General features: G+C 56.5%; 27 protein-coding genes, 3 tRNA genes and 9 pseudogenes. 34 read left to right on the top strand and 5 right to left on the bottom strand.

Annotated elements, in window-relative coordinates; genetic code table 11:
- Positions 1-1105: 1105 nt before the first annotated feature.
- The 15 genes and pseudogenes from HA41_RS11695 to HA41_RS11760 all read left to right on the top strand — a co-directional run.
- A pseudogene (locus HA41_RS11695) lies at positions 1106-1636 on the top strand (ABC transporter substrate-binding protein); the annotation flags it as partial.
- A 2-nt stretch (positions 1637-1638) separates the two neighbouring features.
- A pseudogene (locus tag HA41_RS21385) lies at positions 1639-1719 on the top strand (hypothetical protein); the annotation flags it as partial.
- 9 nt (positions 1720-1728) lie between these two features.
- Positions 1729-2631, top strand: a complete 903-nt coding sequence (gene dppC / locus HA41_RS11700; protein ID WP_094120946.1) for a dipeptide ABC transporter permease DppC — start codon at positions 1729-1731, stop codon at positions 2629-2631.
- A 12-nt stretch (positions 2632-2643) separates the two neighbouring features.
- Positions 2644-3630 (top strand): dipeptide ABC transporter ATP-binding protein, encoded by a 987-nt coding sequence (dppD, locus tag HA41_RS11705; protein WP_094120947.1) that lies wholly within the window; start codon positions 2644-2646, stop codon positions 3628-3630.
- Positions 3620-4641 (top strand): annotated as a pseudogene (gene dppF, locus HA41_RS11710) (dipeptide ABC transporter ATP-binding subunit DppF). The gene dppD and the pseudogene dppF overlap by 11 nt, the downstream one beginning before the upstream one ends.
- A 516-nt stretch (positions 4642-5157) precedes the next feature.
- Complete coding sequence (gene bcsO, locus HA41_RS11715; protein WP_094120948.1) at positions 5158-5742, top strand: cellulose biosynthesis protein BcsO; 585 nt, start codon at positions 5158-5160, stop codon at positions 5740-5742.
- Positions 5733-6536 (top strand): cellulose biosynthesis protein BcsQ, encoded by an 804-nt coding sequence (gene bcsQ, locus HA41_RS11720; protein ID WP_094120949.1) that lies wholly within the window; start codon positions 5733-5735, stop codon positions 6534-6536. The genes bcsO and bcsQ overlap by 10 nt, the downstream gene beginning before the upstream one ends.
- 54 nt (positions 6537-6590) lie before the next feature.
- The gene (gene bcsA, locus HA41_RS11725; RefSeq protein ID WP_094120950.1) at positions 6591-8702 is read left to right on the top strand and encodes a UDP-forming cellulose synthase catalytic subunit; all 2112 of its coding nucleotides are present in this window, start codon (positions 6591-6593) and stop codon (positions 8700-8702) included.
- Positions 8699-11280, top strand: a pseudogene (gene bcsB / locus HA41_RS11730) (cellulose biosynthesis cyclic di-GMP-binding regulatory protein BcsB). Before bcsA ends, bcsB begins: the two are co-directional and overlap by 4 nt.
- Before the next feature lie 11 nt (positions 11281-11291).
- Positions 11292-15094: pseudogene (locus HA41_RS11735) on the top strand (cellulose biosynthesis protein BcsC).
- Positions 15094-15537, top strand: coding sequence for a cellulose biosynthesis protein BcsD (bcsD, locus tag HA41_RS11740; RefSeq protein ID WP_094120951.1), 444 nt, complete (start codon positions 15094-15096; stop codon positions 15535-15537). Before HA41_RS11735 ends, bcsD begins: the two are co-directional and overlap by 1 nt.
- A gap of 9 nt (positions 15538-15546) precedes the next feature.
- Positions 15547-16554: a family 8 glycosyl hydrolase gene (locus HA41_RS11745; protein ID WP_094120952.1), complete on the top strand. Its 1008-nt coding sequence runs from the start codon at positions 15547-15549 to the stop codon at positions 16552-16554.
- A 174-nt stretch (positions 16555-16728) separates the two neighbouring features.
- Positions 16729-18735 carry a biofilm formation regulator HmsP gene (gene hmsP, locus HA41_RS11750; protein ID WP_094120953.1) on the top strand — a complete coding sequence of 669 codons (2007 nt, stop codon included), beginning with the start codon at positions 16729-16731 and terminating at the stop codon, positions 18733-18735.
- A 225-nt stretch (positions 18736-18960) separates the two neighbouring features.
- Positions 18961-20249: pseudogene (locus HA41_RS11755) on the top strand (dicarboxylate/amino acid:cation symporter).
- A 247-nt stretch (positions 20250-20496) separates the two neighbouring features.
- On the top strand, positions 20497-21993 hold the full coding sequence (locus HA41_RS11760) for a M16 family metallopeptidase (RefSeq protein WP_094120954.1): 1497 nt from the start codon (positions 20497-20499) through the stop codon (positions 21991-21993).
- Here HA41_RS11760 and HA41_RS11765 read toward each other — a convergent pair whose 3' ends face one another.
- Together HA41_RS11765 and kdgK are read right to left on the bottom strand one after the other, a co-directional pair.
- Entirely contained in the window at positions 21994-22866 is an 873-nt protein-coding gene (locus HA41_RS11765; RefSeq protein WP_094120955.1) for an alpha/beta hydrolase, read from the bottom strand.
- Between the two features lie 382 nt (positions 22867-23248).
- A complete protein-coding gene (kdgK, locus tag HA41_RS11770) occupies positions 23249-24181 on the bottom strand; it encodes a 2-dehydro-3-deoxygluconokinase (RefSeq protein ID WP_094120956.1) in 933 nt (310 codons plus the stop codon).
- Between the two features lie 282 nt (positions 24182-24463).
- Here kdgK and pdeH point away from each other — a divergent pair, with 282 nt between their 5' ends.
- Both pdeH and HA41_RS11780 read left to right on the top strand, forming a co-directional pair.
- Positions 24464-25237, top strand: coding sequence for a cyclic-guanylate-specific phosphodiesterase (gene pdeH / locus HA41_RS11775; RefSeq protein WP_094120957.1), 774 nt, complete (start codon positions 24464-24466; stop codon positions 25235-25237).
- A 63-nt stretch (positions 25238-25300) separates the two neighbouring features.
- Positions 25301-27361 (top strand): AsmA family protein, encoded by a 2061-nt coding sequence (locus tag HA41_RS11780; RefSeq protein ID WP_094120958.1) that lies wholly within the window; start codon positions 25301-25303, stop codon positions 27359-27361.
- Here HA41_RS11780 and ppiC read toward each other — a convergent pair whose 3' ends face one another.
- Positions 27362-27643: a peptidylprolyl isomerase PpiC gene (ppiC, locus tag HA41_RS11785; protein WP_031375064.1), complete on the bottom strand. Its 282-nt coding sequence runs from the start codon at positions 27641-27643 to the stop codon at positions 27362-27364.
- A gap of 74 nt (positions 27644-27717) precedes the next feature.
- Between ppiC and rep the strand changes: the two genes are divergently transcribed.
- Positions 27718-29739, top strand: coding sequence for a DNA helicase Rep (gene rep, locus HA41_RS11790; RefSeq protein ID WP_094120959.1), 2022 nt, complete (start codon positions 27718-27720; stop codon positions 29737-29739).
- A gap of 61 nt (positions 29740-29800) precedes the next feature.
- On the opposite strand, the gene gppA is transcribed toward rep, so the two are convergent.
- Positions 29801-31285 (bottom strand): guanosine-5'-triphosphate,3'-diphosphate diphosphatase, encoded by a 1485-nt coding sequence (gppA, locus tag HA41_RS11795; protein WP_094120960.1) that lies wholly within the window; start codon positions 31283-31285, stop codon positions 29801-29803.
- Positions 31286-31292: 7 nt separating this feature from the next.
- A complete protein-coding gene (rhlB, locus tag HA41_RS11800) occupies positions 31293-32585 on the bottom strand; it encodes an ATP-dependent RNA helicase RhlB (protein ID WP_094120961.1) in 1293 nt (430 codons plus the stop codon).
- A gap of 117 nt (positions 32586-32702) precedes the next feature.
- Between rhlB and trxA the strand changes: the two genes are divergently transcribed.
- From trxA to HA41_RS11880, 16 genes and pseudogenes are all read left to right on the top strand, one after another.
- Positions 32703-33035: a thioredoxin TrxA gene (trxA, locus tag HA41_RS11805; RefSeq protein ID WP_003851963.1), complete on the top strand. Its 333-nt coding sequence runs from the start codon at positions 32703-32705 to the stop codon at positions 33033-33035.
- 352 nt (positions 33036-33387) lie between these two features.
- The gene (gene rho, locus HA41_RS11810) at positions 33388-34647 is read left to right on the top strand and encodes a transcription termination factor Rho (RefSeq protein ID WP_031375060.1); all 1260 of its coding nucleotides are present in this window, start codon (positions 33388-33390) and stop codon (positions 34645-34647) included.
- Between the two features lie 280 nt (positions 34648-34927).
- Positions 34928-36016 carry a UDP-N-acetylglucosamine--undecaprenyl-phosphate N-acetylglucosaminephosphotransferase gene (gene wecA, locus HA41_RS11815; protein WP_094120962.1) on the top strand — a complete coding sequence of 363 codons (1089 nt, stop codon included), beginning with the start codon at positions 34928-34930 and terminating at the stop codon, positions 36014-36016.
- 24 nt (positions 36017-36040) lie between these two features.
- Entirely contained in the window at positions 36041-37090 is a 1050-nt protein-coding gene (gene wzzE, locus HA41_RS11820) for an ECA polysaccharide chain length modulation protein (RefSeq protein ID WP_094120963.1), read from the top strand.
- Between the two features lie 10 nt (positions 37091-37100).
- Positions 37101-38231 (top strand): non-hydrolyzing UDP-N-acetylglucosamine 2-epimerase, encoded by a 1131-nt coding sequence (gene wecB, locus HA41_RS11825; protein WP_094120964.1) that lies wholly within the window; start codon positions 37101-37103, stop codon positions 38229-38231.
- Entirely contained in the window at positions 38228-39487 is a 1260-nt protein-coding gene (wecC, locus tag HA41_RS11830; RefSeq protein ID WP_094120965.1) for a UDP-N-acetyl-D-mannosamine dehydrogenase, read from the top strand. Before wecB ends, wecC begins: the two co-directional genes overlap by 4 nt.
- 57 nt (positions 39488-39544) lie before the next feature.
- Positions 39545-39676: pseudogene (locus HA41_RS21390) on the top strand (glucose-1-phosphate thymidylyltransferase); the annotation flags it as partial.
- Positions 39654-40360 (top strand): annotated as a pseudogene (gene rffC, locus HA41_RS11840) (dTDP-4-amino-4,6-dideoxy-D-galactose acyltransferase). The pseudogenes HA41_RS21390 and rffC, both read left to right, overlap by 23 nt.
- A pseudogene (gene rffA, locus HA41_RS11845) lies at positions 40347-41476 on the top strand (dTDP-4-amino-4,6-dideoxygalactose transaminase). Before rffC ends, rffA begins: the two co-directional pseudogenes overlap by 14 nt.
- The gene (wzxE, locus tag HA41_RS11850; protein WP_094120966.1) at positions 41476-42726 is read left to right on the top strand and encodes a lipid III flippase WzxE; all 1251 of its coding nucleotides are present in this window, start codon (positions 41476-41478) and stop codon (positions 42724-42726) included. Before rffA ends, wzxE begins: the two are co-directional and overlap by 1 nt.
- A complete protein-coding gene (gene wecF, locus HA41_RS11855) occupies positions 42723-43790 on the top strand; it encodes a TDP-N-acetylfucosamine:lipid II N-acetylfucosaminyltransferase (RefSeq protein ID WP_094120967.1) in 1068 nt (355 codons plus the stop codon). Before wzxE ends, wecF begins: the two co-directional genes overlap by 4 nt.
- Positions 43787-45130 carry an ECA oligosaccharide polymerase gene (wzyE, locus tag HA41_RS11860; protein ID WP_094120968.1) on the top strand — a complete coding sequence of 448 codons (1344 nt, stop codon included), beginning with the start codon at positions 43787-43789 and terminating at the stop codon, positions 45128-45130. The genes wecF and wzyE overlap by 4 nt, the downstream gene beginning before the upstream one ends.
- A 25-nt stretch (positions 45131-45155) precedes the next feature.
- Positions 45156-45896: a lipopolysaccharide N-acetylmannosaminouronosyltransferase gene (gene wecG, locus HA41_RS11865; RefSeq protein WP_094120969.1), complete on the top strand. Its 741-nt coding sequence runs from the start codon at positions 45156-45158 to the stop codon at positions 45894-45896.
- Positions 45897-46054: 158 nt separating this feature from the next.
- Positions 46055-46131, top strand: a tRNA-Arg gene (locus tag HA41_RS11870).
- Positions 46132-46233: 102 nt separating this feature from the next.
- A tRNA-His gene (locus HA41_RS11875) sits at positions 46234-46309 on the top strand.
- Between the two features lie 16 nt (positions 46310-46325).
- Positions 46326-46412: transfer RNA gene (locus HA41_RS11880), tRNA-Leu, on the top strand.
- The last annotated feature ends 19 nt before the right edge of the window (positions 46413-46431 follow it).

The raw sequence follows: 46431 nt of genomic DNA on the forward strand, positions 1-46431 counted from the left end.
GGTACGGATTTACCGTTGAGCGGGCTTCAGGGAGCATACGCCTTTCGCAAAGACGCAAAAACGCCATCCCTGGCAGGCTCAGCGCGGGCCATCCCTGGCCCGCGATGCTTTGCTACAGGCGTATGCTCCCTTCGCTTCACGTCTGGCAGACGCATCAGGTACTTACAGAAGCATCTCAGACAACTGACAGATTTAAACCCGAGTGAATCTGGCCGCAGTGCATAAACTCAAGGCGCAGGGAACACGGCCAGTGGAGGAAAGCGTCCCACGGCAGGGACAAAAACGCCGGGAGCGTTTTTTGAACAACGCAAAGCGTTGGCCCGGCAACGGGCGCACCTCAGGGATAAGGTGCGTAATCGCGTGGGCCGAGCGTCCAGGGATGGTTTAAGCGCCTTTCCGATCTGACCGTGTTCCTGAAGCAGTCTCGATCTGACCGCCATTTATGCCACACACTCTTCCCTGAACCTTCCCCGCTTTCAGCTTCTGGCTGCTATTTTCCAGAAAGTTCCAGTAAATCTCATCCGCCACGCATTCCGCTGACCCGCCGTTGTTATCGCCGCTTACCTCTGGCAGGCCTTGCCATGCAAGAGATGTAATCATAATTCGTGACACGTTCTTCTTATGACCGAAATCGGCAAGTTGCTGATTTCTTATGCTTCCGGACCAGCATATTCCGCTGGGTGAACGTCATAACGCACGGTGAATCGTTCAGTTATTCAACATTTGCCGGTAAAAGTTATAAGTTTTTTAGCGGTGAGAATCACTAGCGATAAACCGCGCATCCAGCAGAATGTCCGGAAAATAAGCGACCGGCGCTGTGCATTGTATGGCTTTTATCCGGAAAGGGTTTTTTTTACCGTTGCTTGCTATCCCTCACACTCTGTGTAAATAACTAACCGTTGTATTGACGTTCATTGCAACTGTTGACAAATTGATGCGTCAATAAAGCCGCAGTTACGGAATTTTCTGAGTGATTCCCTGACATCAGAAAAAACAAAAAAAACGTAGCGCACTTTAGCCACCCGTTCGGTGGTACGCCTGAACCGCATATAAAAATCAGAGGTCGGGCAATGCACACAACATCACATCACAATGGAGCAAAAGCATGATCAACTCCCTGGCTAAATCCGGGATGCTGAAGGTCGGTCTGAGCCTGATTGCTATGACTGTCGCCGCCGGTGTTCAGGCAAAAACCCTGGTTTACTGTTCAGAAGGTTCTCCGGAAGGCTTTAACCCGCAGCTGTTCACCTCGGGTACCACTTACGACGCCAGCTCACGCCAGATTTATAACCGTCTGGTTGAGTTCACCATCGGCACCACTGAACTGCACGCAGCACTGGCCGAGAAGTGGGATGTCAGCGACGACGGCAAAACCTACACCTTCCACCTGCGCAAAGGCGTGAAGTGGCAGACCACCAAAGATTTCAAACCGACGCGCGAATTTAACGCGGATGATGTGGTGTTCACCTTTGAACGCCAGCTGGATAAAAACAACGCCTACCATGGCGTCTCCGGCGGCAGCTACGAATATTTCGAAGGCATGGATATGCCGAAGCTGATCAGCAAAATTGAAAAAGTGGACGATCATACCGTGCGCTTTGTGCTGACCCGTCCTGAAGCGCCGTTCCTGGCGGATCGGCAGTACTGATTATCCTGGTCAACCTGCTGGTTGATCTGCTGTATGGCGTGGTTAACCCGCGCATACGTCATAAGAAATAAGGGGGCATCATGTCTGTTGTTGATCCCGCTAGCGTAACTGCTGCACCCAAGCCGATGACCCCGTTTCAGGAATTCTGGCACTATTTTAAACGTAACAAAGGCGCCGTGGTGGGCCTGGCGTACATCATCATTATGTTACTGGTGGCGGTGTTCGCCGATCTGCTGGCACCTCATGCGCCGGCTGAGCAGTTCCGTGATGCGCTGCTGCATCCGCCGGTCTGGCAGGAAGGCGGAAGCTGGAGCTATATCCTCGGCACCGACGATGTGGGCCGCGATGTGTTGTCGCGGCTGATGTACGGCGCGCGCCTGTCGCTGCTGGTCGGCTGCCTGGTGGTGGTGCTGTCGCTGATTTTCGGCGTGATCTTCGGTCTGCTGGCCGGTTATCTCGGCGGCGTGGTGGATGCCACCATTATGCGTCTGGTCGACATTATGCTGGCGCTGCCCAGCCTGCTGCTGGCACTGGTACTGGTGGCCATCTTTGGCCCATCGATCGTTAACGCCTCTATCGCCCTGACGTTTGTGGCGCTGCCGCACTACATTCGTCTGACCCGCGCGGCGGTACTGGTGGAGGTAAACCGCGACTATGTGACCGCCTCCAGCGTCGCCGGGGCCGGTATGCTGCGTCAGATGTTCGTGAATATTCTGCCTAACTGTCTGGCACCGCTGATCGTGCAGGCCTCGTTAGGTTTCTCCAACGCCATACTGGACATGGCGGCGTTGGGCTTTCTCGGTATGGGTGCGCAACCGCCAACGCCGGAGTGGGGCACCATGCTCTCCGACGTATTGCAGTATGCGCAAAGTGCCTGGTGGGTGGTGACGTTCCCTGGATTAGTCATTCTGCTTACCGTGCTGGCATTTAACCTGATGGGCGATGGTTTGCGTGATGCACTCGACCCGAAACTCAAGCAGTAAAGAGGCACCGAGATGGCGTTATTAAATGTAGACAAATTGTCGGTGCATTTCGGCGACGAAAAAACACCGTTCCGGGCGGTCGACCGCATCAGTTATCAGGTTGAGCAGGGCCAGGTGGTCGGCATTGTGGGTGAGTCTGGCTCCGGTAAATCGGTCAGCTCACTGGCGATCATGGGACTGATTGATTTCCCCGGCAAAGTGATGGCGGAAAAGCTGGAGTTTAACCAGCGCGACCTGCAAAACATCTCCGAAAAAGAGCGCCGCCAGCTGGTGGGCGCGGAAGTGGCGATGATTTTCCAGGACCCGATGACCAGCCTCAACCCCTGTTACACCGTCGGCTTCCAGATCATGGAAGCGATCAAAGTGCATCAGGGTGGCAACAAACGCACCCGGCGTCAGCGGGCGATCGACCTGCTAAACCAGGTGGGGATTCCCGATCCGGCGTCGCGACTCGATGTTTATCCGCACCAGCTGTCAGGTGGGATGAGCCAGCGTGTGATGATCGCCATGGCGATTGCCTGCCGTCCCAAACTGCTGATTGCCGATGAGCCAACCACCGCGCTCGACGTGACTATTCAGGCGCAGATCATCGAACTGCTGCTGGAGTTACAGCAGCAGGAGAACATGGCGCTGATCCTGATTACCCACGATCTGGCGCTGGTGGCCGAAGCGGCGCACCACATCATTGTGATGTATGCCGGCCAGGTGGTGGAGAGCGGCAAAGCGACCGATATCTTTAAGGCGCCGCGTCATCCTTACACCCAGGCGCTGCTACGAGCGCTGCCGGAGTTCGCGGCCGATAAAGCCCGTCTGGCCTCGCTGCCAGGCGTGGTGCCGGGCAAATACGATCGCCCGATTGGCTGCCTGCTCAACCCACGCTGTCCTTATGCGACTGACCATTGTCGCAAGGAAGAACCGGAACTGCGCACCATTCCAGGCCGCCAGTCCAAGTGTCACTATCCGCTGGACGATGCCGGGAGACCCACTTATGAGTCATGAAACAACTAAGCATGAGTATTTGTTACAGGCGATCGATCTGAAAAAGCACTACCCGGTGAAGAAAGGGTTGTTTGGTCAGGAACGTCTGGTGAAAGCGCTGGATGGCGTCTCATTTAATCTGGAGCGCGGCAAAACGCTGGCGGTCGTCGGCGAGTCGGGCTGTGGGAAATCCACCCTGGGCCGCCTGCTGACGATGATTGAAACCCCGACTGAAGGGCAGCTTTACTGGCATGGGCAGGATCTGCTGAAGCACGATCCGCAGGCGCAGAAACTGCGTCGTCAGAAAATCCAGATCGTCTTCCAGAACCCGTACGGCTCACTCAATCCACGCAAGAAAGTGAGTCAGATTCTGGAAGAGCCGCTGATCATTAACACCCAGCTGAGCAAAGCCGAGCGCCGCGAGAAGACGCTGGAGATGATGGCGAAAGTGGGCCTGAAGACCGAGCATTACGACCGCTATCCGCACATGTTCTCCGGCGGTCAGCGCCAGCGTATTGCGATTGCCCGCGGCTGATGCTCGATCCGGACGTGCTGATTGCCGATGAGCCGGTTTCGGCACTCGACGTATCGGTGCGCGCCCAGGTGCTGAACCTGATGATGGATCTGCAGCAGGATATGGGACTTTCCTACGTCTTTATCTCGCACGATCTGTCGGTGGTGGAGCACATCGCGGATGAAGTGATGGTGATGTACCTCGGCCGTTGTGTCGAGAAGGGCAGTAAAGAGGCCATTTTTGCTAACCCGCGCCATCCGTACACCCAGGCGTTGCTGTCGGCCACGCCGCGTCTGAATCCGGACGATCGCCGTGAGCGGATCAAGCTGACTGGCGAACTGCCGAGCCCGCTCAGTCCGCCACCAGGTTGCGCCTTCAACGCACGCTGCCGCCGCCGTTTTGGCACCTGCGTTCAGTTGCAACCGAAGCTGAAAACCTATGGTGGACAGCAGATCGCCTGCTTTGCCGTTGACCAGGATGAAAATCAGCCGGTCGGAGCGGCAGAAAAAGTCGGTTAACTCACAAAAAGGCTCCCACTGGAGCCTTTTTTTAACGCAACTTGCCCGCCCGCGCCTGCCGTTACTGCCTGCTCTCCCTCGCGGCTGTTCTCCGCCTCTGGTTTTTCGTTACCGGCATTAATCAATGATTTTTCTGAGGATAATTCCGGCAGAAACCAATAAGCCTCTTCAACGCCTGGCTGACTTTTTTCATGCTGAAATCAGCGTTGTTTCAGGTGAAAGGTTTAGTCAGCAAAGGGGATTAATCTCATCTTAGCCCTGCTGGTTGTGCCAGGCGTAAAATGAGTTAACCTGAACGACTGGATACTGAAGTCTGGCGAAAAAATTTAATGTAAGCCTGACTTATTAATTTCTGACCAAAACCACCCGCCATCGGCTGTTTACCGCTCCGATCGAATCTTACTGATTAAACTATTTTATTGAATTTGCTGTTTTTGTAATCAGATTTTTCTCACTGAGTTTAAGTGGATGTGCTATATTCCAGGAAAATTCCCCCCTTGTTGCAGGCCACGGCCAATGAAGAATTACGACGATTTGCAGCGTTTTAAAGAGAAGACGCAAACGCTCGACATCGCCTTTAAAGATATGTCTGGCCAGACGCAGGAAGCGGCGGAACACAGTAAGTGGTCATTGATTCGTCAACTGGCGAACGAGGACCATCAGCATACCCTCGGCGGCGGTCAGCGCATCGATCTGCCCCAGCCACAGCCGGTTCGTGGCGATGAGTTCAGCGCACCGGCACCTGCGCCGCATCACCCGCCCCTCAGTGCACAGCCGGCGACAGCAGCACGCGGTTCGATTCTGGACAGTCTGGCAGGCGCGGCAGCGCCGGTAAAAGCGACGGACGTAACCGGCGCGTCATCGCTGTTCCCGCCGCCCTCGCTAAAACCGGCAGAGCCGGTCGTAACACTGCGCCCCGCGGCGGTTCAGCCCGTTGCGGTGGCAAACCTACCCGCTGACACCCGCTCGCCTGCATCGGCGAACCGCACCGGACCGGGACGTTTTGGTGCGCTGTTCCGCTCACCCGACAGCGAACCGCTTCATTTGCCCAAAGAGACCTTATTGAAACCGTTACTGGAGAAGATTGCGCTATGCCGTTAGTTTGTGTGTGCTCGCCGAAAGGGGGAGTAGGAAAAACCACGTTGGCGGCGAACCTGGCCTGGAGTCTGGCGCGTTCCGGTAGCAAAGTTCTGGCAATAGATTTTGATGTGCAGAATGCACTGCGTCTTCATTTTGGCGTGCCGCTCCATGACGGTCGCGGATTTGTGGCGCGTTCGGAAGAGCAGGCGGACTGGAGCCAGTCGATACTGACCACCGGCGGCAATATTTTTGTGCTGCCCTATGGCGATGTCACGGAGCCCCAGCGTGAGCGCTTTGAAGAAAAACTGATGAAAGATCCGCACTTTATCCAGCGCGGACTCGACACGGTACTCAACTATCCGGGCCTGGTGATTGTGGCCGATTTCCCGCCGGGCCCGGGTCCGGCCCTTAAAGCAATGACGGCGCTGGCCGATATGCATTTAGTGGTGATGTTAGCGGATACCGCATCGGTCTCTTTATTACCGCAGATTGAGGAGAACCGGATGACCGGTAAGCCTCTCAATAATAAGCAGGGTCACTATTTTGTCCTGAACCAGTGCGATAACCGCCGTAATATTAACCGTGACGTGACGGCATTTATGCAACAGCGGCTGGGCGATAATTTGCTTGGCGTGGTGCATCGCGATGAAAGCGTGGGTGAAGCCAATGCGTCCCAGCAGTCCGTTTATGATTTTAGTCCCGCCTCTGCGGCAGCGTTTGATATTGAGCTGATCGCCAGACGTGTCAGCAGCATTCTGAATATTACCGTCGGCAATGGCGAAGTTCAGGCGACTATTCGTACCAATCCTTATTAATTACCTGAATAAGATCGGGTAATTGAACTTACACAGCTCTTCTCAGGGTGAATCATGAGTAAAATCGGCTTTTACCTGCTGCTGCTGGTGCTTGCGCCCGTTGCCGCGGTGATCATCATTACGCCAATGGATAGCCAGAAGCAGTATATTTTTGGCCTGATCAGCATCGGTCTGATGTTTTTATTGGGCTTCAGTAAAAGCCGTAAAATAACCGTGATGATGGTGGTCCTTTCTGCGTTGATGTCCACGCGCTATATCTGGTGGCGCACCACGGAAACGCTGCACTTTAATTCAGAAGTCGAAGCGATTTTAGGGATTGGCTTATATCTGGCTGAACTTTATGTCTGGCTGATCTTAATTTTAGGCTTCCTGCAAACCACCTGGCCATTAAAGCGCACCATCGAACCGTTACCGGACGATACCAGTCTGTGGCCAACGGTCGATATTTATGTGCCTTCTTATAATGAGAGCCTCGACGTGGCGCGCGACACCGTGCTGGCCGCGCAGTGTATCGATTACCCGCGTGACAAACTGAAAGTCTATCTGCTGGATGACGGCAAGCGCAGCGAGTTTGCGCGCTTCGCCGCCGATGTGGGCGTTGGCTACATCACCCGTGACGACAACAATCATGCCAAAGCCGGTAACCTGAATCATGCAATGAAAATCACCAGGGGTGAGCTGATTTGTATTTTTGACTGCGACCATGTGGCGACCCGAACCTTCCTGCAGGCGACGGTAGGCCCGTTCCTGAAAGATCCGAAACTGGCGTTGCTGCAAACCCCGCACTACTTCTACTCGCCCGATCCGTTTGAGCGTAACCTGCGTGCCGCGCGCAGCATCCCGAATGAAGGTTCTCTGTTTTACGGCCCGGTTCAGCAGGGCAACGACAACTGGAATGCCACCTTCTTCTGCGGCTCCTGTGCGGTGATTCGCCGTTCGGCGCTGGAACAGATTGGCGGTTTTGCGGTGGAGACGGTGACCGAAGATGCACATACCGCGCTGAAAATGCAGCGGCTGGGCTGGGGATCGGCGTTTCTGTCGATTCCGCTGGCGGCCGGTCTGGCCACCGAGCGTCTCGGTCTGCACATTATTCAGCGTACCCGCTGGGCGCGCGGTATGACGCAGATTTTTCGCGTCGATAATCCACTGTTTGGCCGTGGACTGAAGTGGCAGCAGCGCTTGTGCTATCTCAACGCCATGCTGCATTTTCAGTTTGGTCTGCCGCGTGTCGCCTTCCTGACCGCACCGCTGGCCTATCTGCTGTTTAATCTCAATATCATTCACTCCTCCGCGTCGCTGATTTTTGCTTACGTGCTGCCGCATCTGGTGATGTCGCTCTACGTCAACTCGCGGATGAATGGCCGTTTCCGCTATACCTTCTGGGGTGAGATTTACGAGACGGTGATGTGTTTCCACCTGGTGATCCCGACCATTCTGACGCTGTTGTCGCCGAAGCACGGCAAATTTAACGTGACCGATAAAGGCGGCGTGCTGGACCAGGGTTTCTTTGACTTCCACATCGTGCGTCCACACGTCATTGTGGCGCTGTTGCTGGGCATCGGCATTGTGGCGGGCGTGGTGCGGGCGGTAATGCATGACTATTTTGGCGTCGACCCTTATGTCATTGCCCTGAACGTCGGATGGGCCATTTTCAGCCTGATTATTCTGATGGCGGCGATTGCCGTGGCGCGCGAAACCAAACAGGTGCGTAAAACCATCCGTATTGAGGTGCAGATCCCGGCAATCATCCATTACGCCAGCGGGATTTCGTCACGCACCCTGACCAGCGATCTCTCGATGGGCGGCGCGCAGCTGGATGCGCCCGACGACCGGCATGAATCTGATGAAATTGAAGAGATCGATCTGCTGCTTAAATCGGGCGCGATCACCATCCCGGTCAGTAAGATTTCTGGCGATGCGGAGACCATTCGTCTGCGCTTTGAGGCGATGCCCCTGGCACGTCGCCGTGAGCTGGTGCGGGTGGTACTGGCTCGCGCCGATGCCTGGATTCAGCCGGAGTATAAGCAGGATAACCCGCTGATCTCACTGGGAACCATTATCCGCACCGTCTTTGAGCTGTTCTGGCTGAGCTGGAAAGGTCGCCACGATAAACGTAAAAATGTCGACCCGGTTGCCGCGGCGGCGAAAGAGGATGGCGCAGTATGAAAACCCTGACCCAAACGCTGCTGGCCAGTTCACTGACCGCAGCGCTGTGGCTGACACCAGCCTGGGCCGAAACGCCATCCGCTGATAACACCCTTAACCCCGCACCGGTGAACAGTGCGGCACCCGTGGTGCCGTCGTCCGGCGACGCCACGTCCCCTATCCAGCCGTTGACCGCGCAGCCTGAGCCGTCGCCGGCACAGACCGCGACCCCGACTGACGCCGCGTCGGCGACGACAACGGTAACCCAGGACAGCAGTGCGCTCTCTGCCGTGCCGCTGCCGCAAGGCTGAATAACGGCGATCCGGCGCTGGGAAGCGGCCGCCAGCGCGCTGCCTTATGCGCCAGGCCTGGCGGTTACGCCAGGGGCAGAACCGCAGCCGATGGCAGAGCCGCAACCGATGATGACGGCGGCGATTAACCAGCCAATCAGCAGTACCATTTCGGTGGCGCAGATGGGCCAGGCGCGCGGCATCACCCTGACCGGCGGTCAGCTCCAGTCCGGCATCGTTTTCACCCTGCCCGCTGATGAGGTGATCACCAATGCGCGTCTCAACCTGACGTTGCGTGTCTCACAGGCGCTGGCGGCACGTAATACATCGCTGCAGCTGATGCTGAACGGCCAGCCGCTCGGCACACTGCCGCTCGGTGCCAGTGACAGCGATGTCAGCGATTATCAGCTGGATATTCCGGCGGCGATGGTGGTCTCCAGCAACAACCTCAGCTTCAAAATTAACGATGCTGACAAGTTGCTGTGCGAGCGGGAAAGTGCGCAGCAGTATCAGGTCACTATCCTGCCGAAAACCACGCTGAGCCTTGAGGGCCAGCAGCTGAATATTGGCACCAGCCTGCGCAATTTTCCGCGTCCGTTTGTCGATCCACAACGTATGACCGCCGCGACCGTGACCTTTGGATTCGCCAGCACTGTCTCGCCGGATGCGGTGAGCGCGGCGACGCTGGTGCCTCCTGGCTCGGCATACAGAGTGACTACCGCGGCATTCGTTTTCCGGTCATACGCGGTGAGCTGCCGGACACCAACGGCATTCTGTTTGGTCATCCGGGCGATCGTATCGGTACGCTGACCTTTCCGGCCAGCCAGGGGCCGATGTTACAGGTGGTCGATAACCCGAATAACCCGGTCTATAAACTGCTGCTGGTGAGCGGGAACGACGAAGCTGAATTGCGTCAGGCGGCGAACCGACTGACCACGCAGCCGCTGACCACTGACGAGAGCCAGCTGCAGGTAAAACCGCAAACCCTCGGCAACCGTAAACCTTACGATGCGCCGCGCTGGATCAATACCGATCGCCCGGTGCGTCTCAGTGAACTGCTGCGTAAAGATCAGAGCCTGACCAGCAGCGGCATCTGGCACGATGCGCTGCGCGTCAACTTCCGCGCCGCGCCCGATCTCTTTTTGTGGGATGGCGATAGCGTGCCGGTCAACCTGCACTATCGCTTCCCGTCTGAAAGCTGGATCGATGAAGAAAATTCGTTCCTGAACGTCATGCTGAACGGTACCTTCCTGCGCAACCTGACCGTTAATAAGGTCGGGCTGCTGGAAAATGTCTGGCACCGTTTAGGCGGCGATGCGCGTCAGGAGCAGTATCAGCTCAATCTTGAACCCTACCTGATTTATGGCGATAACCAGCTGGCGCTCTACTTCAACATCAAACCGCGGGCGGATGCACCCTGTGGCGTGTTGCTGAACAACAACATCAAGAGCCGGATTGAAGAGGATTCGTGGATCGATCTGAGCCACACCCGCCATTTCAGTATGCTGCCGAACCTCTCTTATTTTGTCGGCGCGTCATTCCCGTTCACGCGGCTGGCGGATTTCGGCCAGACCACGCTGTTGCTACCGGAAAAGCCCAGCGATGCCGAACTGTCGACGCTGCTGGATCTGGCGGCGCGCGCCGGTAACGCCACCGGCGTGGCGCTGACGCAGAATCAGGTGCTGTTTGGTCTGCCTCAGGGCGGCACCCATCTGGCCCGGCTTCAGCAGAACGATCTGCTGGCGGTGAGCACCACCGACAACAGTGATTTTAATCGGGCGTTGCTGGCCTCTTCACCTTATGACGCCAGCAGCAGCACCTTTGGTGTGAAAGAGCCGGATATGCTGGAGAAACTGCGCGGCTGGCTGAGCGGTGACTGGAGTCGTCAGCAGCTGGATGCCGATCGCTACTTCTCCTCTAACGAAGCGTGGCGCGGCTTCCTCAGCTACCGCTCACCGTGGAACCGCGATCGGCTGGTGGTGGTGACGGTGGCGACCAGTGACGATCAGCTGCTGCGGCTACACAGCGATCTCAGCTCGGCGCGTATCAATGCCGCGATTCGTGGCGATACCGCGATCATTACCGATGAGAATGGCATTCGCAGCTTCCGCGTGGGTGCGCAGTTTCCGGTCGGGGAGATGCCCTGGTACATGATGGTGGTGTGGTATGCCAACCAGCATTCCGTGTTCCTGGCGCTGGCGGCGCTGTTGCTTTCTGCGCTGGTGGGCAGTGCGGTCTGGGTGATGCTCAGGCGTCATGCGTGGCGGCGACTGAACCCGAAGCCCGATCGTGATTCCGGCAAGAAGTAAGGATAACCATAATGAAAAAAAATCTGTTAAGTGCCGGAATCCGTCATGCATGGCTGCTGAGCAGTGCATTGACGTTGTCATCGCCGCTGCTGGCGGCGGAAAGCACCAACCCGGCGTTGCAGGCGTTGTTCGACCAGGCGGCGTACTGGCATCAGAAAGCGCATGACGATCTGGCGATATCGTCGCTGCAGAAGGTATTGATGGTGGAACCTCACAACACGCAGGCGCTCTATCTGCTGGCGCTTTATGCCCAGCAGGGCGGCGATAATGCCGCTGCCGCACAGTATCGCGAGCGTCTGAGCAAAGTCTCTCCTGACGATCCACATCTGAGCGAGCTGGATAACGCCCGCCAGCTACAGACGATTCCGCAGGCGCAGCTGTCGCTGGCGCGTCAGCAGGCACGTAGCGGCAATATTCCGGCGGCGTTACAGACCTGGCGCAATACCTTTAGCGGTAATGAGCCGCCCGCCAGCGTTGCCGCCGAATATTATCTCACTATGGCGGGCGACCGCACGCTGCTGCCGCAGGCGGTAGAGGCGCTGCGGCAGTTCGCCGCACAGCATCCTCAGGACACCGGCGCGCAGCTGGCACTGGGGAAAGCGCTGACCTATCAGGAATCGACCCGTCGCGAAGGGATTGAGGTGCTTTCCGGGCTGGCAAGCGGCAATCAGGATGCCGACCGCTCGCTGCGGCAGGCACTGCTGTGGCTCGGTCCGCAGCCTTCAGATGCCGCGCTGTATCAGACCTGGCAACAGCGCCATCCGCAGGATGCTGCAGTAATCGACTACTTCCGTAAAAACGTCGGTGGCGCTGAGAAAGGGGCCGGTTTCAGCGCGCTCAACAGCGGTGACGTCGGCGGCGCACAGACCAGCTTCGAAAAAGTATTGAGCGCCAATCCGCAGGACGCCGATGCGCTGGCGGGGATGGGCTATGTCGCTCAGCGTGCCGGACGGTATCAGGAGGCGGCCGATTATCTGTAGCGTGCGGCACAGCTGGGTGGCGACCAGGGCTCAGCCCGCCAGCAGCAGGCCGCAGATGCCCGTTTTATGCGCAGCTGGCCAGTGCGCAGCAGGCACTGAAAAGCGGTGACAGCGCCGAGGCGCTGGCATTAAGCGAACCGTTAATCCAGGCCGAAGGCGAAAAAGGCATTGCCGCCCGCCTGTTCCGCGCGGACGTGCAGCGCCGCAGTAATCACCCCGACCAGGCGGAGCAGACCTACCGTGCTGTTTTGCAGCTTGATGCTAATAACCGCAGCGCGAAAGAAGGTCTGTTCTACGTGCTGCGACAGCAGAATCGCGGTGCCGAAGCCAATACCCTGCTGGGTTCATTGCCCGCGAGCGTTCGTCAGAGCGTGACGCCGCAGGCAAACGGTGCGGATACTTTGCGTCAGCAGGCGAAGCGTCAGCTGGCCGCCGGCAACAACGCAGCGGCCATCTCGACGCTGCAGCAGGGTATCCAGCGTTATCCCACCGACGGCTGGCTGCGCCTTGATCTGGCGCGCCTCTACCGGCAACAGGGCGAGACATTACAGGCTGCCAATGTGATGCAGCCGGTGATGCGCAGCGGCGCCAGCACCAGTGAGCTTTATGCCGGTGCGCTTAATGCCAGCGAAAGCGGCGGCTGGCAGCAGGCCAGCGTGCTGCTGTCGCGCATTCCGCCCAATGCCCGGACGCGTGAGATGCGCGATCTGGCGCAGCGGGTCAACTTTAACCTGCAGATGAGCACCGCTGACCAGTATCTCTCTCAGGGGGCCAATGCTGCTGCTGCCAACACCCTGAAAGCGCTGGCAGTGACGCCGCCAGCGAATCCGGTTGATGCGGGTAACCTGGCGCAGAAGCTGGCGCAGGCGGGCGATCTCACCACTGCCGTTTCGGTGGTACGCACCAATATGCAGCGCGGCGTGCAGGGTAACGCCGGGGATTATGCGGCGCAGATAGCGGTGCTGAATCAGGCGGGTCAGAGTGCAGAAGCGCAGCGCTTCCTCAGCAGCCCGGAGCTGCAGGCGCGCAGCACGCCAACGCAGCTGGCGGCGATACGTAACGGCTATCTGATCAACGAAGTTGATCGCCTGCGGCAACAGCGGCAGTACGCGGCGGCCTACGACAAGCTGATTGGCGCGTTACAACAGGATCCGCAGAACCGCGATCTGATGTTCGCCATGGCGCGTCTCTATCAGGACGGCAAAATGAACCGCGACGCGGGCGTGGTGTATGACTACCTGATGACGCAGGATACGCCGTCCCAGGATGCGCGCGTCGGTGCCATCAACGTCGCGCTGGCGCAGAACAATGTGCAGCGCGCCAACACGCTGAGTCGCGGCCTGAACAGCGCCACCCAGACGCCGGATCGCCTGTTGCTGTTAGCACGGGTAGCGGAAGCGAATGGCGAGCATAGCGAGGCGATGCGCTATCTGCGCGCGGCGCGCGGACAGCTGATTGGCCTGCAGGGCGCGCAGCCAGGCAGTCTGCCGACCGTCGGCGGGCTGGCGCTGGCGGATAACCCGTTTATCAACCGCAACACCTCACCGGTCGGGCGTTCGCCTTCCAGCTATGGCACCGTGTTGCCCTGGCAGGCCGCGCCAGCCGGCACGTCGGCCAGCCCTGAACAGGCAGAAGGGGGTGCGACGGTCTCCACCTCGTCGCAGACCCTGCGCCAGATCGACAGCATGATGGATTCGCTGCAGGAGAAAACCGGCAGCTGGAGCCAGGGAATGGTGCAGGTGCGCGGTCGTGATGGCGAATCGGGACTGAGCAAGCTGACCGAAGCCAAAGCGCCGCTGACTTTCTCCACCGTGCCGTTTGGCGAGTCGCGCTTTGATTTTACCATGACACCGGTATCACTGACGGCCGGCAGCGCGGCAGGCGATGCATGGCGTCGTTTCGGCACCAACGCCTTAACCCAGGGCAATGTGGTGGCAGCAGGTGGCGCAACCGTCAATGATGTACCGAATGCTACCACGGATTCACAAACCGCCTCGGGCGTGGAGCTCAACCTGGCGCTGAAGGGCGACAGCTACAAAGTCGATCTCGGCAGTACGCCGCTGGGGCAGGATCTCAGTACCCTGGTGGGTGGGGTGCAGTGGTCGCCGAAGCTCACCGACTTCCTGACGCTGATCCTGACCGGCGAACGCCGCGCCATTACCGACAGTCTGCTGTCGTATGTCGGGGCAGAGGACAAGACCAGCGGCAAGCGGTGGGGACGCGTCACTAAAAATGGGGCCAACGCCTTACTGAGTTACGACAATGGCGATGCCGGTTTCTATGCTGGCGCGGGCGCCTACAGCTACCTCGGCGAGAATGTCGCCAGTAACAATAATCTGCAGGCGACTGCGGGCGCCTATGTGCGTCCGTATCACGCCGATGATCGTGAACTGAAAGTGGGGATGAGCCTGTCGTGGATGGACTTCTCAAAAAACCTGAGCTATTTCAGTTACGGTCAGGGCGGTTACTTCAGCCCGCAAAACTATGCTTCAGTCTCATTCCCGGTCGACTTCTCACGTCAGTACGACGACCTGAAAGTGAATCTGGGCGGTTCGGTGGGTTATCAGTCCTACAGTCAGGATAAGAGCGCTTACTTCCCGGACGACGCCAGCCTGCAATCACAGCTGGAAGCGCTGGCGGCCAAGGGTAGCGTGAAAAGTGCCTACTACTCCGGCGGCAGTAAAAACGGTATCGGTTATAACCTGCACGCGGGCGCCGACTACAAACTCAATAAAGAGGTGACGATTGGCGGTCAGCTGGGCTACGACACCTTTGGCGATTACAACGAAAGCAGTGCGCAGCTTTATGTCCGTTATCTGTTTGGAGATAAGTAATGAATGAGCATTCTGGCGTGTCGCATCCGCATCCACCCGGCTGGTTTGATCTGGTCAGTGTGATGATTAAAGGCATGGTCGCTAACGGCGGCCAGCAGCAGGCGGAAGCGTTTCTTTATAACATGGGCGAATCACTGGCGGCCCGCTATCCGCTGTCTGAGGCACGCACGGTGCAGGATCTGGAGCGGGAAATAAATCTGCAACTGGCGCGTTTTAACTGGGGTTTTGTGCAGATCCAGCCGGAAGAGAAAGCACTACTGATCAGCCATCACGCCTTACCGGCGGGTGACAGCATCACGACACCAGCAGACTGGCAGACGGCGTTTGGCGCAGCGGTGGCGGGCCTGTTCTCGGGTTGGTTGCAGGCTCAGGGCGGCAGCAGTACGGTGCCGGTCACGCCTGAACTGCATGATGGCAGCACGCTGCATTATCGATATCAATAGGATGCATGAATGAACGTTAAGCCACTCTGGCTGGGATGGATCTGCTGTATCGGGCTGTTGATCGGCAGTACACAGGCTGCTGCCAGCGGCTGGGACAGTTTTAAAAGCCGCTTTGTCTCCTCAGAAGGGCGGGTGATCGATACCGCGAATAACAATGTCAGCCATACCGAAGGGCAGGGCTACGGCATGTTGCTGGCGGTGGCGAATGACGATCGCGTCACCTTTGACCGGCTGTGGCAGTGGACGCGCAGCCAGTTAGGTAATCCGCAAAACGATCTCTTTTACTGGCGCTATACGCCAGGAAGCGCGAATCCGGTGGCGGATAAAAACAACGCCGCCGATGGTGATGTGCTGCTGGCATGGGCGTTACAACGGGCCGCGCAGAAGTGGCAGGTGGAGAGCTATCAGCAGGCGTCTGACCGCATTCAGCGGGCGATCGTTAAGCTGGATGTGGTGACGTTTGGCGGCCATACCGTGCTGTTGCCGGGCGCGCAGGGCTTTAATAAAAGCAGCTATGTGGTACTCAATCCCTCTTACTTCCTGTTCCAGGCGTGGCGCGAGTTTGGCGAGCGCAGCCATCTTCAGGTGTGGAATAAACTGATTGAGGATGGTCTTGATCTGTTGGGTAAGCTGCACTTCGGTAACAGCGGTCTGCCGCTGGACTGGGTGGCGCTGAATGCCGATGGCTCGGTTGCGCCAGCCATCGGTTATTCCAGCCGCTTCAGCTACGACGCGATTCGCGTGCCGCTGAATATCTGGTGGTACGATCCGCACAGTCTGGCGCTGGTGCCGTTTCAACAGGTCTGGCAGGGCTACAGCCGGATGATGACGCCAGCCTGGTTTGATGTGCTGGCCAACACGCCAGCCCCCTATCACCTTGAGGGCGGTTTGCTGGCGGTACGTGACCTGACGCTGAATGAGACCGGCTACCTCAGCGATCGGCTGTCACCGGATCAGAACTATTTCTCGGCCAGCCTGCAACTGCTGACCTGGATGGCGTTTCAGGAAAAGCGTTAACGCGCCTTGCATTGCCTGCCCGATCGGTGCGGAAAAAAACCGCGCTTATCGGGCAGAGAGTCCGAATCTCCCCGCTCCGGCATTATTGCCGACAAAAAAACTGACGTTGAGATATACTTGCTGCGCATTTTCCTGTCTGATATCTGAGCTTTTTTTATAGTCGGGAGAGAATTTTTGCGGGTAAACCGGTCACTTACGATAAAGCAGATGGCGACGGTTTCGCTGGTTGCGGTTATCACCATCAGTATCTTTATCGTCATCCAACTGTTTCATTTTGTGCAGCAGCGCAGGATTGACTACGCCCAGCAGATGGAGAATATCGCGCATACCGTCCGTCAGCCGCTCTCTGAAGCGGTACTGAAAGCCGATATTCCGCAGGCCGAACGTATTCTTCACTCACTGAAGCCCGCCGGGATTTTATCGCGTGCCGATGTGGTGTTGCCTAACGCTTTCCAGGCGCTGCACGCCGACTTCGAAAACGAAAAACCGGTGCCGCGGCTGGTGGCGCGCCTGTTTGAGTTACCGGTGCAGATTACCCTGCCGCTCTACTCGGTCGAAAACACCGGCCTGCCGAAACCACTGGCCTATCTGGTACTGCAGGCCAATTCGACCCGCGTCTACCAGTTTATCCTTAGTACCCTGTCGACCATGATCACCACCTATCTGTTGCTGGCGCTGATTCTGTCGGTGGCGATCAGCTGGTGCATTAACCGGCTGGTGGTGCATCCGCTGCGTAATATCTCGCGTGAACTGCAGGAGCTGCCGCCGCAGTCCATTCTGACCCACAAACTGACGCTGCCGCCGAGCCACCGCGATGATGAGATTGGCATGCTGATCCGCAGTTACAACCGCAATCAGCAGGTGCTGGAATCAGTACACGATGAGATGAGCCGGCTGACCACCCATTTTGACGTTACCGATCTGCCTAACCGGGCGCTGTTTCTGGCGCTGGTCGATCAGTATATGTGCAACCCTGACCAGCCGCTTGGCCTGATGGTGATCCGTATTGAGACCCTGCAGGAAGCCAACGGCGTGCTGAGTGATGAGCAGCGCAACACGCTGATGCTGACCCTGGTCGAGAAGATTCGTAGCACGCTGGATGACCACACGCTGCTGGCCCAGACCGGCACCAGCGATTTTGTGCTGCTGATGAAGCGTGCCAGTAATCCATTCCGCGCGCTGCGGCTGGCGCGCAATCTGATGATACGGCTTAACCAGCCGGTCAATCTGCATCAGCTGCAGTTACGACCTAACGCCAGCATCGGGCTGGCGCTGCGCGACGACCAGCCGCTGACCGCCAATGAGCTGCTGGATCGTGCGACCTCCGCCATGATGTCGGCACGTCATCAGGGCAAAAATCAGATTCTGTTCTTCGATGCAGCATTAACCGAGCGGGCACAGAAACGCCTGACCCAGGAACACGATATTTTGCAGGGGCTGCACGACGACCAGTTCGCCCTCTACCTGCAACCGCAGATTGATATGCGAACCGGTGAGCTGGCTGGTGCGGAAGCGCTGCTGCGTATGCGTCAGCCGGATGGCAGTTTCGGCCTGACGGAAGAGTTTATCGCCAGCGCGGAGGAGATTGGCGTCATTAGCGCAATTGGCCGTTGGGTGTTTGAAGAGGCGTGCCGGATTCTGGCAGGCTGGCAGCGACAGGGCATTATGCTGCCGCTTAGCGTCAATATTTCTGCCGTTCAGCTACGGGATACCGCGATGGTCTCCCATCTTCAGGCACTGTTGACGCGCCATCAGATTGCGCCCGGCACCTTTGTGCTGGAGATGACGGAAACCGCCCATATTGGTGATGCTGAGCAGGCGATCTCGCTGCTGCGCATGTTGCAGCGAACCGGTGTCGCGGTGGCGCTGGATGATTTTGGCATGGGCTATTCCAATCTCAATTCGCTGCATCAGTTAAAAGCCCTGCCGGTCAATAAGCTCAAGATAGACCGCAGCTTTGTGGCGGCGCTGCCCGATGATGACACTATGGTTCGCATCGTGGCGGCGATAGCCGAGATTATTCAGCTGGATGTGATTGCCGAAGGGGTCGAAACCGCTAAACAGCGCGACTGGCTGCTGGCGCGCGGCATCCACATCGGTCAGGGCTATCTCTATGCCGAAGCACTGCCTGTGGCGCGATTCAATCAGGCATGGATTGAAAAACCTTCACTGACGGATTAATTGCCTGATTCATTGATTTTGCGAGAATTTTAGTTACAAAACCCCTTGCTGAAGCGTTTCAGTTCAGAATTACGTTGGTATCATTTCCCACTGGTTTGTCAGCCTGTATTAATCAGGTAAACAGAGTGTTATTTTCGGGTTACTGTCAGGCGCCGCCTGGGTTGCCCGTCAGTCACAATAACGAATCCGACAACATCACCTCACGGCGTTAGTGGACACCTGTTTATGAAAATCTCACTTTTTAAAAGCCTCTATTTCCAGGTGCTGATGGCGATTGGCATCGGCGTTTTGTTAGGCCATTTTTATCCGGAAATCGGCACCCAGATGAAGCCGTTGGGAGATGGCTTTGTTAAATTGATCAAGATGATTATCGCCCCGGTGATTTTCTGTACCGTGGTAACCGGCATTGCCGGTATGGAAAGTATGAAGGCGGTTGGCCGCACCGGTGCGGTGGCGCTGCTCTATTTTGAAATTGTCAGTACCATCGCGCTGATTATCGGTCTGGTGGTGGTCAACGTGGTGCAACCGGGTGCCGGGATGAACGTCGATCCGGCGACGCTGGATGCTAAAGCGGTGGCAATGTATGCCCAGCAGGCGGAACAGCAGGGTGTTGTGGCCTTCCTGCTGGACGTGATCCCTAACAGCGTGATCGGTGCCTTTGCCAGCGGTAACATTCTGCAGGTGCTGCTGTTCGCCATTCTGTTTGGTTTTGCGCTGCATCGTCTCGGCAACACCGGCACGCTGATTTTCAACGTAATTGAAAATTTCTCGAAAGTCATTTTCGGCATCATCAATATGATCATGCGCCTGGCGCCTATCGGGGCCTTTGGTGCCATGGCGTTCACCATCGGTAAGTATGGCGTTGGCTCGCTGGTGCAGCTGGGTCAGCTGATTATCTGCTTCTATATCACCTGTATTCTGTTCGTGGTGATTGTACTGGGGCTGATTGCGCGTCTGTTTGCCGGTTTCAGCATCTTCAAATTTATCGCTTACATCAAAGAAGAGCTGCTGATCGTACTGGGCACCTCCTCTTCTGAGTCTGCGCTGCCGCGTATGCTGGATAAGATGGAGCGGCTGGGCTGCAAAAATCGGTGGTGGGACTGGTGATACCGACCGGTTACTCCTTCAACCTTGACGGGACCTCGATCTACCTGACCATGGCGGCGGTGTTTATCGCCCAGGCCACCAACGCGCATATGGATATCTTCCATCAGATCACGCTGCTGGTCGTGCTGTTGCTCTCCTCAAAAGGGGCCGCCGGGGTGACCGGCAGCGGATTCATCGTGCTGGCAGCCACGCTCTCCGCGGTGGGACATCTGCCGGTGGCCGGTCTTGCGCTGATTCTGGGTATCGACCGCTTTATGTCTGAAGCCCGTGCGCTGACCAATCTGGTGGGTAACGGCGTGGCGACCGTGGTGGTGGCAAAATGGGTCGACCAGCTGGATCAAAAACAGCTGAATGACACGCTTGCTGGCCGGAATAAGGTGAAAAAAGCATCTGAATCTTCAGTTTAATCATTGATTTTCACTTAAATCCCGACAAATGCCCGCTGTCACTTGCCCTGACAGCGGGCATTTGGATAATGAACCCTACTTGTTTTTTTTGACGTTTTTCACTTCGTTGCGCGACATCCTGAGCTTCCTGTGGTCAAACACTCTGTTATTGGATAACAGCGCGATTCGGCGTCCAGCCGGTTCGCTAATAACAGCGGCAAAACGTGCCAGCGATAACGATATTTGAATTATTTGAGTAGGGGTTCACATGCAGGGCACCAGAATTCGGCTTTTGGTTGGTGGATTAGTGCTGGCAGCGACCAGCTATGGTCTCCAGGCAGAAACGCTGCAACCGGATCCGGCCTGGCAGGAAGGCAAGCTGGATAACGGATTTAACTGGCAGTTACTGGCCACACCGCAACGTCCCAGTGACCGTATCGAACTGCGTATGGTGGTGAATACGGGCTCGCTGGTCGAGAGTGCGCAACAGGCGGGCTTCAGCCATCTGCTGCCACGTCTGGCGATGGTGCATAACACCGCGCTCGACACCAACCAGCAGCGGGCTTTATGGCAACAGGCTATGGACCCTCAGCATCCGCTGCCACCCGTTATCGCCTCCTATGACTTCACTCAATACAACCTCAGCCTGCCAAACAATCGCCCCGAACTGCTGAAAGAAGCCCTGAGCTGGCTGGCGGCCACCGCAGGCAACATGGCGATTACCAGGCAGGTGGTGAACACCGCCCTGACCGCGTCCGATCCGGTCGCTACCTGGCCGAAAGATACCCAGGATGTCTGGTGGCGCTATCGTCTGAAAGGCTCGGCACTACTGGCGCACGATCCCGCTACGCAGCCGCGCGCGCCGGTCGATTTAACCCAGCTGAATAATTTTTACCGCCAGTGGTATACGCCTGACGCGATGACCCTGTATGTAGTGGGCAACGTTGATAGCCGTAGTCTCTCCGAGCAGATTAACAAAGCGTTTTCGCCGCTAACCGGCAAGCGTGACACCCCTGCGCCGCTGCCAACCCTATCACCGCTGCCGCACGAACCGGTTAATCTGGTTAACGGCAAAATGACCCAGGATCGTCTGTCGCTGGTGTGGGATACGCCGTGGCAACCCATCCGCGACTCGCAGAATCTGCAGCGTTACTGGCAGGGTGATCTGGCGCGTGAAGCGCTGTTCTGGCATGTCCAGCGTACGCTGAGCGACAGCAAAGCGCAGGGCGTGCAGGTCGGTTTTGACTGTCGCGTGCTCTACCAGCGTGCGCAGTGCTCAATCAATCTGGATGCGCGCAATGATACGCTGACGCAGAACATGAATCTGGTGGCGCGTGAACTGGCGACGGTACGCGATAAAGGTATACCGCAGGAGGAGTTTGATGCGCTGATGGCGCAGAAGCTGCTGGAGCTGAATAAGCTGTTCACCACCTATGCCCGCACCGATACCGACGTGTTGATGAGCCAGCGACTGCGCTCGCAGCAGAACTCGGTGGTGGATATTGCGCCGGAGCAGTATCAGAAACTGCGCCAGACCTTTCTCGCCGGTCTGACTCGCGAGCAGCTGAATCAGGAGCTGCGTCAGCAGCTGAGCCAGGAGTTGATGATGGTGCTGATTCAGCCGGAGGGCGAAGCGGAAACCAATGTCAAAAGCCTGCAAAGTGAGTGGGAAAAGGTGATGGCACCGCCTGCGGCTCCGGCGACCAGCAACGATGCCAGCCAGCCGGATAGCAGCGCCAGCGACATCCAGCCGCCGGCCGCTTAATCAGGTTTTAGCCCTGAGCCACTCGGTCACTAACATCGGCCAGCTGGCGAGGGGCAAATCTGCCACACCGCGGATACCAAATCCGTGGCCGCCCTTCTGATAGAAATGCACTTCTGCCGGGACATTGTGCTGCCGTAACGCGCCGAAAAACGCCATGCTATGGTTCACCGAAACCGATTCGTCGTCGGCAGCGTGAATCAACAACGTGGGTGGCACCAGCGGATGTACCCGTGTTTCCAGTGAATAGGCTTCAATGGTTTTTTGATCCGGCCACGCGCCGAGCAATCGGGTGCGTGAACCTTCATGCGCCATACCGTCACGCATGCTGATTACCGGATAGACCAGCACCATCGCATCCGGACGCGGCGAGAAGTTTTCTGCCCCATCCTGCACCGGGTAGAGCTTCTCGGCGAAACGTGTACCCAGGCTGGCGGCGACGTGACCACCGGCTGAAAAACCCATCATCACCATATATTTGCCGTTCAGACCGCGCTGCGCCCGTTCACGCAGCACCCGCACCGCGCGCTGGGCATCGGCCAGCGGCGCATCCGCTCCTTCGTGATGACCATCATAAGGCAGCCGATAGGTCATCACCGCCAGGGTGTAGCCCATTGAGGTGAAGAAGGTAGCGAGTGCGCTCCCTTCGCGATCGATCATCACGCGATGATAACCGCCGCCTGGCGCGACCAGCAGGGTGATGCCATTCGACTCTACCGGATGCCAGATCGCCATTTCCGGGCAACGTACGCCGGTGGCGGCCCGATCGTAAGGCTCATACTGTTTCGCCATATCGATGATTTGTGGCTGCGCGCGTGAATCGCTGGCGCCTGGCGCATCACCGTGAGGCCAGATATTAATAATTTCTGTGTGCATAACATGTCCTGATGCGAGGAGGTGTTTTAATTGTTTTTTCGCGGCCGGAGAGCACAGCATCCTGCTGTTGTTGATTAAAAGATGGTCTTTTTTTCGGCGGGCGTCCATCCGAAAACGGCAAAAATGACCAGATTCGGACTATGCCTGGTGGCAGGATTTTGAGAGTAACTCGCTAATTTTAAAACATAATTTATAAGATGATCTGGAGACGCTACCGGTGAGGGACTGGCGATTAATGATGATTAATCCGCTTAAGGTAAATGCCCGGTACAGCCCGCTTTGTTAGCGTAAATTTACCGGATATTTCGCTGCGGGCTGTTAAGAAGGAATAATGCGTCGGGCAGGTTATCGGTGGTCGTAATAACCGGCCCGCAGCCATCGTTTAGTCGGGCATCGCCCCGGCCGGGATAATCGCGCCGCGATGCTGAATCACCGTGCTGGCGGTGAGGTGACCGCGCTGTGCCGCCGCTTCCGCTGAAGCTCCGGTCAGACGGCGTGCCAGATAACCGGCACTGAACGAGTCGCCAGCGGCGGTGGTGTCGATGATCTTCTCTTTTGCCAGACGGACCGCTGGCACATCAATCAGGGGGGCGTCGCCGATAGCAACCAGGCAGGATTCTGCGCCGCGTTTGATCACAATTTCGCTGGCACCGGCCTGACGCGTGCGCGCAATCACCGTCTCCAGCGGCTGTTCGCCCCACAGCAGATGTTCATCATCCAGCGTCAGAAAAGCGATGTCGGTGCAGTTAAGCATGGCGCGGTAAGCGGCCTGGGCGCTGGCCTGATCGGCCCATAAGCGCGGACGATAGTTGTTATCAAATATCACCTTACCGCCATTGGCGCGACAGCGTTCCAGCAGCTGCATCAGTTTATCGCGGCTGGCTGGGGCTAAAATGGCCAGGCTGATCCCGCTCAGATAGAGATAGTCATAGTGCGCCAGCTGCTGACAGATCGCTTCCGACTGAGGGCTATCGAGCCAGTAACGGGCTGCGGCATCGCTGCGCCAGTACCAGAAGGTGCGCTCACCCTCAGCGTCGGTTTCAATCACATACAGGCCAGGCATTTTGTTGTCGAGACGCTGGATCAGATCGGTATTAACCTTTTCCTGTTGCCAGGCGGCGATCATCTGATCGCTGAACGAGTCAACACCCAGCGCGGTAACATAATCGACCCGAAGCTGCTGCTGATCCACCTGGCGGGCGATGTAGACCGCGGTATTCAGCGTATCGCCGCCAAAACCGCGTTTAATGTTCTCACCTTTTTCGGACAGCTCAATCATGCATTCACCAATAATGGCAATTTTTTTCTGCGTCATGGTTTTAGACCTGTAGTGAAATATCGTTCTAGTCTCGCGTCTGGTATGGCAGACGTCAATGTTTTTAAAACAGTGTTTTAATTTAACTTAAGGTGACAAATAGCACCGATCTGGCAGTTAAAGCGCGCTATTTCGGCTTGTTTTGGCGATTGTGCCCGCATAAAGGTTGTTAAACTTCCCGTTTTGATGTGGCTGGACATTTCATCAAGCGATCACAGGCATGGTCGATAATCACCGTTGAGTCGCCAATTTTGAGCGCTCGTTACCAACCAGGAAAAAACCATGGTGATGGAAAGTATTCGTCAATGGCTACCCTCTTCAACTGACCTCAACGCTCAACCGGCAACACCCCACTTCTGGCACCAGTGCCAACGATGCTATCGCTTCCAGCCGATCTATCAGGTGACGGGACGGTTGCTGGCAATCGAGCTGCTGACGGCGATTACGCATCCGTCGGCACCCGAAAAAAAGCTGTCGCCAGAAGCCTATTTTGCCGGGCTGGATATTTCCCAGCGGCTGCATGTAGTGCATGAACAACTCGAACAGTTAACCCAGTGGACGCCTTTTTTTGAGCAGAATGCGGTAGTCGCCTCGGTCAATATTGATGGTCCGTCTCTGTTAGCGCTTCAGCATCATCCGGCGATCCGCGGCCTGATTGCCCGCCTGCCCTGGGTACGCTTTGAGCTGACCGAGCACCATGCGCTGCCACAGGAAGAGATGGTCGCGCAGATGCCGGAGCTTGGTCCGCTGTGGCTGGATGATTTTGGCTCTGGCATGGCCAATTTCTCGGCGCTGACCGAACTGAAATATGATTACATTAAACTGTCGCGCGAACTGTTTATCCTGCTGCGCAATTCCGACGAAGGACGCAGCCTGTTCCCGATGCTGCTGGGGTTGATCAACCGTTACTGTAATGGCGTCATTGTCGAAGGCGTGGAGACGGAAGAGGAGTGGCAGCAGGTCAGACGTTCACCCGCCATCGCCGCACAAGGCTATTTCTTTTCGTGCCCGCTCCCCTTTTCTGAATTGAATCATCTCACTATCCAGCTTCCCTGACGCCGTTGTTCACGGTCTCGACTATCTTTAACGGAGACAGTGAACGTGCAAGGAGAAAGCGCAATGTCGCGTACCGGGAAAATAATCAGTTGGGTAGTGGGAATTCTGCTGTTGTTAATCGTGGTCATCGTCGTGGTGATCGCCACCTTTGACTGGAACCGCCTGAAACCCACCATCAATCAGAAAGTATCGACCGAACTCAATCGACCCTTTGCGATACGCGGCGATTTGGGCGTTGACTGGGCGCGCAATCCGCAGGAGCCGGGCTGGCGACGCTGGATACCGTGGCCGCAGCTGCACGCGGAAGATATCATGCTGGGTAATCCACCCGATATTCCCGATGTGACTATGGTGCATCTGCAACGGGTCGATGCCACGCTGGCACCGCTGTCGCTGCTGCATAAAGAGCTGTTCATTCCGTGGATTAAGTTGCAGCGACCCGATGCGCGTCTGATTCAGACCGCCGATAAGAAAAATAACTGGACCTTTAACCTCGCCAACAGCGACAGCAAAGATCAGAATGCGCCGCCTTCGGCCTGGTCATTCCGTCTCGATAACATCCTGTTCGATCAGGGACAAATCCGCTACCGCGATGCCATTAACCACGCCGATGTAACGGTACAGGTTAATCCGCTGGGTAAACCGGTGCCCTACGCGCAGATCGCTGGCGGGGATGATAAGCAGCAGGGCGCGGGCGATTTTGTCTTTGGCTGGCAGGCGAACGGCACCTATAACGAAGAGAAACTCAGTGGTCAGGGCAAGATCGGCGGGATGCTGTCGCTGCGCAGCCAGAACACGCCTTTCCCGGTGCAGGCTGACCTGCGTAATGGCACCACGCGCGTCCAGGTGACCGGCGGAATTCAGGACCCAATGAACCTCGGCGGACTGAACGTACGGTTGCGCTTCTCGGGTGACACGCTGGCGAATCTGTATGGGCTGACCGGCGTGTTATTGCCTGACACGCCGCCGTATGAAACTGACGGTCACCTGATTGCGAAATTCAATGGTGAAAAAGGCGCGGTCTACCGCTATGAAAAATTCAACGGCCACATTGGTGACAGCGATATTCATGGCTCGCTAATTTATAGCCAGGGCAAACCGCGGCCGAGACTCACCGGTGAACTGACTTCAGACCAGCTGCGGATGGCGGATCTGGGGCCGCTGATTGGCGTTGATTCCGGCAAAGGCAGCGGCAAGACCGCGCAGGCAAAAGCCCGGCGTGGTGAGAAATCGAGCCAGCCCACCGATCGGGTATTGCCACATGACCAGTTCGATACCAAAAACTGGGACGTGATGGATGCCGACGTGAAGTTCAGCGGTAAACGTATCGAACACAGTAATTCGCTGCCGTTAAGCGACCTTTATACTCATCTGCAGCTGAAAAACGGCGATCTGCTGCTCGATCCGCTGCGTTTTGGCATGGCGGGCGGCAACCTGAACAGCACCATCCGGCTGGAAGGCGATCGCTCGCCGATGCGCGGCCGCGCCGATATTCATGTACGCAAACTGCAGCTGCGTCGGCTATTCCCGAATGTCCAGGCGATGCAAAACAGTCTCGGTCAGTTAAACGGCGATGCCAGCTTTACCGGCACCGGCAATTCGGTGGCCGATCTGCTGGCAACCAGTAACGGTCAGCTGAAGCTGCTGATGAACGACGGCGTGATCAGCCGCAGCCTGATGGAGATTGCCGGACTGAACGTCGGCAACTACGTGGTGGGCAAACTGTTTGGCGACGATCAGGTGCGGATTAACTGTGCCGCGACCGATATCAAACTGCAAAACGGGCTGGCGACGCCGAACCTGTTTGTCTTTGATACCGAAAATGCGGTGATCAACGTGACCGGCAACGCTAACTTTGCCACGGAGCGGATGGATCTCTCGGTCAATCCGGAGAGTAAAGGCGTGCGCATTATTACCCTGCGTTCACCGCTCTATGTGCGCGGCACCTTTAAAAACCCGGATGCTGGCGTGAAAGCCGGACCACTGCTGGCTCGCGGTGCAGCGGCCGTGGCGCTGGGTACCGTCGTCGGTCCGGCGGCAGCCTTGCTGGCACTGATCTCCCCGAGTGATAACGAGGATAACCAGTGCAGCACGGTATTGCAGCAGATGAAGCAGCAGAAGTAATCAGCTGCGGTAAAGCACTTTAATGATGTGGTAACCGAAACCGGTCTTTACCGGCCCGTAAGGCGTTAACAGCGGGCAGGTAAAGACAGCCTTATCAAACGCCGGCACCATCTGTCCCTGGCGAAACTCCCCCAGATCGCCGCCGTTACGGCCTGAGGGACAGGTTGAGTGCTTCTTTGCCAGCTGCTGGAAATTCCCGCCTTTTGCCAGTTTCGCCAGAATCTCTTTTGCCAGCGCTTCCTCTTTCACCAGGATGTGTAAAGCCGCCGCGGTTTTCGCCATGTTGCTATCTCGGTTGTGTATAATTGCCGCCCAGTATAAACCCCTTTCTTTTGATTCCACTGAGCGATTTTCCTATGCGTTTAAACCCCAGCCAACAACGCGCCGTCGAATTTGTTACCGGTCCCTGTCTGGTGCTGGCGGGCGCGGGATCGGGCAAGACCCGCGTAATCACCAATAAAATCGCCCATCTGATTCGGGAGTGTGGCTATCAGGCGCGCCATATCGCCGCAGTCACCTTCACCAATAAAGCATCACGTGAGATGAAAGAGCGCGTGGCACAGACGCTGGGCCGCAAAGAGGCGCGCGGCCTGATGATCTCCACCTTCCATACCCTGGGGCTGGAAATCATCAAGCGTGAAACGGCGGCGCTCGGCATGAAGTCGAACTTTTCGCTGTTTGATGACCAGGACCAGCTCGGGTTGCTGAAAGAGCTGACCAAAGAGTGGCTGGAAGAGGATAAAACCCTGTTGCAGCAGCTGATCTCTACCGTATCGAACTGGAAAAACGATCTGGTCGATCCGCCACACGCGGCGGCAAGGGCGAGTTCAGAGCGCGATAAAATTTTCGCCCACTGTTATGCCCTTTACGACCAGCATCTGAAGTCCTGTAACGTGCTCGATTTTGACGATCTGATCCTGCTGCCGACGCTGCTGTTGCAGCGTAATCAGGAGGTACGTGAGCGCTGGCAGCAGCGCATTCGCTATCTGCTGGTGGATGAGTATCAGGACACCAACACCAGTCAGTACGAGCTGGTGAAGCTGCTGGTTGGGGCGCGGGCGCGCTTTACCGTGGTGGGCGATGATGATCAGTCGATCTACTCGTGGCGCGGGGCGCGACCACAAAATCTGGTGCTGCTGAAGGAAGATTTCCCGGCGCTGGAGGTGGTGAAACTGGAGCAGAATTACCGTTCCTCCCAACGTATCCTGAAAGCGGCGAATATCCTGATCGCCAATAATCCGCACGTGTTTGAAAAACGGTTGTTCTCAGAACTGGGTCTGGGCAGCGAACTGAAGGTGGTCACTGCCAACAGTGAAGAGCACGAGGCGGAGCGGGTGACCGGCGAACTGATTGCCCACCACTTCATCAACAAGACGCAGTATAAAGACTACGCCATTCTCTACCGGGGCAACCATCAGTCGCGGGTGTTTGAAAAGTTTCTGATGCAGAACCGTATTCCCTATCGCATCTCGGGTGGCACCTCGTTCTTCTCACGCCCGGAGATCAAAGATCTGCTGGCGTATCTGCGTGTGCTGACCAATCCTGACGATGACAGCGCCTTTTTGCGCATCGTGAATACGCCCCGCCGCGAGATTGGCCCGGCGACGCTGCAAAAGCTGGGCGAATGGGCCAACCTGCGCAACAAGAGCCTGTTCAACGCCAGCTTTGATGTCGGTCTGGGTCAGACGCTGGGCGGACGCGGACTGGAACATCTGCAACGCTTCACCCACTGGCTGAACGAAATTATCCAGCTGACCGAACGCGAGCCGGTGAATGCAGTACGCGACCTGATTCGTGGAATCGACTACGAAAGCTGGTTGTTCGAGACCTCGGGCAGTCCGAAAGCGGCAGAGATGCGGATGAAGAACGTCAACACGCTGTTTCAGTGGATGACGGAAATGCTGGAGGGCAGCGATCTGGATGAGCCGATGACCCTGGCACAGGTGGTCACGCGCTTTACTCTGCGCGACATGATGGAGCGTGGAGAAAACGATGAAGAGCTTGATCAGGTGCAGTTAATGACCCTGCATGCGTCTAAAGGCCTGGAGTTCCCCTATGTGTTTCTGGTGGGAATGGAAGAGGGACTGTTGCCGCATCAGAGCAGCATTGATGAGAATAATATCGAAGAAGAGCGGCGTCTTGCTTACGTCGGCATCACGCGGGCGCAAAAAGAGCTGACCTTTACCCTCTGTCGCGAACGTCGGCAGTATGGCGAACTGGTGAGGCCGGAGCCGAGTCGTTTTCTGCTGGAACTGCCGCAGGACGATCTGCAGTGGGAAACGGAGCGTAAAGTAGTGAGTGCCGAAGAGCGGATGAAAACCGGGCAGAGTCGGGTTGCGGGCCTGCGCGCGATGCTGGATAAGGCGAAGAAAGGCTAAGCCGGCGGAAGACGTGATGAGGCGACGACGGTTCGCCTCAGACTGGCTTAACGGGCGCCGGTTACGACAGGGTCAGTAACCAGTGCACATAGGACTGATAATGGCTTTCCTGCTCCAGCAGTTCGGTGCGCAGCGGATGCGCCTCCAGCCAGCCATCAGGTAAGGTCAGATGCAGCGCGTCATCGTCAGCCTGCAGCCGGACCGCGGGCAGGGTATCGTCGCGACGGCGGCTGGAGAAGATGATCGCCAGACGCATCAGACGACACATCCGTTCCGCCAGGCGCGGCGGCAGGGCGTTCTGCTGCGTCAGCAACGCCAGGTCGATACTGCCGCTCTGATTCTGCAGCAGACAGGCCAGTAACTTCTTCTGGGCCGGGGTAAAGCCGGGCAGATCGAGGTGACGGACCAGATAGGCGGCGTGCTGCGGCGCATGACGGAAGTCGACGCTCAGGCCAATCTCATGAATGGCGCAGGCGCTGAGCAGCAAGTCACGGCAGCGCTGATCCAGCTTCCACAGGGTAGAGACCTGACGAAAAAAACGTTCTGCCAGCTGACGTACCCGATTGGCTTGCTCAACGTCGATGCTAAAACGACGCTGCACATTCTGCAGCGTGCGGGTGCGGATATCGCGGTCGATCGGCAGGTGCAGCATGCCGTAAACCAGCCCTTCACGCAGCGCGCCGCCCGCCAGCGTCATGCTATCAATACTGAGTTCCTGAAAGATGGCGATCAGAATCGACAGGCCACTGGGAAACACCAGCGCCCGTTCCAGCGTCAATCCTTCGATTTCCAACTCTTCCAGCTTGCCGCACTGAATAGCGCGCTGTTTCAGCTGCTGCAGTTTATTCAGGGTAATGCGTTCATCCATACCCTGCGCCACCATGATCTCCTGTAGCGCCTGCACCGTGCCAGACGCGCCGACACAGGCTTGCCAGCCCTGCTGGCGCAGTTGCGCGGCAATCGGCTGGATCATCTCCCGTGCCGCCTGTTCCGCCTGGTCAAAGTTCTCCTTCGCCAGATGACGATCGCTAAAGAAGCGCTCCAGCCAGGTCACGCAGCCCATCGACAGGCTGAATAATACGGTAGCATGCGAACCATCACCGGTCGCCAGTTCAGTGCTGCCGCCGCCGATATCGACCACAAGGCGCTGATCGGAACCGCCGGTGGTGTGCGCCACGCCCTGATAAATCAGGCGAGCCTCTTCCTCACCGCTGATCACGTTGATGGTACAGCCGAGTATCTGTTGCGCCGTATCGAGAAATTCCTGCGCATTCGCTGCCAGACGCAGCGTGGCGGTTGCCACCACGCGGATCTGATCAAGAGGGATGTCCTGCAGTTGCTCAGAGAACAGTTTGAGGCATTGCCAGCCGCGCGTCATCGCCTCAGCTGACAAATGGTTGCTTTTATCCAGACCGGCAGCAAGGCGTACCTTGCGCTTAATTTTCGCGATGGTCTGAATAGTGCCAGACACCTCGCGCACCACCAACATATGAAAGCTGTTAGAACCTAAATCAATCGCAGCATAAAGTGACGATGCGCTTAGCATGGTGAGCTTAACCCGAACGTTTACGGTTGTTGTTGCGTGGCGCACCGCGACGGTTAGCGTTGTTGCCTCCGCGACGTGGACCGTTGCCGGTACGACTACGCGCCAGACGCTTAGGCGGCGGCAGGTCAGTCAGTAATGCATCGCTATTGTACTTGCTGACCGGAATGCTGTGACCGATGTACTCTTCAATCGCTGGCAGGTTCAGCGCATACTCTTCACAGGCCAGGCTGATGGAGTGTCCGCTGGCGCCCGCACGACCGGTACGACCGATACGGTGGACGTAATCTTCGCAATCATCCGGCAGATCGTAGTTAAACACATGCGTCACGGCAGGAATATGCAGGCCCCGGGCGGCAACGTCAGTCGCAACCAGAATATCCACATCCCCTTTGGTGAAGTCATCAAGAATGCGCAGGCGCTTCTTCTGGGCGACATCGCCGGTCAGCAGGCCGACACGATGACCATCCGCAGCCAGATGGCCCCAGATATCTTCGCAACGGTGCTTGGTGTTGGCGAACACAATGGCGCGATCCGGCCACTCTTCTTCCAGCAACGTTTGCAGCAGGCGCATTTTCTCTTCGTTAGACGGATAGAAAAGCTCTTCCTGAATGCGGTGGCCGGTTTTCTGTTCCGGTTCCACTTCAACATATTCAGCACTGTTCATGTGCTCAAACGCCAGTTCGCGCACCCGATAAGAGAGCGTGGCGGAGAACAGCATGCTGAGACGCTGGGTCGCTGCCGGCATCCGGCGGAACAGCCAGCGAATGTCTTTAATAAAGCCGAGATCGAACATGCGGTCGGCTTCGTCCAGCACCATCACCTGAATGGCACCGAGGTTAACGTGGTTTTGCTTCGCGTAATCGATCAGTCGGCCAGTGGTCCCGACCAGAATATCGACGCCTTGCTCCAGCACTTTCAGCTGTTTATCGTAGCCATCACCGCCGTAGGCGAGGCCCAGTTTCAGACCGGTTGAGGCGGTTAACGGTTCTGCATCGGCATGAATCTGCACGGCAAGTTCACGCGTTGGCGCGAGAATTAATGCTCGTGGCTGGTTAACCTGACGACCTTCAGGCGCAGGATGAGAGAGAAGATGATGAAACGTTGACGTCAGAAACGCCATCGTTTTGCCGGTACCGGTTTGCGCCTGGCCTGCAACATCACGCCCGGAAAGCGTAAAGGGCAGGGCTAACGCCTGAATCGGCGTGCAGTATTGAAAACCTTTACTATCAAGGGCTTCAACGACTTTTGGGTGCAGGGCGAAGTCGGAAAACTTCTGTTCAGTTAAGTGTGTTTTGCTCATAGTGTGGTAGAATATCAGCTTACTATCGCTTTACGAAAGCGTATCCGATGAAATAAAGTCAACCTACATTGGTTTATATTACGCCAATTCGCCAGGCATAATCTTGTGGAGTAAAACATGAGCAGCGATAAAATCGTTCATCTGACTGATGACAGTTTCGACACCGACGTGCTGAAAGCCGACGGCGTTACACTGGTAGATTTCTGGGCTGAATGGTGTGGTCCTTGCAAAATGATCGCACCAATCCTTGATGAAGTTGCAGAAGAGTATGATGGCAAACTGACCATCGCTAAGCTGAATATTGATGATAACCCAGGCACGGCACCGAAATACGGCATTCGTGGTATCCCGACGCTGCTGCTGTTTAAAAATGGCGAAGTCGCCGCGACCAAAGTGGGCGCGCTGTCTAAAGGCCAGCTGAAAGAGTTCCTGAACGCCAATCTGGCGTAATTCAGGGCTGAACGTCTGGCAGTGGTGAATTTATCTCCTGCTGCTGGACGTTCGCTTTGAGGCGTGCTAAGTTACCAATACTGCATTACGAACTTACCCTTGTAGTTAGCATCTAAAGTTTTCCCTTGTTAAACCCTGTCGCACTGTACCTTATAAAGTTAGAACGGTTTAGCAATCTGACGGTTAGCTCCAACTCTGGCATCGCAATCGACCGTCTCCTCGCTTCCAGGTCGCCATCCCAGACGATGATCGTCGAGAAGAGTCGAAAAGAGCCATTAACGGCATGGATTAATTGCCATACCATTCACGACAAACATTTCGAGTATTACCCCGAGTTTAAGAACCCATCACTATGAATCTTACCGAATTAAAGAATACGCCGGTTGCTGAGCTGATTACTCTCGGCGAAAATATGGGACTGGAAAACCAGGCTCGTATGCGCAAGCAGGACATTATCTTCTCCATCCTGAAGCAGCACGCGAAAAGCGGCGAAGACATCTTTGGTGATGGCGTGCTGGAGATATTACAGGATGGATTTGGATTCCTCCGTTCCGGAGACAGCTCCTACCTCGCCGGTCCTGATGATATCTACGTTTCCCCCAGCCAGATCCGCCGTTTCAACCTCCGCACAGGTGACACCATCTCTGGCAAAATTCGTCCACCAAAAGAGGGTGAACGTTATTTTGCACTGCTGAAAGTTAACGAAGTTAACTACGACAAGCCGGAAAACGCGCGTAATAAGATTCTGTTCGAAAACCTCACGCCGCTGCACGCGAATAAACGTCTGCGTATGGAGCGGGGTAATGGCTCAACGGAAGATCTGACGGCACGTGTGCTGGATCTGGCGTCACCGATTGGTCGTGGTCAGCGTGGTCTGATCGTGGCACCGCCAAAAGCCGGTAAAACCATGCTGCTGCAGAATATCGCGCAGAGCCTGGCGTATAATTACCCGGATTGCACCCTGATGGTGTTGCTGATCGACGAACGTCCGGAAGAAGTGACCGAGATGCAGCGTCTGGTGAAAGGTGAAGTTATCGCCTCGACCTTCGATGAACCTGCTTCGCGTCACGTTCAGGTTGCTGAAATGGTGATCGAAAAGGCCAAGCGTCTGGTTGAACACAAGAAAGATGTGATCATCCTGCTCGACTCTATTACGCGTCTGGCGCGTGCTTATAACACCGTGGTTCCGGCTTCAGGTAAAGTCCTGACCGGTGGTGTTGATGCCAACGCCCTGCATCGTCCGAAGCGTTTCTTCGGCGCAGCGCGTAACGTGGAAGAGGGCGGCAGCCTGACCATCATTGCGACCGCGCTGGTTGATACCGGTTCGAAGATGGATGAGGTGATTTACGAAGAGTTTAAAGGTACCGGTAACATGGAACTGCATCTCTCACGTAAAATCGCTGAAAAACGCGTCTTCCCGGCGATCGATTACAACCGTTCCGGTACGCGTAAAGAAGAGCTGCTCACCTCTCAGGAAGAGCTGCAGAAGATGTGGATCCTGCGTAAAATCATTCACCCAATGGGCGAAATTGACGCGATGGAGTTCCTCATCAACAAGCTGGCGATGACCAAAACCAACGACGAATTCTTCGACATGATGAAGCGTTCCTGATCCGATACTGCAGAGCCGAACCACAGATTCGGCTTTTTTAGCCTGAATGTGCAGAAAATCGACCTTACGCCACGTCTCAACGTGGCGTTTTTCATTTCTGAGCTATAGGATTGAACACTGGCAGGAGCATTGATAATGACTGTGGTAGTGATGACGAATAAATGACCGTTCGTGCATCTCTTTATGCAGAATTCGGAATCCGAGGCAGCGATAAACGCATTTTTTCGCGTATTGTTGCCCGTGATGTTATCTGAGAGCGTTTAACGTGAATTTACTCACTATGAGTACTGAGCTTGGTTTAATTTTTCTCTTTTCCCTGGCTTTCCTCTTTTTTGCCCGAAAAGCAGCTAAAAAAATTGGTCTGGTTGATAAGCCTAACTCACGTAAACGCCATCATGGCGCGATTCCGTTGGTGGGCGGCATTTCTGTGTTCGCAGGTATCTGCTTTACGTTCGCGATAACCAATTATTATCTGCCACATGCGCTGCTCTATCTGGGGTGTGCCGGGGTACTGGTGCTGGTTGGCGCCCTGGATGATCGTTTCGATATCAGCGTGAAAATCCGCGCTGTGGTGCAGGCGCTCGTCGCGGTGGTGATGATGACAGGTGCCAAACTTTATCTGCTGAGTCTTGGGTTTATCGTTGGCCCCTTTGAACTGATTGTCGGCCCGTTTGGCTATGTGCTGACGCTGTTCGCCGTCTGGGCGGCGATTAACGCCTTTAATATGGTCGATGGCATTGACGGCCTGCTCGGCGGGCTCTCTTCGGTCACTTTCGCGGCGATGGGCATCATCCTCTATTTTGATGGCCAGACCAGCCTGGCCATGTGGTGTTTTGCGATGATCGCCGCCACGTTACCTTACATCCTGCTTAATCTCGGCTTCCTCGGCCGCCGCTTTAAAGTCTTTATGGGCGATGCCGGCAGCACAATGATCGGCTTCACCATTATCTGGATTCTGCTGGAAACGACGCAGGGTCTGAGCCATCCCATCACTCCTGTGACCGCACTCTGGCTGATCGCCATTCCTTTAATGGACATGGTAGCGATTATGTACCGCCGTCTGCGTAAAGGCATGAGTCCGTTTTCTGCTGACCGCCAGCATATCCACCATCTGATCATGCGCGCCGGTTTTAGTTCGCGTCAGGCTTTTGTGCTGATTACCGTTGCTGCCGCGATCCTTGCCGGTATCGGTGTATTGGGAGAATACCTGGCGTTCATCCCGGAATGGGTCATGCTACTGCTGTTCCTGGTGGCCTTCATGGTTTACGGCTACTGCCTGAAGCATGCCTGGCGCGTGGCGCGACGTATCCGGCGGATTAAACGCCGTCTGAACCATTACCGTAACGCCAAAACCAACTTACCCCGCTAAGCGCTGATAAAGGATAACGCTGCCATGCCTGCTGAGATTGTGGACAACGAACTGGATATTCGCGGCTTGTGTTGCCGTTTATGGCAAGGCAAGCGCTGGATTGTCGGGCTGGCGCTGCTGTTTGCGCTGGTCGCCTGGCTGGTGACCCTGCTGATGAGGCAGGTCTGGAGCACCACCGCGGTTACCGATCGCCCGACGGTAAACATGCTGGGCTCCTACTATGCACAGCAGCAGTTTCTTGCCAACCTGGATGTACGCAATAATGCGCTGACGCTCTCTGCTCCCTCGCCCACGGTGATGGATGAGGTCTATCAGGAGTTCACCATGCAACTCGCCTCGTGGGATACGCGCCGCGAGTTCTGGCAGCAAACCGATTATTACAAAAGTCGTAAAACCGGTAACGCGCACAATGATGCGGCGTTACTCGACGATATGATCAGCAATATTGTGTTCACGCCAGCCGATGCGGCGCACAACCTGCCGGACAATGTCCGCCTTAAGGCGGAAACTGCCAGCGATGCTAATAACCTGCTGCGTCAGTATATTGCTTACGCCAGCGAGCGAGCGGCACGCCATCTGAATGAAGAGTTTAAAGGCGCCTGGCAGGCACGGACGGCGCAGCTTGAGGCGCAGGTCAAACGGCAGGAAGATGTGGCTAACGCCGTGTTTCAGCGTCAGCAACATCGTTTGGAGCAGGCGTTGAAGATCGCCAGTCAGCAAGGGATTAATGAAAAACAGGCGCGTGAAGCAGGAGAAAACCTGGCGGACAGCGATCTGTTTCTGCTGGGCAAGCCGGTTTTACAGGGGCAGCTCGATACCCTGCGCGCCACCGGACCAAACTTCGATATAAGCTATGATCAGAACAGAGCCATGCTGACCACGCTGGTAGCCGGCCCGACACTGAACAGTAAGTTCCAGACTTACCGTTACCTGCGTACCCCGGAAGAGCCGGTGTCGCGTGATAGCCCGCGGCGTCTGTTCATGATGATTATGTGGGGTGCCGTAGGGGCATTGGTGGGTGCTGGTGTCGCGCTGGCACGTCGTCCGCGTCTGATGCCAGACCAGCGTCATTGAGAGAAACAGTGTGAAAGTTCTGACAGTATTTGGTACCCGTCCTGAAGCCATTAAAATGGCGCCGCTGGTTCAGGCGCTGGCGCAGGATCCAGCTTTTGAATCGCGGCTGTGCGTAACGGCTCAGCATCGCGAGATGCTCGATCAGGTGCTGCGCCTGTTTCAGCTGCAGCCGGACTACGACCTCAATATTATGCGCCCAGAGCAGGGGCTGACCGAAATCACCTGCCGCATTTTAGAGGGCATGAAGACCGTGTTGCTCGACTTCAAACCGGACATTGTGCTGGTTCATGGCGACACCACCACCACCTTAGCAGCCAGCCTGGCGGCGTTTTATCAGCAAATCCCGGTCGGCCATGTTGAAGCCGGACTGCGCACCGGCGATCTCGCGTCGCCGTGGCCGGAAGAGGGAAACCGCAAACTCACCGGCCATCTTGCCCGTCTCCATTTCACCCCTACGTTGCGATCGCGTCAGAATCTGCTGCAGGAAAATCTGCCGGATACGCGCATCGTGGTGACTGGCAACACGGTGATTGATGCGCTGTTATGGGTGCGCGATCGGGTGCTGGACGACACCAATCTGAATGCCCAGCTGGCGGCTTGCTATCCGTTCCTGGATGATAGCAAGAAGCTGGTGCTGGTCACCGGCCATCGGCGTGAAAGTTTTGGCGATGGGTTTGAGCGAATCTGTAGCGCGCTGGCGCAGATTGCGCGTCAGCATCCGGAAGCGCAAATCGTCTATCCGGTGCACCTGAACCCCAACGTCAGCGAGCCGGTTAACCGCATACTCAGCGACGTTGAAAATATCATTCTGATCGAACCTCAGGAGTATCTGCCTTTTGTCTGGCTGATGAACCGCGCCTGGCTGATTCTCACCGATTCGGGAGGGATTCAGGAGGAAGCGCCATCGCTGGGTAAGCCGGTGCTGGTGATGCGTGATACCACTGAACGGCCCGAAGCGGTCGATGCCGGTACGGTAAAACTGGTGGGCACGGATGTTGCCAGAATCGTGGCTGAGGTCAGCACCTTGCTGACTGACGATAACGCCTGGCAGGCGATGAGCCATGCCCATAATCCGTATGGCGATGGCAAAGCCTGTGGCCGTATTTTACAAGCCTTAAAAGATAACCGAGCCGACTTATGAGTTTTGAAACCATTTCCGTGATTGGACTGGGATACATTGGGCTGCCGACGGCAGCCGTTTTTGCCTCAAAGGGAAAAAAAGTGGTGGGCGTGGATATCAACGCCCGGGCGGTTGACACCATTAATCGTGGCGCGATTCATATCGTGGAACCCGATTTAGACCAGGTGGTACATGCCGCCGTGACGCGCGGCGATTTGCGGGCAACGACCCAGCCGGAAGCCGCTGACGCGTTTCTGATTGCGGTGCCAACGCCGTTCCAGGCAGGCTATCAGCCTGATCTGCGCTTCGTGAAGGCGGCAGCGGAGTCGATCGCGCCGGTCCTGAAGCCGGGCGATTTAGTGATTCTTGAATCCACCTCGCCGGTCGGCACAACCGAGCAGATGGCAGCGTGGCTGGCGGCTGCGCGTCCCGATCTGCGTTTCCCGCAGCAGAGTGAGACGCCCGATATTTATATCGCTTACTGTCCGGAGCGGGTGCTGCCGGGCAAAGTGATGGTGGAACTGATCAATAACGATCGGGTAATTGGCGGCATGACGCCAGCCTGTTCGGCGCGCGCCAGTGAACTCTATCGGCTATTTTTGAAAGGCGAATGCGTGGAAACCAATGCCCGCACCGCTGAGATGTGTAAGCTGACCGAAAACAGCTTCCGTGACGTTAATATCGCCTTTGCGAATGAGCTGTCGCTGATTTGCGCCGATCAGGGGATTAACGTCTGGGAACTGATTGCGCTGGCCAATCGTCATCCGCGCGTCAACATTCTGCAGCCTGGCCCGGGTGTGGGCGGTCACTGCATCGCCGTCGATCCGTGGTTCATTGTGGCGCAGAATCCTGAACTGGCCCGTCTGATTCGGACGGCACGCGAAGTAAATGACGCCAAGCCGCAATGGGTGCTGGATCAGGTCAAAACGGCGGTGGCTGACAGCCTGACGCAAACCGGTAAGCGTGCCAGTGATCTGACCATTGCCTGTTTCGGACTGGCCTTTAAACCTGACATTGATGACCTGCGCGAAAGCCCGGCAATGGGCGTTGCGCGGCTGATTGCGGACTGGCATAGCGGCACCAGCTGGGTGGTTGAACCACACATCGACCAGATACCGGAGACGCTGAATGACAAAGCCACGCTGGTCTCCAGCGAGCAGGCGCTGGCACAGGCGGATATTCTGGTGATGCTGGTCGACCATCGCGCTTTCCGCGCAGTGGATGCCGCCGCAGTCCGTCAGCAGTGGGTGGTTGATACCAAAGGCGTCTGGCGATGAAACGTTTTCTGGATCATTAAGGTCTCTGTTCGACACAATTAAGATCTGAGTTGTCTGTTATTTGAGATCGCCTGGCGTAACAGCTGGCTGAGTGACGATCAGCTACGCGCCGCCGGCGAAGCGCTGACGAAAACCGGCTACGGCCAATACCTGCTGGATTTATTACATGCCCGTCCACGTCAATATTAATCCCCTTAGCTGGGAGAGCCAGTTCTTCGGTATCGACACCGTGCGGCTGGATCTTAACGGTGATACTGCACTGGACGCAGCGCTGCAGCATCCCTGCGCGCTATTGCAGATTAAAGTGCCCACCAGCCAGACCGCACTGATTGATACGCTGCAGCAGCACCGGTTCCAGCTGGTGGAAGGCGAAGCGGACCTGACGCTGACGATTAAACAGACCGAACGGCAGAGCGGCATTCGCATAGCGCGAGAGGCGCAGATCCCGGCACTGCGTGAGGCGGCCTCACAGCTGTTCAGTCAGAGTCGTTTCCGCGCGCCTGGTATGCGCCTGACGCCAGCGGGCGTTTCTACGCCCGCTGGATTGAAAACGCGGTGCGTGGCACCTTTGATCACCAATGTCTGGTGGCTGCGGATGCCACAGGCCAGCTTCAGGGGTTCGTCTCGTTGCGTGAAGTGGACGGTGACGCCCGCATCGGGTTGCTGGCGGTGCTGCCTGACGCGCAGGGCCAGGGGCTGGGTCAGCGGCTGATGCTGGCGGCAGCGGACTGGGCGCGGGTGCGAAAGCTGGCACAGCTCCATGTCGCCACTCAGCTCAGCAATCTTACGGCGATGCGCCTCTATTTACGCAGCGGTGCCCGCATCGACAGCACCGCCTACTGGTTCTACAGGAAAGGTCATGATTCCATTTAATGCACCCCCGGTCGTGGGCACCGAAATTGAGTACATGCAATCGGCGATGAACAGCGGCAAGCTGTGCGGAGATGGTGGATTTACCCGTCGCTGCCAGCAGTGGATGGAGCAGCGCTTTGGCAGCAAAAAAGTGCTGCTGACCCCCTCCTGTACCGCTTCGCTGGAGATGGCGGCGCTGTTAATCGATCTGCAGCCCGGCGATGAAGTGATTATGCCGAGCTACACCTTTGTCTCTACTGCCAACGCCTTTGTACTGCGCGGCGCCCGCATTGTGTTTGTCGATGTGCGTCCTGATACCATGAACATTGATGAAACGCTGATCGAAGCGGCCATCAGCGAAAGAACCCGTGCCATCGTGCCGGTGCACTATGCGGGCGTCGCCTGTGAAATGGACACCATTATGGCGCTGGCGGCGAAGCATAAACTGTTTGTGATAGAAGATGCAGCGCAGGGCGTGATGTCACGCTACAAAGGCCGCGCACTGGGCACCATTGGCCACATCGGCTGTTTCAGCTTTCATGAAACCAAAACTACACCGCCGGCGGCGAAGGTGGCGCGACACTGATCAATGATGCCAGCCTGGTCGAACGCGCTGAGATCATCCGGGAAAAAGGCACTAACCGTAGCCAGTTCTTTCGCGGTCAGGTGGATAAATATACCTGGCGCGATATGGGGTCGAGCTACCTGATGGCCGATCTGCAGGCGGCCTATCTCTGGGCGCAGCTGGAAGCGGCCGAACGCATTAATCAGCAACGGCTGCGTCTCTGGCAGCGTTATTACGAAGCGCTACAGCCGCTGGCGGCTCAGGGGCGCATCGAGCTGCCGGTAATCCCCGCCAGCTGCGAGCACAATGCGCATATGTTCTACATCAAACTACGCGATCAGGACGATCGCCAGGCGCTGATTAACTGGATGAAAGAAGCCGAGATACTGACGGTGTTCCACTACATCCCGCTGCACAGTTCACCCGCCGGTCAGCGCTTTTCGCAGTTTGCTGGGGTCGATCGTTTCACCACGGTGGAAAGTGAGCGTCTGCTGCGCCTGCCGCTGTTTTACAACCTTTCGGATAATAACCAGAGCACGGTTATCAGCTCGCTGCTGAGCTTCTTTTCCTGATGTCACTGGCCAGAGCTTCAGTGTGGACTGCCTCGTCCACGCTGGTAAAAATTGTTGCCGGGCTGCTGGTGGTCAAACTGCTGGCGGTCAGCTTCGGACCGGAGGGCGTCGGGCAGGCAGGAAACTTTCGTCAGCTGATCACCGTACTGGGCGTGCTGGCAGGGGCTGGCATTTTCAACGGCGTGACCAGCTATGTGGCGCAATATCAGCAGCAGCCTGAGCAACTGCGGGCGCTGGTCGGTACCGCCTCGACCATGGTGCTGGGCTTTTCCGGCGTACTGGCATTGCTGTTCCTGCTGGCGGCTGGGCCGATCAGCCATGCGCTGTTTGGTCACGATCGCTATCAGAACGTCATTCGTGTGGTGGCGTTTCTTCAGCTTGGCATTGCCTGGGCGAACTTTAGTCTGGCATTGCTGAAAGGCTATCGTGATGCGCGGGGTAATGCGCTGGCGCTGATTCTCGGCAGCCTGATTGGGGTCGCCGGTTATCTGCTGTGCTGGTGGTTTGGCGGTTATCAGGGTGCGTTGATCGGGCTGGCGCTGGTGCCAGCGTTATTGCTGTTACCGGCGATGGCGCTGCTGAAACGCCGCATCCCCTTGCCGCTCAGCTGGCTGCGTCCGCAATGGCAGCCTGAACTGGCCCGTAACCTGACCAAATATACCCTGATGGCGCTGATTACCACCGTAACGCTGCCGGTGGCCTGGGTGATGATGCGTAACCTGCTGGCGCAGCAGCAGGGCTGGGCGCAGGTCGGTCTGTGGCAGGGCGTGACCAGCATCTCTGATGCCTACCTGCAATTTATCACCGCGACTTTCAGCGTCTGGCTGCTGCCGACCCTGGCGCGACTGGATAACAAACGCGATATCGCGCTGGAAATCGGGCGTGCTCTGCGCTTTGTGCTGCCGGCGGTAGCGGTGGCCAGTTTTGGCGTCTGGATCCTGCGTGATGTTGCCATCAGCCTGCTGTTTTCCGATGCGTTCCGCGGCATGCGCGATCTGTTTATCTGGCAACTGTGCGGCGATGTTTTTAAAGTGGGCGCCTACGTTTTCGGATATCTGGTTATCGCCAAAGCCTCGCTGCGTTTTTATGTTCTGACTGAGATCAGCCAGTTTGTGTTGCTGACGCTGTTCTCACGCTGGCTGATCCCGTTACATGGCGCAACGGGCGCGGCGCAGGCCTACATGTTTACCTATATGGCTTACTTCGCCCTGTGTTGTGGCGCCTTTTTGATTTATTGCCGGAAAAAATGACTTTAATTCACGTTCTGGGATCAGATATTCCCCACCACAACCTTACGGTGCTGCGCTTTTTCAACGACGTACTGAGCGTTGAACAGCCTGTGGCCACACCTCGCCACTTTATGGTGGTGACGCAGCAGCCTGAGAGCGTAGCGCCGTTCGGTGCCTTACAGATTGAGTGCTTTACCAGTAAAAAGGCGCTGGCGCAGGCGGTATTGCAGCGGGCCAGCAATCGTCAGCAACGCTTTTTCTGCCACGGCCAGTTCAATCCCTGGATCTGGCTGGCGCTACTCAGCGGTAAGCTGCAGCGTTCCCAGCTGTTCTGGCACGTCTGGGGCGCCGATCTGTATGAAGATTCACGCAGCCTGAAGTTTCGCCTGTTCTATTTTCTGCGCCGGATGGCGCAGGGACGGGTGGCGCAGGTTTTTGCCACCCGTGGCGATCTGCATCATTACCAGCAGCGCCATCGTCGGGTACCGGGCGCATTGCTCTATTTCCCGACCCGCATGCCGGACGTCGCGGTTCACTCTGCGCCCGATCCGACGTTTACTCTGTTGCTGGGAAATTCAGGCGATCCCAGCAACCGGCACATTGATGGATTGAAGGCGATTCGCGCGCAGTTTGGCGACCAGGTGCGCATCGAGGTGCCGCTGGGTTATCCGCCGAACAATCAGGCTTATATCAGTCAGGTGCAGGCAGCGGCTGAGGCGTTGTTTCCGCAGGGTCAGGTGAACCTGATCACTGAAAAAATGGCGTTTGATGACTATTTAGCGCTGCTGGCGCGCTGTCATGTCGGCTATTTTATGTTTGAACGCCAGCAAGGCATCGGGACCTTATGCCTGTTGATTCAGGCCAGCGTGCCGTTTGTTCTGAGTCGTAAAAATCCATTCTGGCGGGATGTGGCGGAGCAGCAGCTGCCGGTGCTGTTCAGTGAAGATGCCCTGACGCCAGCGGTCGTTGCCGAGGCGCGCCGTCAGCTGGCTGGCTGCGATAAGCAGGCTATCGCCTTTTTTGCCCCCGGCTATCTGGCGGGATGGCGCAACGCATTACGCCTCAGCGAAGGGGAGTTGTCATGAGCCTTATGCAGTTTAGCGGTCTGCTGATGGTTTATCTGCTGTCGCTGGGTTTTATTCTGACCCTGACCTGGCGGGAGTTTAAGCGGGTGCGTTTTAACTTTCACCTGTTCTTTACTCTGCTGTTTTTACTGACCTTCTATTTTGGTTTTCCGCTCACCAGCATACTGGTGTTCCGCTTCAATGTCGGGGTCGTGCCGGTGTCCTCGCTGCTGGAGGCACTGCTGTCGGCCACAGGTTTTTATGCCGTCTACTATGTCAGTTATAAGGTACGGCTGAGGCCCGCTAATGCTCCGCCCTCTAAACCCTGGCTGCAGATGAATCGGGTCGAAACCCATCTGACCTGTGTGATCCTGGCGCTGGTAGCGCTGGGTACCGTGACGGTGTTTTTCATCCACAACGGGTTTCTGCTGTTCCGCCTGACCGCCTATAACCAGATTTTTTCCAGTGAAGTTTCAGGCGTGGCGCTTAAACGCTTCTTCTATTTCTTTATTCCGGCGATGCTGATCCCCTATTTTTTGCGTCCGACGCAGCGCAACTGGCTGCTGTTTCTGGTGGTGACGGTCGCTTTTGGTCTGCTGACCTATGCACTGGTCGGCGGGACCCGTGCCAATATTATTATCGCCTTCGCCCTGTTTCTGTTTATTGGTATTACCCGCGGCTGGATTACCCTGTGGATGCTGGCGACTGCGGGCGTCATGGCGATTGCAGGCATGTTCTGGCTGGCGCTGCGCCGTTATAACCTCGACGTCATGGGGGATGAAGCGTTTTACACCTTCCTTTACCTGACGCGTGATACTTTCTCGCCGTGGGAGAATCTGGCGTTACTGCTGGATAACTATGCCCGTATTGAGTTTCAGGGGCTGGCGCCGCTGTGGCGTGACTTTTATGTCTTTATCCCCAGCTGGCTGTGGCCGGATCGTCCGCTGGCGGTGCTGAACAGCGCAAATTACTTCACCTGGGAAGTGCTGAACAACCATTCAGGACTGGCCATTTCACCGACGTTGATCGGTTCGCTGGTGGTGATGGGTGGCGTCTGGGCGATTCCTGTTGGCGCGGTAGCGGTGGGGATGATTATTAAAGCCTTTGATGCGCTTTATGCGCGCGGCTGCCAGGAAACCAATCGCTACAGCGGGGCGATCCTGCAAAGTTTCTGTTTTGGTGCGGTGTTCAATATGATCGTGCTGGCACGTGAAGGGCTGGATGCGTTTGGCTCACGCGTGGTGTTTTTCGCGATTATTTTTGCCGCCTGTCTGGGCCTGGCTAAATTACTATTCTGGTTATTGGATCGCGCCGGTTTAATTCGCGACCGCAGCAGGCGGGTGTTGCCTAGCCCCTCCTGATTAACCTCTGGGATTGACGGAAGATATGACAAAGTTACCTGACTCGCCGCAGTACCTGATTCGCGGCGTCACCTTGTATGGCTTCGACAGTATGCCGTCAGCGGTGGATTTTTTAATGCCGCCACAGGGCGTGCGCAGTGGCATGCTGGTTGCCATTAACGCAGAAAAGATTCTGACTGCTGAACAGGATGAGGGATTGCGTAACCTGTTAGCGCAGGCGGAGTTCGCTTACCCGGACGGCATCAGCATCGTCCGTTCGATTCGAAAAAAATACCCACAGGCATCAGTGCAGCGCATTGCGGGCGCAGACTTATGGGAAGCGCTGATGGAGCGTGCCGGACGCGAAGGCACGCCGGTGTTTCTGATCGGCGGGCGTCAGGCGGTGCTGGATGAAACCTGCGATAAATTACGTCGTCAGTGGAATGTGAACATTGTCGGGGCGCAGGATGGCTATTTTCCCCCGGCCGATCAGGATGCGCTGTTTGCCCGCGTGGCGGCCAGCGGCGCGAAGTTGGTGACGGTGGCGCTGGGCTCTCCTCGTCAGGAGCTGCTGATGCTGGCGTGCCGTGCTCACTGGCCTGATGCACTCTATATGGGCGTTGGTGGCACCTACGATGTTTTCACCGGTCATGTGAAGCGTGCACCTAAAATCTGGCAGCGGCTCGGACTGGAGTGGCTCTACCGGCTGATCAGGCAACCGAGTCGCCTGCGGCGGCAATTAAAACTGCTGAAATATTTGCGCTATCACTGGCGGGGCGATCTCTGATATTGCTGATTAATGCCGCGTTTTTACCCGTTACGGCGGGAGAAGTGCACTATTTGTCGACGAAATGCACAAAGCGTAATCAAACGCGTTTTTTTATTGAAAAAGCACTAGACACGATGGGCGCTTATCTCTAGTATGCACATCCGCAACGGCGCTACGCGCCCGTAGCTCAGCTGGATAGAGCGCTGCCCTCCGGAGGCAGAGGTCTCAGGTTCGAATCCTGTCGGGCGCGCCATATCGTTTGTGCGCATGAGCTTCGGTGGTTTGATTTACCGCGTTAGTAGGCAGTAAAGATTAAGATGCTGCAGGTTTTAAACTTGTAACATTAAGTATTGTGGTGGCTATAGCTCAGTTGGTAGAGCCCTGGATTGTGATTCCAGTTGTCGTGGGTTCGAGTCCCATTAGCCACCCCAGATTTTGCTGGGATACGCGAAGGTGGCGGAATTGGTAGACGCGCTAGCTTCAGGTGTTAGTGTCTTAACGGACGTGAGGGTTCAAGTCCCTCTCTTCGCACCAGGCAAAACAGTTAAAAAAA

It is taken from the genome of Pantoea conspicua (assembly GCF_002095315.1).
GTDB classification, from domain to species: Bacteria; Pseudomonadota; Gammaproteobacteria; order Enterobacterales; family Enterobacteriaceae; genus Pantoea; species Pantoea conspicua.

Bases quoted from the DNA above. Each gene is read 5' to 3' on its own strand.
- dppD (WP_094120947.1), top strand. From the start codon at position 2,644: ATGGCGTTATTAAATGTAGACAAATTGTCGGTGCATTTCGGCGACGAA.
- trxA (WP_003851963.1), top strand. From the start codon at position 32,703: ATGAGCAGCGATAAAATCGTTCATCTGACTGATGACAGTTTCGACACC.
- wecG (WP_094120969.1), top strand. From the start codon at position 45,156: ATGACAAAGTTACCTGACTCGCCGCAGTACCTGATTCGCGGCGTCACC.
- wzyE (WP_094120968.1), top strand. From the start codon at position 43,787: ATGAGCCTTATGCAGTTTAGCGGTCTGCTGATGGTTTATCTGCTGTCG.
- HA41_RS11745 (WP_094120952.1), top strand. From the start codon at position 15,547: ATGAACGTTAAGCCACTCTGGCTGGGATGGATCTGCTGTATCGGGCTG.
- bcsD (WP_094120951.1), top strand. From the start codon at position 15,094: ATGAATGAGCATTCTGGCGTGTCGCATCCGCATCCACCCGGCTGGTTT.
- HA41_RS11780 (WP_094120958.1), top strand. From the start codon at position 25,301: ATGTCGCGTACCGGGAAAATAATCAGTTGGGTAGTGGGAATTCTGCTG.
- dppC (WP_094120946.1), top strand. From the start codon at position 1,729: ATGTCTGTTGTTGATCCCGCTAGCGTAACTGCTGCACCCAAGCCGATG.
- bcsQ (WP_094120949.1), top strand. From the start codon at position 5,733: ATGCCGTTAGTTTGTGTGTGCTCGCCGAAAGGGGGAGTAGGAAAAACC.
- ppiC (WP_031375064.1), bottom strand. From the start codon at position 27,643: ATGGCGAAAACCGCGGCGGCTTTACACATCCTGGTGAAAGAGGAAGCG.
- rhlB (WP_094120961.1), bottom strand. From the start codon at position 32,585: ATGAGCAAAACACACTTAACTGAACAGAAGTTTTCCGACTTCGCCCTG.
- rho (WP_031375060.1), top strand. From the start codon at position 33,388: ATGAATCTTACCGAATTAAAGAATACGCCGGTTGCTGAGCTGATTACT.
- gppA (WP_094120960.1), bottom strand. From the start codon at position 31,285: ATGCTAAGCGCATCGTCACTTTATGCTGCGATTGATTTAGGTTCTAAC.
- wecF (WP_094120967.1), top strand. From the start codon at position 42,723: ATGACTTTAATTCACGTTCTGGGATCAGATATTCCCCACCACAACCTT.
- rep (WP_094120959.1), top strand. From the start codon at position 27,718: ATGCGTTTAAACCCCAGCCAACAACGCGCCGTCGAATTTGTTACCGGT.
- HA41_RS11765 (WP_094120955.1), bottom strand. From the start codon at position 22,866: ATGCACACAGAAATTATTAATATCTGGCCTCACGGTGATGCGCCAGGC.
- wzxE (WP_094120966.1), top strand. From the start codon at position 41,476: ATGTCACTGGCCAGAGCTTCAGTGTGGACTGCCTCGTCCACGCTGGTA.
- wzzE (WP_094120963.1), top strand. From the start codon at position 36,041: ATGCCTGCTGAGATTGTGGACAACGAACTGGATATTCGCGGCTTGTGT.
- kdgK (WP_094120956.1), bottom strand. From the start codon at position 24,181: ATGACGCAGAAAAAAATTGCCATTATTGGTGAATGCATGATTGAGCTG.
- bcsO (WP_094120948.1), top strand. From the start codon at position 5,158: ATGAAGAATTACGACGATTTGCAGCGTTTTAAAGAGAAGACGCAAACG.
- wecA (WP_094120962.1), top strand. From the start codon at position 34,928: ATGAGTACTGAGCTTGGTTTAATTTTTCTCTTTTCCCTGGCTTTCCTC.
- bcsA (WP_094120950.1), top strand. From the start codon at position 6,591: ATGAGTAAAATCGGCTTTTACCTGCTGCTGCTGGTGCTTGCGCCCGTT.
- wecC (WP_094120965.1), top strand. From the start codon at position 38,228: ATGAGTTTTGAAACCATTTCCGTGATTGGACTGGGATACATTGGGCTG.
- HA41_RS11760 (WP_094120954.1), top strand. From the start codon at position 20,497: ATGCAGGGCACCAGAATTCGGCTTTTGGTTGGTGGATTAGTGCTGGCA.
- pdeH (WP_094120957.1), top strand. From the start codon at position 24,464: ATGGTGATGGAAAGTATTCGTCAATGGCTACCCTCTTCAACTGACCTC.